The sequence below is a fragment of the Butyricimonas muris genome, assembly GCF_046365375.1.
Lineage (GTDB): Bacteria > Bacteroidota > Bacteroidia > Bacteroidales > Marinifilaceae > Butyricimonas > Butyricimonas muris.
The window spans coordinates 230,686-288,356 of record NZ_JBKEIT010000007.1; the positions used below are offsets into that span (position 1 = coordinate 230,686).

Consider the following 57,671-nt stretch of genomic DNA (forward strand, 5'->3'; position numbering starts at 1 on the left):
TTATTGGGTGTGCTTTCTTCGGAAGACCGACATAAGTTGGATGTATGGTTGGAGGAGGAGCGGGAAAATCAGCTACTTTTTGAGAAAATCAAGAAGGAATTGAGTTTGGGGTCGGAAATGGCTGTGTTTAATAAGTTGAATGACGAAGAAGCATGGTTGCAGTTCAAAGAATTGAGAAAACGTAAGAGTAAGCTACGGACAATAAGGCGGATGTTGTGGTATGCTGCCGTAATAATGCCTTTGACTTTGGGTGTTTTATGGTTTTGGGATGTAAATTTTCACGAAGAGAGAGAATCGGCTTCTGGCATGGAGAGCGTGATTCAGCCGGGTGTTTCTAAGGCAACTTTGATCGCGGCTAATGGAGAGGTGTATGAGTTGAGAAAGGAGGTGGAGCAGGAAGAGATAAAAATGGGAGACGGGCTTGTAGTGAAACGTGAAGAAGGGAATTTGATTTATGATTCAACGATGATAGTGGAAGAGAGGACAATGATAAACACGTTAAAAATTCCCCGGGGAGGAGAATTTAAAATTACTCTTTCTGACGGGACAAGAGTGTACTTGAATTCTGCGACCGATTTGAGGTATCCGATGGTGTTCGATCAAAAAGAACGAAAAGTTTATCTTTCAGGAGAGGCTTATTTTGAAGTAAGCAAGGACGAGAGCAGACCTTTTTATGTCGTGGCGGATGACGTGGTGATTCGGGTGTACGGGACAGAGTTTAACGTGAATACGCATTTGGAACGGGGAGTACAAGCCGTGTTGTTGAGCGGAAAGGTGGGAATCTGCGATAAACGGCATGGAGATGAAATAATCATGAAACCGGGAGAGTTAGCTTGCGGAAACAGAAAGGACGGGGAGATTACATTGAGGAAAGTTGATGTACGTCAATATGTGGCTTGGAAAGACGGGTATTTTGCTTTCGAGAACGAAACATTGGAGCAAATTATGAGTACGCTGTCTTTATGGTATAACGTGGATGTTTTTTTCCAAGCCGAATCTGTAAAAAAAATGATTTTTACCGGCTATATGAAACGATATAGCGAGATAGACGAGATTTTGAGAGCAATCACGGATGTCGTGGGAGTGCAATTTTCTATAAATGACCGAACGATTGTTGTATCGAAATAAAAACGGAAGGTGTTGAAGGCCTCCCGTTGATTCTACCCCATAGGCCCTTGTTGGAGTTGGGCTTTGGGAATGTTGAACTGTTTAATTTACAAATGTATGAAAAAAAATCGATTATGCTATCGATTGAGTCGAGAGCATGTGAAAAAAAAATGGATGATTATGAGATTGTGTTTCTTGTTAATTTGCGGTTTTACCTTTTCTCTTTCCGCTAATTCCTTGGCACAACAGGAAAGAGTAACGTTAAATCTGAAGAATGTTACGGTAAAAGTATTGCTGGATGAAATTCAGAGACAAACCAAACTGTGTTTTATCTTTAATCCGCTACAGACGGATCAATTGGGGAAATTATCGTTACAAGTAAAGAATGAAACGGTAGAGGAAGTTTTAAGACGTGTTTTGAAAGATACGGATTTAACTTTCAAGTTTCGTGATGAGCTTATAATAATCACGAGGAAGGGGGAAAAAGATGACGAGAAGAAAGAGAAAACAATTGTAGCTCAGGGAATAGTGAAGGATACGAAAGGGATTCCTTTGCCGGGAGTAACGGTGATGATTAAAGGAACCTCGCTAGGTGTTGTTACTGATGTCAAGGGGGCATTTAAAATAGCATTGCCTCAAGATACTGTAACCCTCGTTTTTACTTTCGTGGGAATGAAAACCCAAAGTGTGAAGCTGAAAGCCGGCGAAGAGCGCAAAGATTTGAATATCGTGATGAAGGATGATGAGCAGAAGATCGATGAGGTGGTGGTTACCGGATACATGAATATCAAGAAGTCCAGTTTCACGGGGAGCGCTACTCACGTGAAAAAAGAGGATATCATGAAAGTGGGGGCTTCAAACGTGATTGATATTTTGCAGGTGTTCGATCCTTCTTTGCGTGTGATGAGGAATAACGATATGGGGTCGGACCCCAATACGTTGCCGGAATTTTATGTACGAGGTCGTTCAGGAATTTCTAATGTAAGAGAGTTGGATGCGTTGGAAGCGGAAGATGTGTCAAAGTATGCTTTAACCAATAATCCGAATACGCCGATTTTTATATTGGATGGTTTCGAGGTTTCCGTGCAGAAGATTTATGACATGGATCTTAACCGTATTAAGGATATCACAATTCTAAAAGATGCTGCTGCCACGGCTATGTACGGTTCCCGCGCTTCTAACGGAGTGATTGTGATCGAAACGGTGGCTCCAAAACCGGGCGAATTGACAGTGAATTACAATGGTAATTTAGAGATTACGGCTCCTGATTTGAGCAGTTATAACTTGATGAATGCTAAAGATAAATTAGCGGCAGAAGTTGCTGCCGGTTTATTTGAACCGGAAAATGCAATTTCTTATGAAAGTAGTTGGGATAGTTGGTGGAGAAGTGCTTACAGTGCTTATATCAAAAAGTTGAATTACGTGTTACAAGGAAAGGATACCTATTGGTTGTCACAACCATTGCAGACGCAGTTTAATCATAAACACAGTGTGTACGTGGAGGGAGGGGCTGAGAATATTCGTTTTGGAGTGGAGTTGCGTTACGATAATCAAAACGGTGTTATGAAGGAATCTTATCGCGATCGTATTGGTGCCGGATTGACATTGGATTATCGTTGGAAGGGTTTGCAAGTGAAAAATCAAGTGAACTACAACGTGATGAAGAACGAGAATTCTCCTTATGGTTCTTTTTCCGATTATTCCCGTAAACAACCTTATGCTTATTGGTTGAATGACGATGGTTCATGGGTGGAATTGATTTCTAACGGGGCAACTTCTGTTAAGAATCCGTTATATGAAGCCAAGCAGGGAAATTTCAGCAAGAACGGATATAAGGAGTGGACGAATAATTTGTCTGTCAATTGGTTCTTTAATGAACATTGGATGGTTAAAGCCCAAGTGGCGGTTACTTTAAATGACGCTTGGACGGAAAATTTTACATCTCCAACTTCGGGTACTTATACTGAACGGGGGCAGTTATTCAGTAAGGGTGAATTGATAAAAACCGAAACGAAAACTAATAGTTGGGACGGGAATGCATTTCTTTCTTACAATCGTTCGATAGGAATACATAATATAAACTTCTCTGCCGGTATAAATATTAAATCAACGAGTACGAAGTATATTTATTCTCATTATCGTGGTTTTCCGGATGCGGACCATCATTCCGAGGCATACGCTTACGAGATCGTGAAGAAGCCTACGATGTCGGATAATGAAACGCGTTTGTTAGGAGGATTTGCGATTTTGAACTATAGTTTGAATGATATCTATTTGTTTGATGCTTCTTATCGTTTTGACGGTTCTTCCGAGTTCGGTACAGATCGTAAATATGCTCCTTTCTGGTCATTGGGAGCGGGATTGAACATTCACAATTATCAGTATATGCAAAAGTACGGCTGGTTGAATAATCTGAAAGTTTCTGCCAGCGTAGGAGAAACCGGTAAATCAAATTTCCAGCCTTATGTAGCTCGTAATACGTTGAACGCGATGTTGGATGACTGGTATCCAACCGGAATCGGAGCTTCTTTGGTGGCGATGGGAAATGAAAACCTGACGTGGGAAAAATTGTTGACGTGGAATTTCCGTGCGGATATCGGGTTGTTCAATCGGGTGATGATAAAGTTTGATTATTATATCAAGAATACGAAAGATTTGGTGACAGAAGTTTCTTTGCCGCTTTCTTCCGGGTTCTCGGTCTACACGGATAACATTGGGGAAGTCGAGAACAAGGGATTCGAGGTAGATGTGAATTGGCGCGTGTATTCTACGAAGGATTGGGATGTTTCTCTTTTCGGAAACTTGGCGCATAACAAGAATAGATTGAAATCTATTTCCGAAACATTGAAACGATATAATGAGCGGATTGATGAATTTTATGCCGGGTACAAAGAGATCGCGGAAGGTTCGAAAATGCAAACGATCATGAGTACCATAAAGAAAAACGAACCGTATATGAAGCCTTATATGAAGTATGAGGAGGGAAATTCGCTGACGGCAATCTATGGAATGAAATCTATCGGTATAAACCCGGCGGACGGACAGGAAATCTACGTGAAACGTGATGGAACTTTGACTTATGATTGGTCTTCTGCCGAACAGCAGAAAGTGGGGGATTCGGAGCCTTGGGCTCAAGGTGCTTTCGGTGTTAATTTGCGTTGGCGAAATTTCACTATGTACACGACGTTCCTGTATGAATGGGGTGGAGATGCTTATAATAGTACTTTGATCAGTAACGTGGAGAATGTGGATTTGAACGCTTATAACGCTGATTACCGGGTGGTGTTGGATAGATGGCAGGAGCCGGGTGATGTGAGTCCGTTAAAGGCGTTGAAGGATCGGTATAATGTGACTCGTCCGACATCTCGTTTCGTGCAGAAAAATAATTTCGTGAACTTCAATTCCTTGTCTTTGAGTTATGACTTTAATCGCGAGTTAATCCGTCGTGTGGGACTGAGTACATTGAAATTGCAATTTAACATGAAGGATATCGACACGTGGTCGACCATCAAGCAAGAGATGGGGTTGTCTTATCCGTTTGCCCGGACGTTTACATTTACGTTGAATGCTAGTTTCTAACTAAAACAAAGAGAGAAATGAAAAAGTTAATATATCTGTTATTATTATTGCCTCTAGGTTTCTTCAATTCGTGTGATGAGTTCCTGGATGTATCTTCCAAGCAGGAGATGCTGCAAGATGAAACTTTTGAATCGCAAAATGGTGTTCATATGTACGTGAACGGGGTTTATCGTTTGTTGTCTGAAACTTCATTATATGGACGGGAATTAACATGGGGGGTAGCGAGTGTGTTGGGAAATAATTACAATTCTACCTCTTCAAGTAATTTGGGTACGAACTATTATAATGTTTCTAAATACACGTGGGAGTATTCGGGGGTACAAACAATTATGACTAATATTTGGGCTAAAGGATACAATGTGATTGCTAATTGTAACAATATTATTCAAGAGATTTCCAAGAAAGACACTTCCTTTTTCGAATTTGGAAGTATGGAGAAGAATATGATTTTAGGTGAGATGTATGGCATTCGTGCCATGATGCATTTTGATTTGTTACGTTTGTTTGCTCCTGCTCCGGTGACGAACCCGACAGGGTTAGCAATGCCTTACGTGACCACTTATCCGGATCATCAGCCTGAACACAAGAGTGTGAATGATGTGCTTGCAAGTATTATTGCCGATATGGAGAAAGCAAAAGGGATTTTGGCCCCGGTGGATACTATTTTTTGTTTGAGTTGGAACCAAAGTACTTCCGGACGGATCTACCAGTCGAGCACGTATTCATCCGCTCCGCCTAATGATTTTGTAAGTTATCGGGGAATGCGGATGAATTATATGGCGGCTACGGGATTGTTGGCACGTATGTATCTTTATAAAGGGGATTATGACAAGGCTTATGAACGTGCGCTGGAAGCATTGGAATTTGTTAATGCCGGGTGGTATCGTTGGACAAGCAGTAGCTATCAATATTCATCTAATGCAGCCAGCCAATATCCTAAACGTTTTGACGAGTTATTACTTTGTTTTTCCAATAACAATAGCTATGATAACTGGGAAGCTTATACGACGGGTTCTTATGCCAACTGTTTTGTGATGAATGCTAATTACTTGGCATCTTTGTTTAAGGGAGATGAGGATGATTATCGTTTGCGTGGCATGTATGGAACAAACGGTGTGACCGGTCGGTACAACAATAATAAGCGTTGGTTGGTATGGGAACGCCCGCAATCCACTTCATCTTCGGTGTCTGCCTCTGTGAGTGATCAAGGTCCGCTATTGCCGTTATTGCGTTTTTCTGAATTGTATCACATTCAATTGGAATGTATGTTGCTGCACCGTAATGAACGACGTGAAGCCATTGAATTGCTGAATACCATGCGTGCAAAGCGAGGGTGTAAGTTGAATATTGAACAAGAGACGACAAAAGAGGTATTGCTTGAAATCTTGTATAACGATATTATTCGAGAAACCTTGACAGAAGGGCAAACCTTTTTTATGTTCAAACGATTGAATCGGGATATTTATAACGGAGCTACTAATATAGAGATGAAATCTGAAAATTGGTATGCACCGCTTCCTGATGGCGAAACTTCATATTTATAATAAAATAAAAGTGTTATGAGAAAGTATTTGATTTATATTTTATTTTTATCGTTTTCGTGGAGCGTGAGCGGGTGTTCCGAAGATGATATTAAGTTATATAGCGACAAGGATTATATCCTGTTCACGAAATATATTCAAGATTCCACCAGTTTCTCTTTTCTTGCTTATCCTAACGTGGAACAAGCAGAGTATAAGTTGGAAGTGAAGTTGATAGGACTTCCCTCAGACAAGGATCGGGAATACAAGATTTCCGTGATGAAGGATTATACTGATACTCCGGATGGTACTTATATATTACCGGAAAAGTTTGTGATGGAAGCCGGTCAAGTGGTGGATACTTGTGTGATTGTTTTTAAAAAGACACCGGAACTCTCTAGCGTAGCCCGTCGTTTGACGTTGTGTCTGGAAGAAACTGAAGATTTTGCTTTAGGGCAAGCAGATCGTTTAGTGGCAATTATCAACGTGTCGAATATTATATTTAAACCGGATTGGTGGAACTCTACCGTGGTAAAAACTTGGTTGGGTGAGTATTCTGATATGAAGTACGAGTTATTTATCAAGATAAATGACGGAAAAGTAAACGTGAATGTTAATGATGCCAACGAGATTCGAACCTGTACACTGAAACTGAAAAACTACTTGAAGCAGATGGCGGAGAATGATCAGACCGTGTACGAGAAGGATGGTACCGAGATGAAGGTCGCTTATATCGGAGGTTAATTTTAAATAGGAAGATATGAAAAAGATAACGAAGTATATGCTATTATGTCTGATCGTCTTCGCGTTCGGGGCATGTTATGAAGATAAGGGTCATTATGATCATATTTATTCGAACATTGAAAAACTTAATTATTATTCGAAACAGAATGTGTCTACGGTGACGTTGGGAGATACGGTAAAAATTTTCCCCACGATTACATGGGTGAATCCGGAAGTTGATACATTAGCTTATGATTATTTTTATGTTTTTAGTGGAGATACAATTTGTAGAGAACGGAATCTGATAATTGTTCCCGATGAAGTTGGTTCTTTCACCGGTTACTTGATAGCGCAAGAACGTGCCACGAAACTGATGACAATGGTGAGCGTGAGTTATACCGTGAATTCACGTTTCAAGACCGGTTGGTTGATCTTGTCTGAAAAGGAGGGAAGGACGGCTTTGTCAATGCTTATTCAAACCCGGAATTATTATAATCTGGATGAAGGAGATGAGGGGTACGTGGATTACGAGGATGGTGATATCACGGAAAGTGGAGAGGTGTATGGCGGAGGGTATTTGTGTTCTTGGGAAGATGGTATCGATCTTTATCAAGAATTGCACCCGGATAGTCCGTTGGGTAGTAAACCGGTTTCCGTGGATATGGGTTGGGTCGGTTACAGTAATAATTACGCTGAGATCGTGGTAATCCAAGAGAATGGTGATAATTGGGTGTTGAATGCAAATGATTTTTCTAAATATTATGCTTTTAATGAAGATTTCGGTTCCGGGGTTGCCAGAGCCTTTGAACCGGTTCAGTTTATCGATGCGCTGACTTCTCACTATATGGTCGGGAAAGACGGATCTATTTATTGGAGAAAAATCAATGCATCAACAATGGATTCAAGACAATGCCGTTGGGAGAATCTGCTTTATTTCGGTAATAATGGGAAAATCACGAAAATATTTGATACATGGATCTATAAATTGGGAGCGATGCTGGTATATGATGAAACAAATAAAGCTATTATACCGGTTACTACGGTTGCACAAGCTAATGAATCTGCAGCGGCTCGTCTTTTGGATGTAACTTATGGAGAAACGATACCGGATGGCTTTGTACTACTGGGGAATACCGGCGAGTATACTCCGGTTTATGTGGCTAGTATAGGATCATCCAGTGATTACAATTCATCGACACTATTTATGCTATTGAAAAAGGGGGACAAGCTTTATTCACAACAGTGCTATGCTTACGTGGATGATTATTCCGGTGTTTTTAAGATTTCTAAAATGCAGGCACCCGTAGAATTCCCGGCTGATGGTAAAGTGAATGAAAATTCAATTTACATGAAATGTAAATACGATAGTGATTATATGTTTGTGGCAGAAGGTAGCAGGTTGTATTTCTATGAAATGAGTATTCCGGAACGAGGTTTGAGATTGTTCAAGGATTTTGGTTCTAGGATTACAAGTGTTACTGAAAATCCGGCGAGTTGGATGATAGGTGTGGCGTTGGAAAATGGAGAGTTCCACTTGTTGGGTACGTACGATCGTTTCTTTACAGGAGAAGGTTTGGGAGAGCAAGCGACTTATCACGTGACAAAAGGTTTGGGTAAAATTACGGATGTCGTTTGGAAACCTAGTAGTTATGTCGGTTGGGCTTTCGGTTACAATTACTAGTATTTGGAAAATGTATTGTGTGTGAAATTTAAATATGTGAATTAAGATTTATGGAAAAACCAATTGTAAAAATTGAAAATGTTTCTCATCGGTATAGTGTACAATGGGCAATACGGGATATTAATTTTGAAATACCTACCCGGGGAATTTATGGATTGCTGGGTTCAAACGGTGCGGGGAAGTCAACATTGATGAATATTCTTTGTGGCGTGTTGAGACAAACTGAAGGAGATATTTTTATAAAGGGAATAAATACAAAAGAAAATTCCGTTGCGGCGAAGCGTTTGATGGGTTTTTTACCCCAGAAACCTCCTTTGCATATGGACTTGACGATAGAGGAGTTCCTTTATCATTGCGCGGGAATTCGACTTATGCCTGATAGCGAGATTCCGGGAGCGGTGGAAAATGCTTTAACTGAGTGTGGGATATTGCATTTCCGGAATCGCTTGATTCGTAATCTTTCGGGTGGTTACCAACAACGGGTGGGTATCGCTCAAGCAATTATTCATAGTCCCGAGTTGGTTGTATTTGATGAACCTACAAATGGTTTGGATCCGAATCAAATTCTTGAAATCCGCAATCTGATAAAAAAGATTGCGGAGAACAGAACTGTAATTCTTTCAACCCATATGCTTACCGAAGTGCAAGCGATATGTAATCATATTCTTATGGTGGAAGAAGGTCATATGGTGTTCTCGGGTAGTGTGGATGAGTTTGACAATTACATTACCCCGAACACCGTATTCGTATCTTTACTTGATGCTCCGGCCCCGGAAGTGTTGATTGAAGTTCCCGGGGTAACAAGAGTGGAAGAGTTGGGGGGAACGAAGTTCCGGTTGATAGCCTCGGACGTGAATGATGTTATCGAACAAATGGTGGAATATAGTTATAAAAATGCTTGGCGCTTGAACGAGATACGCGTAGAGAAAAGTTCGCTTAATGCCATTTTTGCAGAATTGTCTAAAAAATCAAAGTAAAGGAAGAAATATGAAAGCTATAAAAAGAATTGCCCTGACGGAATTGCAGACTATGTTTTATTCACCTATAGCATGGTTCATCTTGATTATTTTCACGTTTCAGGCCAGCATGACGTTTGTGAATGCGTTTGAGGGGTATGTCGTTTCTCAAGAATTGGGACGTTACGTTTATAATGTGACCATGGGGACTTTTACCAGTCCTTGGCGTGGGGGATTGTTTCCCGAAATTCAAGGGTATTTATACTTGTATATACCTTTATTGACCATGGGTATCATGAGTCGGGAGTTGAGTAGTGGATCAATCAAGTTGCTTTACTCGTCACCAGTGACGAATTTTCAGATTGTTATCGGGAAATTTATTTCAATAATGATTTATGCGCTTGTGATGATTGCGGTACTTGGTCTGTTCGTTATTTATGGTGTATGTTTCGTGCATGAATTTGATTTACCTCCGGTATTGGCAGGGTTGCTAGGGCTTTACCTGTTGATTTGCGCGTATGGAGCTATCGGGTTTTTCATGTCATCCTTGACCTCTTATCAGGTGGTTGCAGCGATGGGTACCTTTGCGGTATTTGCCGTGTTGAATTACGTGGGTGGTATGTGGCAGGATATCGCTTTTGTGCGGGATATCACGTATTGGTTGTCAATTCGAGGGCGTTCAGGTGAATTTATCAACGGTTTGCTTTGTAGCGAAGATGTAATTTACTTTTTGGTTGTTGTCGTTTTGTTTCTGACTTTTACTGTAATCAGGTTGACCGTGATACGTAAGAAAAAAAGTTGGTTCGTTAGTACTTCTTGGTACTTTTCGGCGATATTGATTGCTGTGTCGATTGGGTATTTGAGTTCTCGACCTACATTCATGTGTTATTATGATGCTACGCGGACTAAAGTAAATACCTTGACTCCGAATAGTCAGGAAATCGTGTCCAAGATGAAAGGGAATTTGACAATTACCACTTATGCCAACGTGTTGGATGAAGATCGATTTTTGTGGTATGGCTTCCCGAAAAGTGAGTTGAGCGATATCAAACGTTTCAAGCAATATACTCGTTTTAAGCCGGATATCAAGATGAAATATGTCCGTTATTATGCCAAAGGAAATAACGAGAAGGAGTTGAATAAGCGTTATCCTACTTTGAATGATCGCGAGAGGATGGTGAAAATCACCCAGAATTATGGTGTAGACTCTTCTATTTATCTTGATGTGAATGAAGTGAGCAAATTGGAAGATTTGTCGGGTGAAAATTATCGTTTCGTGCGAGTATTGGAAAGAGAGAATGGGCAGAAGGCATTTTTGCGTATTTATGATGATATGTATGTGTTCCCGTTCGAGACGGAAATTACCGCGGCTTTTAAACGATTGGTGATGGATTTGCCGCAAGTGGGATTCGTGGAAGGACACGGAGAACGTGATTGTATCAAACAAGGCGATAGAGATTATAATCGTTTTGCACAAGATAAGCCTTTCCGCTATTCTTTGATTAATCAAGGTTTTGATTTCAGACAAGTTACTTTGGACGAAGAAATTCCTGAAGATATCAATATTTTGGTTATCGCGGATGTGAGGGAGGTTTTGCCGGAAGCACATCGGAAGAATTTGGATGCTTATATTGCCCGGGGAGGGAATCTTTTGATAGCGGGAGAACCTAAGCGTCAGGAGTACATGAATCCTCTTGTGGAGCAATTCGGGGTTCGTTTTATGCCGGGACGTTTGGTGAGTCCAAGTGAGAATTTTCAGTCGGATTTTATCATGTCCAAGGTAACAAAAGAGGCTGCCGAGTTTTCTTACCAACTAAAAGACATGTATAGATATGAATACGTGGCAACGATGCCTTCTACCGTGGGCTTGGATTTATCCGGAATACCGAATAGCGGTTTCAAGGTAACAGTATTGTTAGTTACTGATTCACTGAAAACCGTTTGGAATGAGGTTGAGAGTACGGACTTTGTAGACGAAATACCTGTGATGAATCCGGATAAGGGGGAGGTTGAATTGAATCAGGTTCCAACGATGGTTGCTCTTTCTCGCGCCATGGGGAACAAGGAGCAGAAGATTATTATCTTGGGAGATGCGGATTGCTTGAGTAACGGAGAGATCAGTATTTCTCGTAATGGGGTAGAAGCATCCAATTATTCTTTAATTACTTCCTCATTCTTTTGGATGTCAGATGGAGAAGTGCCTATTGATATTCGTCGTCCGAAACTCCCGGATAATAAAGTCTATGTTACCAAAGGAGGAATGACTGTAACAAAGATTTTGTTTATGGGAGTAATTCCATTGGTTTTGATCTTATTTGCGATCTTGATATGGATTAGAAGAAGAGGACGTTAATGTTTGAAAAGTGATAAAAAGGCTACCTTATTCTCTGGAGAATGGGAATAAAGGTAGCCTTTGTATCTCTGATACTCAATTATTGCCATTTAGCAAATTGTATGCTTTTTCGGGAATAAACAACTTCTTTTGTATGATACGATAAGCAACGCATACGGCTACACCCGTGACGAGCCACGAGATGGGATAGATAATCATTAGGGCTTCGAAGGTGGGAAACAGAGGACAGATGACGTACACCCAGAATAAACGCAACACGCAGGTGCCGAATACCGTGAGTATGGCGGGTAGCATGGAATACCCCAGTCCCCGGAGGGCCGCACCTGCTATCTCGTAGGAACAGGCGAGGCTTTGGGTTAGCAATACGATTTCCATGCGAAGGGTGGCAAATCGGAATACTTCGGGACTGGAGGTGAAGATTCCGATAGCGAGTTCTTTTTGCCAGACAAAGAAGCCGTTCAGGAGGGCGCAGGAGGTAACGCTTAGTAACATGGTTTGGCGGAATACTTTCTTGCAGCGTTCGATTTGTCTGGCCCCGTAGTTTTGACTGATGAAGGTGACGGTAGCTTGGCTGAATGCGCTGACCACGAAGTAGCAGTAATATTCATAGGTGAGGGCTGCGGCAGAGCCGGCGATGGCATTTGAACCGAAGCGGTTGATGGCGGCTTGGATGAAGATATTGGCAATGGAGAATACCATGCCCTGTACCCCCGCGGGGACGCCAATCCGGAGCATTTTTCGTAATTCGGGACGGGATATTTTGATGTGTTTGCTTTCCAGACGGAAAGGCTCTTTCTCGTGTAAAAGGATGTAGATGATCATGCCGGCGCAAAACATATTGGATACGACTGTGCCTATGGCAACCCCTGCGACACTCATTTTGAAGACGATGACTAATAATAAATTTAATGCCGTGTTGATGAGTCCGGCAATGATAAGACAATAGAGAGGGCGTTTCGTGTCGCCCATACTGCGAAGAATGGCAGCGCCGAAGTTGTAGATCATGAAGAAGGGCATCCCTAGAAAGTAGATACGGAGGTATAGGACGGCTAGGTCGATTACATCGTCGGGGGTGTCCATCATTTCCAGAATAGGTCGGGCGATGAGCAATCCGACCGCGAGTAATAGTACGCCACTTGCTAGCGTGACCACGGAAACGGTATGTATGGCATTTTTGATACCGCGTTGATTTTTTTGTCCGATATAGTTCGCGATAACGACACTTGCCCCAACGGATATCCCGACAAACAGGTTTATCATCAGGCTGATAACCGAGGCGTTGCTTCCCACTGCTGCAAGAGCCTGACTGCTGGCAAACTTCCCGACAACAGCTACATCCACCGAGTTGAACAATTGTTGCAGGATACTACTTGCTGCCAATGGCAGTGCAAACAATAGAATTTTGTTCAGCAAGCTGCCGTGCAACATATCCATACGAACAGTTCCTTGTGGTGATTTATCTTGAGCGCGCATGATGAAAATCTTCCTAAATTTTTTACGGCACAAAGGTACAGGAAACTATTCATATCGTTGATTTCTGGTAATAAAAAATCCGCTCCGAATTTGGAGCGGATTCTTTATATAGACTTACTGTATTATTAGCAGTGTCCTTGAGCGCACATAGCCTCGGCAACTTTGATGAAGCCACCGATGTTAGCACCCTTAACATAGTCGATCTTGTTTCCGTTCTTACCGAACTTAACGCAAGTATCGTGGATGTCTTTCATGATTTGAGACAATTTAGCGTCTACTTCTTCAGCAGTCCAGCTATATCTCATTGAGTTTTGGCTCATTTCAAGACCGGAAACAGCAACACCACCAGCGTTAGCTGCCTTACCGGGAGCGAACGTGATGTGCTCGTTAGCGTATCTAACAGCTTCCGCGGTACATCCCATGTTAGAAGTCTCAACGATCATTTGGCAACCGTTAGCAACCAATTTCTTGGCATCGTCTTCGTTCAACTCGTTTTGGATAGCGCAAGGGAACGCGAGGTCGCATTTTACTTCCCACGGTTTTGCTTTCGGGAAGAATTTAGCACCGAATTTCTCAGCGTAAGGAGCTACAACGTCGTTGTTGCTAGCGCGCAATTCCAACATATAGTCTACACCCTCTTGAGTTAAACCTTTCTCGTCATAGATGTATCCGTCAGGACCAGAGATAGTCACAACTTTAGCACCTAATTGAACTAATTTTTGAGCGGCACCCCAAGCCACGTTACCGAAACCGGAAAGGGCAACTACTTTACCGGCGATCTTCTCACCTTTTTCTGCCAACATGTGTTGTGCGAAATAAACGGTACCGTAACCGGTAGCTTCCGGACGTACTCTTGAACCACCGAATTCGCGGTTCTTTCCGGTTAATACTCCAACGAACTCGTTGCGGATTCTCTTGTATTGTCCGAACAAGAAACCGATTTCACGAGCGCCTACACCGATATCACCAGCAGGTACGTCAGTGTCAGGACCGATGTGTTTGCAAAGTTCAGTCATGAAGCTTTGGCAGAAACGCATAACTTCATTATCAGATTTTCCTTTCGGGTTGAAGTCAGAACCTCCTTTACCACCACCCATGGGAAGAGTAGTCAAAGAGTTTTTGAAAGTTTGCTCGAATCCTAAGAATTTCAATCCGCCAAGGGTTACTGACGGGTGGAAACGTAAACCTCCCTTGTACGGTCCGATAGCACTATTGAATTGTACTCTGTAACCGCGGTTGATTTGTACTTCACCTTTGTCATCAATCCAGGGCACTCTGAACATGATAACTCTTTCAGGTTCTACCATTTTCTCAAGGATCTTGTTAGCCTTGTATTTCGGGTTTGCCTGATAGGTATCCCAAACAGTTTCGATTACTTCTTCAACTGCTTGGTGGAATTCAGTTTCACCCACAGTTCTAGCCTTTAAGGCATCCATGAATTCTTTAATCTCTGCTTTCATTTGAATATTGTTTAAGTAAAAACTTTAAAAAAACATCTTTTAATTTGAATTGTGAAATTCGGTTCAAAGGTATGCTTTTGTTTATGATTCCAAAAATTTTTCGCACTATTTTTTGGTACCCGCAAACGTTATAATAGTTTAAAATTAAAATCATTTATCGTCCCGTGCTATGAATCTGTAACAAAACGGGTTAAATAAGTGAATAACATTTACCGGGAAGCCGGGTGACTATACCCTCTAATTCCAGTTTCAAAAGCAAGACGGCCAGATCGTGGACGGGTATCCGGGTGAGTTGATGAAGCTGGTCGATGTTTTGTTCTCCCGCTTCGGTCAAAGTTTGTCTGATAAGGTCTTCGTCGCTTGATTCGGGGAACAAATCGAGTGATGTTTGATAAGGTGCTGTCGGGAGCGGTTCCCAATTCAACGCTTTCAATATGTCGGAGACGTTTTCCACGAGGGCAGCGATATTTTGTTTGATCAGCATATTGCATCCCGTGTAGTTCGTGTCTTCCGGGCGACCGGGGAAGGCGAGGGCATCCCGGCTGTACGATAATGCCTGTCGCGCGGTGGACATAGCACCCCCTTTCACGGGAGATTCCGCCACGAGTATCGCTTCGCTCATACCTGCCACGATGCGATTCCGTTGGAGGAAATTCGTGGGATGTATCGGTGCACAGGTCGGAAATTCGGAAAGTAGTGTTCCGCCTTGTTCCAGAATTTTGTCCGCTATATTTTTGTGGGGTGCCGGGTAGATCATGTGTAGCCCGTGACCGAGCACGGCTTGTGCCCTAAGCCCGTGTCGGAGGCAGGCGGAATGCGCGGCAATGTCAATACCGTAAGCCAGCCCGCTGATGACATTGGGACGGAATCCCATGTCAGCCAATTGCTGGAGGATATTTTCCACGCGGGCTTTGCCCAAATCGGTGGCTTTGCGAGTACCCACGATAGCGATATTCTTGGCTTCGTCGGGTTCCAGCGTACCTTTATAGAAAAGCACCAGCGGGGCATCGGCGCAATGTTTCAGCAGGCGGGGGTAATTCGTGTCTTCTATTCCGCAGAGCTGAATACGGTGTTTCTCCATGTTCTTTAGTTCCTCTTCTGCCTGTTGCAGCCACAGGGAACGCTCCGGTTGAATGTTTGTCAGGTTGTTCTCTTTGAAAAGCAACTCTATATTTTTGTCACTCTCTTGAAAGAAACCGGTAATGCCGCCACATTGTTGGAATAGGGGAGAATATAAAGCATTGTTTAATCTGGGAGCAATTGTGATTGCCACCCGGTTCAGGGTAGAATTGTCATTGTTCATGCGCCGATCAGTTTTAATGAATTTGACCAAAGTTATTTTTTTATGGCGAGAAAAACAATTAATTTTAAATTTTAATTCCCCGTATCGGTTGAAATAGTGTAATTTTGTGCAGAAATATGGGACAAATGGAGCGTATTATATTTACAACGGATTCGAGTCTTGTCCTCGCCGAGTTGTTACAAGGTGTCAGGCATGATCAATTATTTGTCGTGGCGGATAAGCACACGGTCGGTTTTTGTGATAAGTTACTGGAGAAAGTGAATTGGATGCCGTTGAACGTGGCGGTAGTCGATTGCGGTGAAGAAAACAAGTCACTGGTGAGTGTTGCCCGTGTCTGGTCTATGTTGAGCAAGCGGGGAGCTCGTCGTTCTTCTATATTATTATGCGTGGGCGGGGGTATGGTGACGGATATGGGTGGTTTCGCCGCTTCGACGTTCAAGCGGGGAATGCGTTGTATCTATGTGCCCACGACTTTGCTGGCACAAGTGGATGCTTCATTAGGAGGGAAAACCGGGTTCAATCTTGACGGGTTGAAAAACGAGATCGGTACATTCAGCGAGCCGGAACGAGTGGTTATTGATGTTTCGTTATTACAGACGTTACCCGTTCGGGAACGGGTATCCGGTTATGCCGAGATGCTGAAACACGGGCTGTTGTCTGGCATGGAGTATCTGGAGCGGTTATTGGCTTGTGACACGAACGTGCCCGAGCGTGAAGAATTTCTTGAGTTAATTAAAAAATCCGTGTCCGTGAAGAATGATATCGTGACTCAGGATCCGAATGAGAAAGGGATACGTAAAGCCTTGAATTTCGGACACACGATTGGGCATGCCATCGAGAGTTGTTCCATGATGCGGCGGGAAAATATGTTACACGGGGAAGCTATCGCGTTGGGAATAATAGCCGAGTTGTATCTTTCCGTGCGCGAGAAAGGTTTCCCGGGCGAAGTGTATCGCCGGGTGCGGGAATTTATCAAGAGATATTATCCAACTTACCCGGTTATGGAGCACGCGGATACATTGTATGAATTGATGTTGCATGACAAGAAAAACGATCGTAAAGGTGTGAATTTTACACTTCTGGAAGATGTCGGGCAGTTTTCTATCAATAATTACTGCACGAAAGAACAGATTACGGAAGCATTAAACCAGATATAAGCATGGATAACGTTATCGCTTGGGAAGGGAAAGAAATAAAAGGTACGGTAATTTTACCGGCATCCAAGAGTGTGTCCAACCGGGCTCTCGTGTTGAGTGCGTTGGCGGACGGGGTGTTGCCTGAAAATCTGTCCGATAGCGATGATACCCTTGTGTTGATGGAAGCCTTGTCCCGAACGGGCGGACTCGTGGATGTCGGTCATGCGGGAACTGCCATGCGCTTTTTGGCAGCTTATTTCGCCTCGCGTGACGGGGTATGGGAATTAACCGGTTCGGGGCGAATGAAGCAGCGACCGATAAAAGTGTTGGTAGAGGCTTTGCGGGAACTGGGGGCAAGTATTGAATATTTGGGGAGAGAGGGTTTTCCGCCTTTATGGATTGGGAATGCCGTGTTGAGGGGGAAAGAGATTTGCTTGGATGCCTCGGTCAGTAGCCAGTATATTTCAGCGTTGATGATGATCGCTCCTTTGGTGGAAGGGGGACTCGTGATTGATTTGAAAGGGAAAGTCGTTTCTGCGGATTATATTCACATGACGGCGGAAATGATGCGTCGCTTCGGGGCAGAGGTGTGTATCGCGGGGAATCGGGTAGTCATTCCCGGGGGAAAATATATGCCTGCTGCTTTCCGGGTAAGTGCCGATTGGAGCGCGGCGTCTTTTTTTTACGAGTTGCTGGTTGTCGCGGGAGAGGGGGAACTCTTTCTTCCGGGGTTGGAGTATGATAACTTGCAAGGTGATGCGCGTCAAGTCGAGTTATGGCAACAGTTAGGGGTACACACGGAAAGGGTAACCGGGGGGATTCGTTTATCTACCCATGATGCGCGAGTGCCCCGTTTCGAGGCGGATTTGTCAGGAATGCCCGATACGGCTCTTCCTCTGATTGTAGCTTGTTGTTTATCGGGTATCCCGTTCCATTTGCGGGGTATAGAAACCTTATATATAAAGGAGTGTGACCGGGTGGATGCCGTTACGCGGGAGTTAAGTAAATTGGGATATAAATTGCAGGTGCCGATACACGGGAAATTGTGCTGGGATAAGGTGCGTAATGCGTTGATTTCATTAGATATAGATACGTATCAAGACCACCGTATGGCAATGGCATTTGCTCCTGCCGGGTTGAAGTATCCCGGGCTAACCATTCGGGATGCCGGGGTGGTCACCAAATCGTTCCCCGGTTTTTGGGAACAGTTTAATAATTTAGTGATTTAGAGATTTCCGGTTTACACGGGACGAGGTTTGTGTGCGGTGTACTCGTGGTAGCAATGTTAATTTGATAATAAATTGCGGGAAATATTTTTATCGAATCGAAAATAGGAATATTTTTGCTGACCGTGGATACAAGAAAAACGTGATATTTTGGATGAACAGATATTGATAGAGCGATTAAGACGAAATGACCGGAGTGCCTATTCTGAATTGTTTGATGGGTATTTCGATAAGTTGTTTACGTTCGCTTTGAATATGGTTTTCCGGAAAGATGTGGCTAATGATATCGTGCAGGAAGTGTTTATCACGATTTACGAGAAATCGGTTTTTTCCAATTACAGGGGCTCGTTGAAAGCGTATCTCTACACGAGCGTGCGGAACCGATGCTACAATTACCTGCGGGATGCCAAGGTCGAAGACCGGAATATGGCATTGTACGCGGAGGCGGCAGTGTATTCCGATAATGTTGACACGATCGACGAGGAAGAGGTGCTGGAGAAGATCCGGCAAGTGATGGATGAATTGCCGGACAGGTGTCGGGAAGTGTGTCTTTTGCGGTTTGTGCATGGCTATAAATACAGTGATATCGCGGAGCAATTGTCTATGAATGAAAATACGGTGAAGGTACAATTGCACCGGGGAATGGAGAAAATAAAAGAAAGTTTCTCGAATTACGATTTCATCCTGCTCCTTTTCGTGATGAGTCAATCGTGCTTGCTTTTACAGGCTTAACAGCCATTTTCATGCGGGAATGACCTCGATTGTTTTACCGTTCATTTCCAACACTTGTTCTGTATCCCGCGTGATAATCAATAGTTTTTCGGCTATAACTGTTTTCAGTATATTTTTATTCTATATGCAAAATAAAAAATAGTCATTTTTGTTTTGTATATAGAATAATATTGTTCTAATTCAAAGTGGATGGGAGTAATTGACTAACATACAAAATGTTTCGATTGTTTTACTTTTGAAACGTAATTAAAAGAGGTATGGAAATCTACATGCGAGTCTGTATTTAGGAATTTTCTTAAAAATTTTAATGTATAAAATATCCCAAATCCAGAATATGATTTACTATATTTATGCGATAATTGAAAAGCCTCCTGTAATATTGAATTGTGTAACGTCTATTTTAGATAGCAAAGAGATGTTTCGGATGTGAGCGGTAAAAATTAATCCATGAGGATATGGAAGAAAATCATAAATTAGAAACAGTTTATAATGCGGCAGTACAAATTATAAAGACAGCTATACTTCGTAGTCAATATCAGGCCGCTAAGTTGGTAAACAAAGAACAGTTGGGACTTTATTGGGGGATCGGGAAATATGTATCACTTAATTCTCGTGATAAATTTTGGGGAACAGGAGCTATTGAAGCTATTAGCCAACGATTGCAAAAGGAATTACCGGGGTTGCGTGGATTTTCTGCCCAACATATACGGAAAATGAGGCAATTTTATGAGGAATGGAGTTCTGTCTTAAAATGCTCGCCACTGGCGAGTAAATTTGCAAATCTTGAAGATAAAATATTAAATCCCATTGAAATAGATAGTAATACTCTACTGATGATAGATTGCTCGCCACTGGCGAGCAATCTAAACATGGAGGAATTCTTTAGTATCAGTTTCACGCACCACATGGAGATTATTCATAAAACGAGTACTATAGAGGAACGTGCTTTTTATATTCATCAAACAGTGGTTAACTGTTGGAATAAATATACATTACGTGTTCATCTCGAAGCGAATGATTATCGGCATCAAGGGGCGATGCCAAACAATTTTGTAAACACGATACCCGATGTTCAACAATCTGTGAAAGCGATCAGTATGTTTAAAGATGAATATTTACTCGACTTTATCAACGTGGAAAATTTGGATGAAAGGGATAAAGAAGATATTGATGAAAGAATAGTTGAAAATGCTATCGTGCAGAATATAAAAAAATTTATAATGACCTTTGGACAAGACTTTAGTTTTATTGGAAATCAATATCACATAGAAGTTTGCGGTCATGATGTATTTATTGATTTGTTATTTTTTAATAGAGAGCTCAATTCACTTGTTGCGCTGGAGTTAAAGTACTCGGAATTTCGTCCCATACATTTAGGACAATTGCATTTATATTTGCAGGCTTTAGATGACTATGTGCGAAAACCTCATGAGAATCCGTCTATTGGCATAATTCTTTGTAAGGGTGTTGATCGTAATTTTGTCGAGTATGCTGTTCGTGATTTTAACAAACCATTGGGAGTTGCAACCTACAAGACTGCTAATGATATGCCGGATGAATTAAGAAAAGCTTTGCCGGATATGGATGAATTGAAGAAGTTGTTGTAAGCATAATAAGAATAAAGATAGGACAGGGAAGGGGAAAAATAGAACTAAAGGTATCCGGTTCATAATTTGCCCCGGGAAACTCCCGGGTAAGGATTGCTTACTAGGCAACTTTTCTACCATTGAGTGGCGGTAGATAGCCTTTTGAGTGACTTTTGGGCGGGTTCGCCTACTCATCGCCTGATGTTCGCCCACAGTTCGCCCACGTTTTAACAGAAAAGTATCTTATTTAATACTGTCGAGGGTATTGTCGATTGAATCTACAGGTACCTTTGCGCCAGATAATCGGTGTGAAATGGTTTATGATGATGTTGGCATTTGTGGTAAATTGATTTTTAGCTTATTATTCTGATGTGTTATTTTTTTTGCCTAAGGAGTAAAAAAAAATCATTTTTCGTGTAAACATTTTCGGGTGTTCCGTGTTTTAGGTGTGAATTTGAGTGAGATTAAGATGAAAATAGATTGGTTATTGATAAAGCGGAGTTTGACTTCTTCATTGAATGAAGAGGAGGAGAAGGCTTTGCGGGTGTGGTTGGACGAGTCAGAAAAGCATCGTGCCGTGTACGAGGATATGAAGCGTTTCGTTGCCATTCGCGAGGGATACCGTTTGGAAAAAGATACGAGGGAGGATTTTAAAAAGGATTTTGAAGCCAGACTGAATACTGCTTATCGTAAACGAGTGCACCGGATGTGGATAAAGGTTGCGGGATACGCAGCAATGTTGGTGTTACCTTTGACGATAGTTTTGTTCTTCTTTTGGGAACAAAAGCCCGCTGTTGACGCGGAGGATTACGGGATCGGACAGATCGTGCATGGGACGAGAAAGGCGACATTGGTGTTGAATGACGGTAAGGTGGTGGCATTGGATACTTCTCGTGTGTTGTTGGGACAGGAGGACGGAATGAGTATGCGCACGAGTGATCAGGCTTTGGTGTACGTGGATTCCTTGCAAAAAGACCGGGAAGTGGAAGTTCAGAATCGGTTGATTACACCGAAGGGGGGCGAGTACACTTTGATGTTGTCGGACGGAACAAAAGTGTGGGTGAATGCAGCCACCGAGATTCGCTATCCCGTGAAATTTATCAAGGGGGAGCGTCGGGTACGTTTGGAGGGAGAGGCTTATTTCGAGGTGGCGAAAGATACGGGCAAGCCTTTTATCGTGGAGATTGACGGCATGGAGGTGAAGGTGTACGGTACGAAGTTCAATATCAATACCCGAAGGATGGATCGGATGCATACTACTTTGGTAGAAGGTTCAGTGTCCGTGAAGCCGAAAGGAAAACCGGAGGTGATGCTTGAACCGAGTCAACAGGCGGTGTTTAACAAGCTTTCCGGGCGGGTTGCCGTTCAGGAGGTGGATGTTATGCCTTACGTGGCGTGGCATCTTGGGAACTATTTTTTCGAAAACAAGAGTATAAGCGAAATCTTGGATGAGCTTGCCTTGTGGTATGATATAAATGTATTTTTTATGAATGACGAAGTGCGTAACGAGCGGTTTAGCGGTTATTTGCCCCGCTACGGGGAGATCGAGAAGTTGTTGGGTTTGATAGAGAAAACCTCTCATGTTCATTTCGAAATTAAAGGTAAAGTGATAGTAGTGCGTAAATAAAAGAATCCGGACAAGCGCCACTTATCCGGAGTGAAATAAATGTGGGCAAGCAAATGCGACAATGATTGCCCGAGTAGTTTTTAATTTCAAAATCAAATGTATGAAAAAAAAACAAAGTTTTTACTATTTCTATGGTAAAAAGAAAAATGGTCTATTACGAATCATGAAATTATTAGTTATTTTATTGACAATGACCTGCATGACAATTTCCGCTAACACCTTCTCGCAACAACAGAGGGTGACGCTGGAAATGAAGAATGTTGGTGCGATGGAGCTTTTTAAAGAGATTCAGAAGAAAACGAATCTGTATTTCGTGTATAATGATGCAGATCTGGTTTCTTTCAGTAACATTACCGTTTCGGCAAACGACGAGGAGTTGGATGTTTTATTGAAACGGGTATTTTCCGGGTTGAACTTCTTGTACGAGGGAAACGTGATCATCGTGAAGCCGGCTGTTGCGAAAGACGACGAGAAAAAAGAGGTAAAGAAGTTCATCGTGAAAGGTAAGGTGATTGACGAGAAAAAACAACCCCTGCCGGGAGTTACTATACGTTTGGATAGCACTACCGTGGGGTGTGCCACGGATGCAAAAGGGGAGTTCACGCTTTCTTTACCAGTGGAATCCGGACAGTTGATTTTTACTTTTGTTGGTTTTAAGCAAGAAAAGAAAAAGTTTAAGGCGGGAGATGAGTTGATTATTACCATGAAAGAGGAAGCATCGGATTTGGATGAGGTAACTGTGATCGCTTATGGAGAGCGGAATAAGAAGGAATTGATCAGTTCCGTGTCTTCAATAAAAGCTAAGGATTTGGAAGAGGTACCTTCAGCTAGTTTGGAGAATCTGTTGCAAGGGCATATGGCGGGAGTGGAAGTGAATAACGTGTCCGGAGCCCCCGGTGGAGGAGGTACTCGTGTTGCAATTCGCGGTTATAATACATTGATGGTTGATGGAATCAGTGAGAATACTCCGTTATATGTTGTAGACGGTGTGCCTATTCAATCATTCACTTCCCCGTTAACCGGAACGAATACATTGGCTGAAATCGATCCGATGACGATAGAATCCGTTGAAGTTTTGAAAGATGCTGCTTCTGCTGCCATTTATGGTTCACGTGCAAGTAATGGAGTGATTTTGATTACGACAAAGCACGGTAAAATGGGTCAAGCAACCTTTCAGGCAAATGCTTCTTATTCATGGACTTATCTGCCGGAGACTCCCATGCAAATACAAGGAAACGGGGAACGTAAATGGTGGTTATATGCCGCACGGAATATGGCAGTAGGAATGACTGACCGTGTGACGAATAATGTTACTTGGCCGACTTCCCCGGAAGAAGCTTTTAGAACGAGCGGGCAATACGATTATTTTTGGAGAAATGGAGTGGTTAGTGATTATAATAAGATTCCTTTAGAGCGTTTGTTGCAAGATAGTTTGAATCCTTTCTATAATAACTCAACAAACTGGTGGAAATACGTGTTCCATACAGGTAAAACTTTGAATGCTAATATTCAGGCATCCGGAGGAACGGAACGTGTTAAATATATGGTTGGTGCCGGTTGGTATAACGAGGAAGGTATTAATGTCGGTTCTGAATTTTCACGCGCCAATTTGATTTCAAATTTGAATTTGACCCCTCGGAAAAATTTGAGTTTGGATATGCGTTTATCTCTATCATATTCGGATATGAGTATGGCTTCTGGGGGGTTAGGAGCGAGAAATATTTCTTATATGACAGTTAATCCCAAAGGAACGTCGACGTTATTCCCTAATAGTGGATCTGCTTACGAACAAATATTTACTACGATCAATGAAGTGTCTGAGAAGAAATATAATTTTAATATTCGAGCTAATACTCGGTTAGCGTATAAAATTATTGAAGGTTTAGATGTTTCGGCTTCACTTGCAGTGGATTATTCTCAATCACAGCTTAATCGTTTTGAACCCAGTTCTTTGGATGCAAGTTACGGGTTGAGTAAGTCATACGGTCAAATGTCCGGTTCCGTGTTAATGCAGACAGAAGAATTGTTACATTACAATTTCAGTTTAAAAGAACGGCATAATTTTGATTGGCTTTTTGGTTTTTCTTACACGAGAGAAGCATCCAATGGTTTGAATGGTTCTGGTAAAGGAGCTCCTAGTGATTATATACATTATGTTGTGGATGGTATGCCGGATTTGAAAGATCTGAATGGGACTACAACTGCAATGAAATCATTTATTTCAAGTTTCAAGGAGAAAAAAATGGTTAGCCTTTTCGGGCGTTTGGCTTATAATTTTGATAGAAAGTATTTAATGGAGTTTACGCTTCGTCGGGATGGATCTTCTGTTTTCGGTAAAGATGTGCGTTGGGCGACTTTCCCGTCTATTGCAGTAGGATGGAATTTTTCAGATGAAGTATTTATGAAGAATTTTTGGTGGTTAAGCCACGGAAAAGTGCGTGCTTCGTGGGGACAGTCAGGACAAACTTTCTTGGATCCTTATTTAGCACAGGGTGCGATTGATGTCGGCAGTAATTTTTTGGGAGTGACAGGATTGGTGCCAGCCCAAATGGAAAATAGAAATCTGACATGGGAAAAATCCGATCAATATGATTTGGGATTGGACGTAGATTTGTTTGATTATCGAGTGAAAATGAAGTTGGATTATTATTATAAATACACGAAATCATTGTTGTGGCAGATAAATCTTCCCGGGACGGTTTATTTCCATTCAAAGATGTGGGATAATGCGTTGGAAATTTCAAATGAAGGTATAGAATTGGAAGCCCAATTTGATGTTTTGAGAGAAACCGAGGTTAAATGGCGTGCACGATTTAATATTTCCCGCAATTGGAATCGTTTGGAAAAAACTTACGCGGGTATGGATGTCGACAGTAAATATGTTATAGGGCGTTCTGCTAATGAGTTGCTGGTATACAAAAATTTAGGGTACGCTCAAAGTGATAGTGATATTCCTAAATATTGGGATCAACAAGGAAATTACAAGGCATTAGGTAGTGGTGGTATGGCGCAACCAACCCGTTTAGGGATGAATGTGATCGCTGATTTGAACGGAGATGGGAATATTACTGATGAGGATAGATATTTCGCCGGTTCGACTTTGCCATTGGCTCATGGTGGTATCGCGAGTGAAATTAAATGGAAAGGATTTGATTTGAATATTTTATTCAACTATTCTTTGGGACGAAAGATGATTAATATGTTCAGAAAAGCATCTTTGAACTTTAATCCTATGAATATTGGTTCGGCTGTGTTCGAGGATTATCGTAACGTGACCTTCTGGCAACAGCCGGGGGATAATTCCGATTATCCTATTATTTCTGCAATTAATTATTATCATCAAGGACAGTTTGATGGGTTGTTAGATTCTAATATTGAAAAGGTGAATTTTCTTCGGTTGAAACAATTGACTTTAGGTTATAATCTTCCTTCTGCATGGGCCAAGAAGTTGTATTTGCAAGGATTAAGAGTGTTTTTCACGGGAGAGAATCTTTTCTTGTGGACGAATTATTCAGGATTAGACCCGGAAAATGTTGATCCGATGCAAGGTTTGGATCAAATGGAGAATTATCCGTCAGCAACGAAATTAACATTGGGATTAACGCTTAAATTTTAATTATGAAGAAAATTCTTTATGTTTTATTGATAGGGCTTTTTTCAGCATGTGACAGTTTGTTGGATGTGGAACCCGAAACATTAGTCAGTTTTGATAATTATTATAAAACGGAGCAGGATCTGGAAATTTCGTTATATCAACTTCAAAGTTTTATACATGGCCGATTGTTAGAGCAGAATGTGCAAGAACGAGCTGGTTTTATCTCAGAATCGAATTGGACACAGGAGCATTTCTGGGATCCGTCTACGATGGTAGGTATGAAGGGACAAGGTGAAGTATGTACGCTTTGGGATCAGACTTATTGGGTTGTGTATATGGCGAATGTACTATTGGATAATATGTATAAAGCAGAAGCGAATGTATCACCCGAGCGTATGAATTATTATAGAGCCCAAGCGTATTTCGGTAAGGCTTTAGGGTATTTCTTCCTAGGACGTCGTTGGGGAGAGGTCCCTATTACACGGAATAGTTCTTCATCTGAAGTATACGGGAAAAGACCTTTGCTTGAGGTTTTGGATACCGTGATTGCCAATGCGGAGAGAGCGTATAAGATGTTGCCGGTTCAAGCTGATTTGGTTGATCGCACGGGAACGCCTATAACTTCGAAACAATTCGGTAGTAAAGGTTCTGCTTGTGCTTTGTTAGCTCATGCTTATGCTTGGAAAGGAAGTATGATTGATTTGATGGGACTTGATGGAAATTCGAATGAATGTTATAAAAAATCAGTAGAATATGCCAATTATTTGATAAAAGGAGATGCCGGAAATTATAGTTTAGTACGTGATCCTGAAGAATTGTGTAAATATTTTTCTGATTATCAGGCAAATAATCCGGAGTCAATATTTGAATTTTCATTGGATATGTCGGCGGAAATCATTCTTTCGACGTATTTGATCGGGAAAGAATTTATAGGATATCCGGTTAATCCTTCAACGAAAGCGGGGGACCAACAGTATAAGTCAAGCAAAATTTCTTATAGTACAATCAGAACGTTGTATGATACGCTGGATTTGAGACGGGATGCTTATTTTCATAGGTATAGTTACTATAGTACCGATTCAGTTCAGTTTATGTTTACTGATATGACAGAGGTAGTTATGAAGCATTTGCAGGATAGTGTTCGGAAAGAAATTACTGAACTTACCGGGGGTGTCGCTTACCCCTTTAAATGGCGCGAGGGCGTGTATGAAGCTGATCCTTATAATCCGGGTACGATGCAATTAATAGCAATCAAATCAAATTATTCTTATTGGCGTTTATCAGACATATATTTGCTACGAGCCGAGTGTTATGTCAAATTAGGAGAAGAGGGTTTGGCGCAAGCGGATTTGAACGAGATTCGAGAAATTAATAATGTGAAGTCTTATCCTAATAGCGGTGGTGATGAAAAAGGTTTGAAATATGCTATTTTCCACGAACGAGAGCGTGAGTTATTAATGGAAGGGCATCGTTTTTATGATGCCGTACGTAACGGGATGGAGTATATTAACACTTATTTACCGGGAGCGTTGAAGACGTTGACATTGACTGATGTGAAAAATGGTGCATTATTTTTCCCGATTCACGAGAGTGCATTTAAAATGAACGGATTATTAAGGCAGAATGTGTATTGGGCCCCGTATATGAGAAAATAAAGGAATAAGATATGAAACAGATTATATTATTAGGATTGTTATTATCCGTTTTTATCGGATGTACAAAGTATAACCAGATTGATACGGGTATAGCCCGGAAAAAGTATCCGGGGAATATGTATGAATATTTTCATTCGGATTCTTATAACTGGGATTCATTATTGTTAATGATCGAGTATACAGGAACGAAAGAGTATTTTACAGGAGAGAAAGCCGGATATGAAGAAATTACATTTTTTGGTCCGACAAACCACTCTATCCGTCGGAAGATGTTCGAGGAAACCCAACTGAATACGGAGACTTGGGTGCAAGAACCGATTTATAAGAGTGTAAAAGCATATGTGGAGGCAAAAGGTGTCGAATATTGTAAAGAATTGATTTTGCGGCATGTCGTGAAAGGGAAATATGAAGTAAAAGATATTCCGAGAGGGACGAGTGATGATGATGCATCAGGAGTCATTTTCACTTCTGCTTTTGGTTCTACATTCCGGGTGTTTTCATTCCGGGAACCGTACGAAAAAGTTCCGGAGGCGGGAGCAGTGGTCTTGTATATAAAAGGTGGAATGAATATGTCCACAAGCATAGATGTTGCATCAACAGACATAGAACCGACCAATGGGATTGTTCATTCTTTGGCTTATGGATTCACTTGGGGACAATTATAATGAAATGTAAAAACGGAACAAGATGAAACAGACAATATTATTTCTATTTGTGATGGTTTTGGCTTTTAGTGCATGTCATGATGTGAAGATTGGGTATTTGAAAGCCGATAATGCAGAATATTATCCGGATTCATTGGTCGTTGAGACTGATTTAAGCAAGGTAAGTCAAAATAAAGTGGATAACGATGCTCCATGGGTAACGAATACGATTAGCGGAATGTTGGGAACAGAGCCGTTGTCTTATGAGTTTGTAAGTGTACGAGCGATTGATGGAGGTGATGCGGATATATTCGCAAAAGAAATTGTTGTACGTGGTAGTGGACGTATGCAATTCCCGTTAAGGACAGAGGCTCCCAAGGGACGCTATATTGTTACCTTAAAGGTAAGTAATGAAGATTATTCTGCGATTTTGCCGGATGTGTTTACGTTTATTTTGAAATGAATATAATGAGAAAATATTTTACAATGATATGCTTCACCCTGTTCATGGGGTGGAGCGTATCAGGCTATAGCCAAGGGATTAAGTTCTTCGAGGGAACCTTCGAGGAAGCATTAGTGAAAGCAAAACAAGAGAATAAACTCGTATTTGTGGATTTTTTTGCAACATGGTGCGGACCATGTAAACAAATGGCAGAGAAGGTGTTCACGGACGAAGAAGTGGAAAAATACATGAATGAAAAGTTCGTGTGTATGCAAATCAATGTCGAGGCAGCCGGATGGCAGAAAGAAACTGCCGAGAAATTTAATGTAACGGTATTACCGACATTGATATTTTTTAAAGCGGATGGAAACGTGGCATCCCGTTTGGCTGGAGCTCGGGAAAAGGATGATTTTTTGAATGCAGCCAAAGTGGCTAGCGGAGAACAATTAAGTTTCGAGAAATTGTATGACCGTGCTAAATCGAAAAAAGATTTGGCTGATATGCAGTTGGTATTGAAACAGGCTCCGGATTATGTGGGTGGTTTGCAGGGAATGGAAGCACAAAAATGGATTGTGCGTATTGATAAATTATATGCCGAGTATGTGAAGGCAAAAATGGGACCGGATTTTATTAATAAAGAGGATTTCCAAATCGCGAATAAGTTTAATAAAAAGAACGTGAAAGATGATGCGGTGATGGAGTTTATTGCCAAAAATCTGGAAACGTACATGAGTAAATTGGGAGAAGCTCCGGGTATCTTGATGGTCGAGTATAATAATGCTGTTATCGAGCAATTGGCAAAAGCGGGTAAGAATGAATACAAGAAATATTTGGAGAGAATCAATGGTGATCTGGAAGCGGCTTACGCTATTATGCCGACGGGAACGTTGACTCCTTATGAGAAATTCAAATATTATTATGATGGAATGTATTTATTGTCTTACAAGAAAGATGCGGAGTCTTATGTTCAATTAATGAATAAGTATTTGGCGGCTTTGGGTGATCAGGTGGGAGCGAATGATTATGGTGAGATTGCTCAAAATATGTATGTCATGAGTAAGGGAAAATTGAACAACGAACAATTAGGACAAGTGAAGGATTGGTTGGTGAAAGCTATGCAATACGAGGGAACCGGATTGATCGACAGGATTAATTTTGTGACGATGTTGGGGGATACGTATAAGGCATTGAAAGATTTTGATAAGGCAAAAGAAGCTTATAACCAAGGGTACATGGAGGCTTTACAGATCGAGAATAAAATGCAATCTGTTCAAGTGCAAATGATTATGAAACGTAAACTGGAAGCACTGGAATTAGCGAAATAAATAAAGTATGAGGGGATTATTAGTAACGATTGCCGTGTTTCTTTGCACGGTTGGGACTCCTTTGTCCGCGCAGGAAGGCATGGAAGGATTGCGTCACGGGAAACTGGATAACGGTCTGACGTATTACGTGAAGCATTCCAAGGCGGAGCCGGGAAGGGTGAGTTTTTACCTGTTGCAAAACGTGGGGGCGATACTGGAAGAGGATCACGAGAACGGGTTGGCGCATTTCTTGGAGCATATGGCGTTTAACGGTACTACCCATTTCCCGGGAGGGGTGATGCCTTATTTGAGGGGAAGAGGTATTTTCACGTTCAACGCGAAGACAGGGATAAACCAGACGGTGTATAATATCGAGGATGTACCCGTGGCAGAAGGCGGATTGGTGGACACGTGTATGTTTATCGTGAAAGACTGGTGTAGCGAGATATTGCTGAAAGATAAAGATATTGACGAGGAGCGGGGCGTGATTATCGAGGAATGGCGGAGTCATTATAACGTGGGGCGTCGCTTGCAGGAAGGAGCGGCTCCGGTGGTGTACAATCACACGAAATATGCCAAACGGAACGTGATCGGGACGGTGGAATTATTGCAATCGTTCCCCTCGGATGTATTACGGGAGTTTTATCGTAAATGGTACAGACCGGATTTGCAGTGCGTGATCGTGGTCGGGGATATTGACGAGGAGGAATTCGAGGAGCGGGTAAAGGAGCTGTTCGGGCAGATTCCCGCGAGGGAGAATCCGTTGGAACGGTACGAGGTGGAGATTCCTGACCGGGCGGATATGGATTACATGTTGATTCTTGACGCGGAGAACCCGTCGAAGATGATTTCTTTCCACCAACGGGCACACCGGCAGGAGGGATTGGATGAGGTCGGACGCAAGGCGTATTCTTTTAAGGCACGGATTTTTAACGCTTTGATGGGACAACGTCTGTCCCGTATCGTGAACGCGAACAAGGAGAAGTTTTTGAGCGTTTCCGGTACATTCGAGAGTTTCGTGCGTAATTATAACGGGTTCTCTTTAGACGTGATTCCGTATAAAAATCAGGATGCGGAGGCTTTCGAGCAGGTGTGGACGGCGTGGGAAGAGATTCGTCGTTACGGTTTTACCGACAAAGAGGTCGAGAGAGTGCAGGAGGCTCTTTTCCAAGAGTTGATGAAAATGGAAAGTGAGGTAGAGAAGGAGAGTAACCCGTATTATGTATCCGTATTCCAGAATCATTTCTTGGCGGGAATGCCCTTTCACGAGCAACCGGTAGAGTTGGGTTTGTTGAAAGAGGCTTTGCTGGAAATCACCGCGGAGGATATGAGTCACTGGATTCACTCGTGGGCGAACGATAGTAATCAGATTGTCGTGGTGTCCGGGAATGACAAGGATTATAAATACTTGACTAAAGATGATATTCTGAATATCATGGCTAAGGTGGCGGAAAAAGATATAGAGCCGGAGGTCGAGGAACACAAGACGCCGGAACCGTTTGACCTGCAACTTCAAGCCGGAACGATTAGGAAAGTGAAAAAGCTGGATCGTTTCAAGGCGGAAGAGTGGACATTGTCTAATGGCGCCAAGGTGTATTACAAGCACGTGGAGGAAGGACACGGGTTCTTCTCGCTGGCTTGCAGCAGTCATGGCGGTCGTTCGGTTGTCGCCACGGAGGATTTACCGACATTAACGGCTATGCAAGCATTGACTTTGAAGTCGGGATTGTACAAGTATGACTTGAGCACGTTGAAAGAATTGGTACAAGGCAAGCAGATCCGTTTGAATATGATGATCAGTGATTACACGGAAGGCTTCGGGGGAAGCACGAAAGCGGAGAATGCTGAACTTTTGTTCCAGTTGTATTATTTGTTGTTCCAGCAACCCCGTTTCGATAGGACGCAATTTGACAAATATGTCGAGCGTTCCCGCTACGCGTACGAGAACCAACGGAAGACACCGCAGAATCTCGTGCAGGACACTATCCGGATGTTGACCGTGAGAGAAGACGAACGGAATAAGGATTATGGCGTGGCGTATTTCGACATGATGAATTTCGAACGGTTGGAATCCTTGTATCGTGAACGTTTCTCGAATGCCGGGGAGTTTACTTTCTGTATCGTGGGGGATATCGATCGGGACGAGGCTGCACGCTTGGCGTGTGAATATATCGGTGCTTTGCCTTCTCGCGGGGGAAAGAAAGAGGAGTATATTATCCGTGATTATAGCGTGGATACCGATACTATTGCACGTGAATTTAAAGTGGTGATGCCGGGGGACAAGGGGATGGTGAATATCGTGCTGGAGAATGATGGCAAGTTCTCGCTGAAAGAGCAGATAGCTTTTAATATCTGGGGACAGATGTTGCGGGCTCGTTACTTCTCTATCGTGCGGGAGCAGGAGAGCGCGAGTTATGGTGTGAACGCGGATGCCGGCTACCGGGACTTTCCGGATAGGAAAGCAACCCTGATGATCGGTTTCGAGACGGAGAGCGATAAGGTGGAAAGGATGAAAGAGATTATCTACCGGGAATTGGAGAAGAGTACCAAAGAACTTTTCAAGGAGAGTGAATTGGCTCCCGTCGTTACGGTAATAAAACGAAGTAACGAGCAGGTAAACGAGAATCTCGGTATCGATTTCTGGATGAATGTGTTAAATAGTTATGCGGAATACGGAAAAGATATCACGGATCACAGTGCTTTTGACAAAGCCTTGGATAGTATTACCGTGAAAGATATTCAACGTGTGGCTCAAAAGTTTTTGAAACACGTGAAATTGCGGGACTGGGTAATAAAATCGGAGAAAGAGAATCCGTTATCGGATTGGGAATAATTTTAGTACGTGTGTGGGGGGCTGCTTTCGAGCAGCCCTTTAATTTTTGATTTCATGATTTTAGATTTATGATTCCACCCACATGTGCTTTACTCGTTCCGTGGTTAAAAGTCTTTTTGGTTGGAACCTTTATTTCAAACCTTCCGTATACAACGGAAATTGTTATTAAAGGAAGATATTATGAGGAGTTATACTTTTATTGCAGCATTGTTGGCTTTGTTTTTTGTCGGGTGTCAGAAACCGACGATTAATATAGAGGAGAATACGTTGTCTTACACGAACAATGAATGGGATGTATCAGTGAATCGTCCGGTATTTTCGGCTCAGAATGCGGCTTTGGAGAAAGGATGCAAGGAGGTGAATGAGCGGGTGACAAAATTGATTGACAGTCTGCAAAATGATTTGAAAGAACAATTGAAAGAATACCTGCAAGAAGCACAGGAGATGAAGATCAATCCCATGATACCGTTTACTCTGGATATTCAGGATAGTGTTTTTATGGCAGACGACCGTTATATCAGCTTGCGTCTGGTTGTTTACACGTTGACGGGAGGAGCGAACGGGTTGACGGAGTATTATGCTTTTAATTACAGCATGAAACAGGGTAAATTCCTTGAACCGGAAGATATATTGAATTACAACAAGAGTGCCGAGATTGACAAACAAATCAAGACGAATTTCAAGAACCCGGACAATTGTTTCACGGATGTACCGACATTGTCAAACGTGACGACCGTAAATTTTTCAACGAATGATATTTGTTTTACCTATGAGCCTTTGGTATTAGGTGCTCATTATTGTGGAGCGGCTCAGGTATCCGTTCCCCGCATGATTTTGAAGGGTGATTTATTGTTAAAATAGTAGTGGAGATTTGTAGGGAAGATAAGGGCGATCCGAAAGGGTCGCCTTTTTTGTGTTGATATTTTTGAAAAAAAGTCATAACTTGCACCCGAATTATACGGTGTGCCAGATGTTATTGTATCAGTTTAACCACGGTGACGAGAGAGCTTTTAAAAAGTTGTTTGACAACTTTTTTAATCCGTCGTGTGCTTTCGTGAAACGGTATATTCAAGAGCATGAAGCGGTGGAAGATGTGGTGCAGGATACTTTTATTCATATTTGGGAAAAGCGCGGTATCTACACGGATATGGTTTATTTTAAGGCTTATTTATTCAAGGCACTTCGTAACAATGCCTTGTATTATTTACGGCAACACCGGGAAAATGAAGATGTAAATCCGGCTATAGAAGATGATTCGGATAGTGTATTAAATGCTATTATCGAGGAAGAAGTACACCGGGAAATTATTTGCGCGATTGATAAATTACCTCCCGAAAGACGACGAATCGTGGTAATGAGTATGAATGGTTGTTCGCAGGAGGAGATCGCCGAGAAGATGAATATATCCGTGAACACGATCAAGACCCAGAAAAGAAAAGCCTATGCTTTTTTGCGGGAGGAATTGAAGAATTTGTTCGTGTTTTTTCTTGTTCTTATGAATTTGTAGAGAGATTTTTGAAATAAATTCAAAAAAAACGCATTCCCGGTCACCCCTAAATCGTGTTTCTGCATATTATATATGAATAGTCAGGAAAACATTTATGGAAAAATATAGGGAATCGATAGAATTAGCAGAACAAATCACGAAATACCTGAAGGGAAAACTTTCACCGGAGGAGGAGGTCGAGTTGAAAAAACGACTACATGCTCATCCGGAGGGAGAGCAACTTCTGGCTCGGGTTCAGGACGAACGATCTATTGCCGCCAAAAAAGAGATGTACGCATCGTTTAGCGCGGATAAGAGTTGGGAAAGGATTCGGAAAGTTACAGGCAAGAAGTCTTCGGGGATGATGTACCGGATGTTCTGGTGGGCGGCTGTTTTTGCCTTGCCTCTTGCTGTAGCCGCCTCGATTTTTCTGGTGAATAAAAGTAAACAGGAGGATCGTCCTCAATATATCGTGGATGCTTATTTTGAATCCAACAAAACGATGTTGGAACTACCCGGGGGAAAATGTATAGCTTTGGATACAGTAAAAAACGTGACGAAAGAATTGAATGATTTTGGTGTCACGCTGGCTGAAGGGCAGGGATTGGATTATTCCGGTCTGGATTCCGTTATGGATGCGAAGGTGGAATATCACAAGGTCGTGGTACCCCGGGGAGGAGAATATAATCTGAAGCTTGCCGATGGCACAAATGTCTGGATGTTTGCCGAATCGGAAATTCGTTTCCCGACCCGTTTTGAAGGAAATAAACGGGAAGTGTATTTGTCGGGAGAGGCTTATTTCGAGGTACATCATGATCCCGTTCATCCTTTCTACGTGAAAACGAAGTCGCTCGACGTGAAGGTACTGGGAACAAGTTTTAACGTGAAAGCCTATAATAATATGGATGTTGTGGAAACCTCGTTGGTTGAGGGGGTGGTAAGCGTGAAGGATAACGTGTTGCGTCCGAATATGCAAGCTGTCTTCCACAAGAACACGGGAGATTTTTCTTACCGGAAAATAAACGGGGAGAGTTATCGTTTGCGTAAAGAACGGGTGTTCGTGTTTGACGAGGAGCGGTTGGATGATATCTTGCAGGAGATGGCACGCTGGTATGATTTCGAGATTTTTTACCAGAACCCGGAGATGGCAGATAAACGGTTCGGTTTTAAATTGGAAAAATACGAGCATGTGGATACACTCTTGGATATATTGGAATTGACCGGGGAAGTGAGATTCACGATGAAGGGAAAGACGTTGACCGTGATGAGTGGAACTTAATGTTAAGCTGAATATAAATAAAAACGGGTAGCGGAAATTTTGTGGTGATTATTTCCTGCCACCCATTTGGTTAAATTCAAAATCAATTTAATTCTTCAAAGTTATGAAAAAAAATCTTTGGACGTGGCTCCTGCACGATAAAAAAAGGAGAATAAATACAATTTGTATGAAAGTCTGCCTCTGTTTGGCGTTTGTTTTTGGCGGCGGGATGCTTGGTAACGCCTTTGCCCAGACGGAGAGATTGACCTTGAAAAGGGAGAATGCTTCGATGTTGGACATCATTTTTGCTGTGGAGAAACAGAGCAAGATGACGTTCGTGTACAGCATGGATGCGGTGAATAAAATCGGGAAAATCACGATTGACGTCAAAGACGTGTTGATTGATAGCGTGATGAATGTCTGTTTAAGGAGAACCGATTACACTTATTCATTGGAGAAGAACGTGGTCGTGATCAAGAAAAAGGCGGAAGCAGAGAAGAAAGCTGCCTTGAACGAGAAGAAAAAAGTGATTACCGGAGTCGTGAAAGACAAGAGGAATGAGGTGCTGCCCGGGGTTTCTGTTTACGTGAAGGGAACGACGATTGGGGTGGTGACCGATGTAAATGGAACTTATAAATTTGAAGTTCCCGGTTCGGTGGATAGATTATTGTTCTCGTTCGTGGGTATGAAGACGAAAGAGGTGGAGTTGAAGGGGCAAACGACCGTGAACGTGGTGTTGGAGGACGAAGTTTCCGGTTTGGACGAGGTAACCGTGGTGGCTTATGGAGAGCGGAAAAAGAGAGAGTTGATCGGTGCGGTGTCTTCCGTGAAAGCGAAAGATTTGGAAGAGGTGCCTTCCGCAAGTCTGGAAAATTTGTTGCAGGGGCATATGGCGGGAGTCGAGGTGACTAGTATTTCCGGTTCTCCCGGTGGTGGCGGTACCCGTATCAATATCCGGGGCTATAATTCGTTGTTATCAGAATCCCAGACGGACGGGACTCCTTTGTATATCATTGACGGTGTACCCGTGCATTCTTTTACTTCTCCCGTGACGGGGACGAACACCTTGGCGGAGATAGATCCTTCGACAATCGAGTCCGTTGAAGTCTTGAAAGATGCCGCTTCTGCCGCATTGTACGGCTCAAGGGCGAGTAACGGCGTAATCTTAATCACCACGAAGCAGGGGAAAACGGGACGAGGAAAATTTTCGGCTAACGTGTCATACTCCTATTCCATTTTGCCCGAAACCCCGGTGCAGACGGGCGGACACTTGGAACGTATGGCTAATATCTATAAGTTTAGAAGTGTACGTGCGGCTTACGGGAGTTGGCAGACAGGTATTTATAAAATGCCAGAATCTTACCGGGAGGCATATCACCAGAATGGCGCGTATGATTTCTTTTGGAATAACGGATATGTTTTAAATGATGCGCAGAAGGATATGGTAAGACCTTTGCAGGATAGTCTGAATCCTTTTTATAATAATTCGACGAATTGGTGGAAATATTGTTTCGATGCGGGGAAGATTTTGAATGCGAATCTTCAGGCTTCCGGTGGGACGGAAACGATAAAATACATGATCGGGGCAGGCTGGTATAACGAGAGAGGGATTATGCTGGGGAGCGAGTTTAAAAGGGCTAATATTTTGACGAATATTAATGTCGTTCCTCGTACAAACTTGAACGTGGATGCACGTTTGTATCTTGCTTATACGGATCGGAGCCGGGGGGCGGCGAATACTTCTTTCTCGAGCGCGAGTAAGTACGAACGGTTGACTGTTGACCCGAAATTGAATCTTTCTATTTTGCCGGGTTCCGGGGATATTGAAAAGGAAACGTTGAAACAGATAAACGAGTCGTCCGAGAAAAACATCACTTACCGGATTCGGGCCAGTCTGGCTGTAGCGTATGAGTTTATTAAAGGGCTGAAATTGTCTTCCAGTTTGTCGATGGATTTCTCTGAAGGGAAACGAAATTCTTTTACCCCCAGTTATTTGGATCCGACAGATAAATTAAGTGTGTCAACGGGAAGTATCAGTAGCGGAACGATGTTTTCTAACGAGAATTTGCTTGTTTATAATAAGACGATTCGGAATAATCATAATATGGAGATCCTTTTGGGATTGTCTTATTCGAGAGAGGCAAAAGACCAGTTTAGTGCTTCGGGTAAAGGTTCCCCGAGTGATAAGATTCACTATGTTTTAGACGGATTCCCGACGACTTACGAAAAATATGGAAGTATCCAAGCCTTGCAGGCATACCGGTCTAATTTTGAAGAAAAAATCATGCTGAGTTATTTCGGGCGTTTGGCTTATAATTATAAAAAGAAATATCTGTTCGAGTACACGCTAAGGAGGGACGGTTCGTCCGTGTTCGGCGAAAACGTGCGTTGGGCTACTTTCCCGTCGGTTGCCGTTGGTTGGGCATTTTCGGAAGAACCGTTTTTCAAAAAATGGTGGTTGAGTTACGCGAAGATTCGCGCATCTTGGGGTACTTCGGGACAACAGTTCAGGGATGCTTATTTGGCACATGGGACGCTTGAGTTGGCGAATCACTTCTTGGGAAATTCCGGGGTATTGCCCTCTCAAATTATTAATACTAATCTGACTTGGGAGGAATCGGATCAATACGATATAGGTTTGGATATAGATCTTTTTGATTATCGTTTGAAATTCAAATTGGATTATTATTACAAGTATTCCAAATCATTGTTGTTCAACGTTTCTTTGCCGGGGAATTATTATTTTCATAAAACGGCATGGCAGAATGCGATGGAGATTTCTAACGAGGGAATTGAGATGGAGTTGAACTATGATATTCTGCGTGACACGGAGGTTAAATGGCGTGGAAAGTTTAATATTTCAAGAAACTGGAATCGTTTCGAAAAGTCGTACACGGATATGGATATGGTGAACGGAACCGGACAGTTGGTGCTCGGGCGACCTATTTACGGGCTTTATCTTTATAAAGATTTAGGAATGATTGAGTCAGAAAAAGATATTCCGGCTTATTATGACCAACAAGGGAACAAAAATCTGTTGTATTCGATGATCAAAAGTTACCCGTATGCCGCAGGAACCAGAATGATACAAGATATGAATCAAGATGGAGTCATCAATGGCGACGATAGGTATTATGCTGGATCTACTCTACCGCAGGCTTACGGAGGATGGGCTAACGAGATTATGTGGAAAGGTTTTGATTTGAATGTTTTGTTCACGTACACGTTAGGTAGAAAGATTATTAATTTGTACAAAATTACTTCTTTGCAGTACGATTTTAGACCGAGTACGGTTTTTGTGGATTATGCAAATACGACATTTTGGGAGAAACCGGGAGATAAGGCTGATTATCCGATCATAACTTCTAGTAGCCGGAGTTACACGGGACAATTTGACGGAGCCGTTTCTTCCAACATAGAACGGGTGAATTATTTGCGGTTGAAACAATTGACGTTGGGGTATAATTTCCCGAAAGAGTGGATGCGGAAAATTAATATTGACGGTTGCCGTTTGTTTTTCACGGCAGAGAATTTATTCCTGTTGACAAATTATTCCGGCGTGGACCCGGAAGTCGTAGACCCCTATACCGGGTACGATAACTTCATGTATTACCCGTTAGCCCGGAAATTGACATTAGGATTAACTGTAAAATTTTAGCCATGAGGAAAATTATATATATACTGCTTTTCCCCTTGTTGTGGGGGTGTGATAACGTGCTGGACGTGGAGCCGGAGAATGCCATCACGTTCACGAACTTCTTTAAGACAGAGGAAGATTTTAACGCGATAGTGTTTCAACTACAAGCCTTTTCCCGTTACAAAGCATTCGAGAATGAAATAATGCCTCTTCGCGGATTTATAGCTGATCTGGTAGGTAATTCAACTTATCAAGATCATCGGATGTTGAATCAGACATCATTAGTAAGTCCTTATTCCAGTTATAACAATTGGACAAATCATTATGATTTAATTTACGTGGCGAACGTGATATTGGATAATTTGCATCGGGCTGAAGGGGTTTCAAAAGATAAACTGGACTTTTATGCCGGACAAGCATATTTCGTGAAAGGTTTTGTTTATTTCGATCTTGCCAGAAAGTGGGGAGAGGCTGTAATCACGAAGAATAGCACGAGTATGGAAGTGTATAACAAGAGTTCGATGTCGGACGTGTTGGATGAGGCGATAAAGAATGCTTCGGAAGGATACAAACTATTGCCGAAATACGAGGATATGCCTCTTTTGGGAGCAAATACGTGGGTGTCGAAACAATACGGGTGCAAAGGAAGTTGTGCGGCGTTGTTGGCGCATTTGTACGCGTGGAAAGGAAGTATGATTGAGATGCACGGGTTGAACGGGGATGCGAAAGATTGTTACGGAAAGGCTATTGAATGGTGTTCGCTTCTGATAGATAAGAAAGCGGGTTACTACGAGTTGGAGCGTACGATTGGAGAGGTGTGTACGAAAGCGATGAAAGGGATGGGAGCCAGCCAAGAAAATATTCTGGAGTTCGAGTTGGATCGCTTTCAAGAGTATCCGATGGCTTATTTTCCCGGACGCCAATATATTACTTGGCCGGTGAAGGGAACGGATACTCCCGCTTCCGTGGTAACGCAGACTTTTGCGATTAAAGCTGAAACAGTGAAAAATCTTTATGAAGAGACGGATGACCGCCGGGATGAGTATTTTTATAAATTGGATTCTATGTCACATGATACGATGTATAAGGTAAACCAAGGATTTGCTTACATCTACAAATGGAGGGATGCCGTTTATCAAGATGTGTCGTGGAGTCCGACTCCTCAATTGGCATATATTGATGCGAATTATTGTTACTGGCGTCTGGCGGATATTTATTTGTTGAGAGCCGAATGTTACGCGAAGCTGGATGATGATTTGGCTATAGATGATTTGAATGCTATTCGCGGGCGAGCTCATGCGACTCTTTATCCCCGTCCGGGTGAGAATGATATCCGGTTGGCTATCTTCAAGGAGCGGGAGCGGGAATTGTTGCTTGAGGGACACCGTTATTTCGATATTATGCGGAATGGTTTGGAGTATGTTCATGCGTGTATGGAAGGCAATTACAAGACGTTGACCCAGCAAGATGTGAAGGATGGGGCTTTGTTCCTGCCGATAGGCGGTGATGCGTTTACCTATAATGATTTGATACGCCAGAATATTTATTGGTCAAAATTCGAGTAAATAAAAATGAAAATGATGAAAAATATAGGATTGCTTTTGATTTTGTTTTCGCTTTTTTCTTGTGAAACAAAATACAATTACATCGACACGGGATTGGCAAACGGTCGTTTTGACGGGACGATGTACGATTATTTACATTCCAGTTCTTACGATTGGGATAGTACTCTGCTTTTAGTGGAACGTGCCGGGTTGCAGGATTTGTTTCAAGGAAAACAGACAGGGTACGAGAAAATGACTTTTTTCGGACCGACGAATTTATCTATCCTTCGTTGGATGATAGAACAGGAATATGACGCCATTCAAGATATTCCGGTAGAAGTATGTCGGGATATGCTGTTGAAACACGTGGTTGCGGGTGTTCACAAGCGGGATGATATTCCCCGGGGAGAACAGATTCTCGGGCAGACACAAGGCGAGGGTGGCGAAGTGTTCACGAATGCTTTTGGAACAAAGTTCTGGATATATTCGTTTCGGGATACTTATCATGATATCCCGGACGTGGGACCCGTTTACCTGAAAATAATTTCTTTCGATTCGAGGGCTATGATTGATGTGGCTTCAACCGATATCGAAACGGATAACGGGTTCGTTCATTCTTTGGATTACTCTTACACCTTGGGACAATTATAAAAACAGAATATGATGATGAAACAAGTATATTTATTTCTTGTACTGGTCATGACCTGTTGGGGATGCCAGGATATGAAAATCGGGTATTTGAAGGCGGATAATGCTGGTTATTTGCCGAATGAATTGGAAGTGAAAAAAACGTTAGACCCGGTAGAAGATGCTGTTAGAATTGCTAATGAGGCTCCTTGGGTGACGCCGAAAATTCAAGGAGTGCTGGGAACGGCTCCTTTGCAGTATGAGTTCGTGAGCGTGAAGGCTTCGGACGGGGGAGATGCTGAATTATTTAAACAGGAAATCGTTGTTCGCGGAGGGGGTGTGATGGAATTACCCTTGTACACGAAACTCCCCGCGGGACGCTATGTGGTTACGTTGAGGGTTTCGAATGACGGTTATTCATCTGCATTGCCGGATGTATATACGTTTATTGTAAAATAGATTATTTATTCGGGTAAAACCCGGCAAGGATGTGCCGGGTTTACTCCTAAACAGAAAAGAAATGAAAACGATTTTAGTTATATTATTGGTATTGCTCGGGGGAGTCCGGGCATTCGGACAAGGTATTGTTTTTTTCGAGGGGGATTTTAATGCAGCTTTGGAAAAAGCGAAACAAGAGGGAAAAATGCTTTTTGTGGATTTCTACGCGGACTGGTGCGGACCTTGTAAACGTATGGCCAAGGATGTGTTTACTTTGCCCGCCGTGGGGGAGTATTTTAATGAGCGATTTATTTCTGTTCAGGTAGATACGGGAGAGCCGGCAAACAGACCCGTTGTGAAACAGTATAAGGTAAAATCTTTGCCGACATTGGCTTTTTTTAGCGCCGAGGGAAAACTTCTATCTCAGTCCGTCGGTGCATTGGCGGGGGATGCTTTTCTGAAATTGGCAAAGGTTGCCAGTGGGGACGAGATGAGTTTCGAGGAGACTTACGCGAAACTTAAATCTTCAAAAAATGATTTGCAGTTGATGCAGCAGGTGTTGGCGGGGGCTCCGGCTTACGTGGGGACATTGGAAGATATGGAACGAGCCAAATGGATTGCCCGAATCGAGAAACTCTTCAAAGAGTATATCGATTTGAAGATGGGACCGGAACTAATCAATGCGGAGGATTATCGGATTATTAATACCTTTCACCAAGCGGAAAAACCGGGGGATAAACTGATGGAGTTTATGAATAAAAATATGGAAGCGTATCTGGCGTTGGGTGAAGGACCCGCTTATTACGTGATGGAGTATAATAATAAAATGATAGAGAATCTGGCACGTGCCGGGAAAGAAGAGTATAAGAAATATCTGGAACGTATTGATGGGGATATGAAGTTGACTTATAGTGTGGTTCCTCAAAAAACGATGTCCGCCCGCCAACGGTTTACTTATCTGTATGATGCCGAGTACCAGATATTTTATAAAAAGGACGGCGAAGCGTACATGAAATCGATGGATGCTTATTTAAAAGAATTGGGAGATGAGGCTCGGGCGACGGATTATGGTATGGCTGCACAAAAAGTGTATGTCGCCACGGGAGGAAAAGTGCCTGAAGATGTTATTTTGAAAACTAAAGAATGGACTATCAAGGCGTTGCAATACATGGACGTGTCGTTATTGGATAAGATTAATTTCTTGGCGATGTTAGGAGATACGAATAAAGTGTTGAAGGAATATGAGGAATCGAAAAAGTGTTATAATCAGGCTTTTATGGAGTCGATGCAGATTACCCAAGAGATGACAAAAGCGATGATACAGATGAAAATTAAACAGAAATTGGCAGAACTGGATTTGTTAAAAAAATAATTGTGAGGAGTGAATAACCACTCGTTTAAATTCATACTTTTGTGGTACACACAAAAAAACAAAACACACTATGAAAAGTACACTAATTATGGCAATTGGATTGGCTCTCGTGTTCGTGGGATGCCAGCCTAAAGTTCAGAATCTGAACGTGAAACAGGAGCACTCGGAAGTAACTTCGGAAGATTGTGACATCCGGATCGACCGTTCGGTCTTCTCTGCCGCAGACGAGACAATCAACAAGAGTTGCATGGTTTTGAACGGCAAGATCGAAAAGTTAGTAAATGACTTGAAAGATAGCTTGCGGGCGGATGCCACGGAATTATTCCAAACATTTGCGGACAAACCGGATGAACGTCCGGACTGGAAGTACGAGTTGATGGTTGACGATAGCGTGTTTATGGCTACCGACCAATTTATCAGCGTACGTTTAAGAGTTTATTCCTTCACGGGAGGAGCGCATGGAATGACGACTTATTATTCATTCAATTATGACGTGAAAAATCAAAAGTTCCTAACGAACAAGGAAATCTTGAATTATGCCCATGCCGCACAGATAAACACGCTGTTGAAGGCTAATTTTAAGAATCCGGACGGTTGTTTTACGATGGAACCTACATTAGACTTGGCGGGGGCAATCAATTTTAATGCAACGTCAGTTTATTTTTTGTACGGACAATACGTACTCGGGGCTTATGCTTGTGGTTCTGCTGAAGTTGTTGTTCCGCGGGCAGCTTTGAAAGGGGATATTTTGATAAAATAATCACTTGTTTTTAGTACTTGAAAGGTCTACAAAATCCGTTCGGATTTTGTAGACCTTTTTTAATTTTGAGCAGGATGGCTGTAAGATTGTTATGCTTCCCGCGTACGAGTTTATGAAATAGATGTGCGCTTTACTACTTCAGTAAGGCGGCACTTTCGACCAGACGGATAAACTCTTTCCGGTAGCCTTCCGGGTCGTATTGGGTGGCTTCACGGGCAAGATGGATGATGTCATCGTAAGTCAAATCATTTTTATACTTGGAGTCTTGCAACAGCATTCCGAAGCCTGCCACGGCTGCCGAGAATCGGAAGTTCTCGGAAACGTTATTCAATGAAGTATTTTTATCAATGACGGCAACTTCCATTTTGGAACTTTTGTCTGAATCCGGTTGTTTGTACCGGAGTTTCAGTGTCAGTAACTCCGGGCTATCCGTCAGTGATTTTTTCTCTTTCTTTTCGGTTTTCTGGTATTTCAACGGATCGATATCTCCCAACAAATTACTCTTGACTCCGACCGGGATAACTTCATACAAGGCGGTCACGCTATGCCCGGCTCCCATTTCTCCGGCATCCTTCGTGTCGTCGTTAAAGTCCTTGTCTTCCAATAAACGACTTTCGTACCCGATTAAACGGTATGCCTGTACTTTCGCGGGATTGAATTCGACTTGGATTTTCACGTCTTTGGCAACGGTGAATAATGTTCCCCCGAACTCACTCACCAGAACTTTTTTTGCTTCAGTCAGGTTGTCTATGTACGCGTGATTGCCGTTTCCTTTTTCAGCTAGCGTTTGTACCCGGTTGTCCTTGTAATTACCCATACCGAATCCTAATACGGTAAGGTAGATACCCGAAGAACGTTTGGTTTCGATCAGTTTCTCCAGTTCTTGGGGAGAGGATAATCCGATGTTGAAATCGCCGTCCGTGGCAAGAATAATCCGATTGTTCCCGTTCTTGATAAAGCTGGCTTCGGCAATCCGGTAAGCTCTTTGTATCCCGTCGCCTCCGGCAGTTCCGCCGCTGGCATACAGACTTTCGATAACGGATATGATCTTTTGTTTATTTTCACAGGACGTGGAAGGCAGCAACTCTTTCGTGTGGTTTGCATAGGTTACGATGGCTACCCGATCTTGCGGGCGAAGTTTTTGCACGAGCATTTTTAACGACGACTTTAACAAAGGTAATTTATTCGGGTCGCTCATGGAACCGGAAACATCAATCAGGAACACGAGGTTGGAGGCGGGTAGATTTTCCATGGCAATTTCTTTTGCCTTGATTCCGATGTGTACCAAGCGATGTTGCGGATTCCACGGGGCCGCGGATACTTCTGTCGTGATGCTCACCGGATCATTACCCCGGGGAGCGGGATAATCATACGTGAAGTAATTCAGCAATTCTTCCGTGCGAATGGCATCAGCGGGAGGTATTTGCCCGTTGTTGATAAAACGCCGCATGTTCGAGTAGGAAGCCACATCCACGTCAATGGAGAACGTGGAAAGCGGGGCATCTAGTGCTTTACGGAATTGATTTTGTGAAAAACTATTGTATTCTTCCGTGTTAGAGTAATAATCTGCTCGTCGTTGTAAGCTGTTACCCTTGACTGTAACGCAACTCCCGACAAAGGCCTCTTTCTTGACCGTGTGATACCCGCTTACGACAACTTCTTCCAGTTGATTTTGATCTCCATGTAATTTCACGAGTAATTTTGTCTTTTCCACTTTTACTAGGCGGGTTTGAAGTCCGATAAACGAGAAAACAAGAGTATCCCCAATTTGCGCTTGAATAGAAAATTCTCCGGATACATTAGATACCGTCCCGATAGAAGTGTTTTTAATAATGATGGTGACACCGGGAAGCGGTTGACCATCTTTGGCTGTAATTACTTTTCCCGTGACCAAAGATTTTTGGGCAGAAGCCAATAGGCTCAAGCTAACTAGCAAACTCACTATAAATGTGATCTTTTGGAATAAATGGTAAGTTCTCATAAGCGATATAATATTAGAGTTATTTTTTCAAGAAGATGATTTGGCAGAAGAAATTCCATAAATTTGAGAAAGAAATTTTATAAATTCGTATATTTGTAAAAATCAATGCTTGGATGTGAATCAGGTTCAGGAACATAGAACAGATGAGGAACTTTTGCGGAAGTATTGTGCAAAAGGAGAGTTGGTGTATCTGGTAGAGGTCTACAAAAGATATATGCCGCTTGTGTATGGTGTGGCATTGAAATATTTAAAACGACCGGAAGATGCACAGGATGCCGTTATGCAGTTGTTCGAGGAATTGATAGTGAAAGTAAAAGGGAGCGATATCAAAACATTCAAGCCATGGCTTTATACCTGCGTACGAAACTATTGTCTGATGGAACTTCGGAAGCGGACAAGAAATTTATCGGTTTCTTTAGACGATTCTTTTATGGAATTTTGCGATGATTTTCATCTTACAATAGCAGGAGAGAATGAAGAACGGGAAAAAGCATTGCAGGATTGTATCGAGGCTCTCCCCGAGAAGCAGCGTATCAGCGTGAATTATTTCTTCCTGCAGGAACTTTCTTACAAGGAAGTGGAAGAGCGAACAGGGTTTTCCTTGAAAAATGTAAAAAGTTTTATTCAGAACGGGAAACGAAATTTGAAATTGTGTTTGGAACATAAAGGAATAACATCGTATGAAACGGAATGATGATATAAAAGATTACCTGCGGGGCAACCGGAAAGGGGAGTCCGCCAATCGGCTGGAGCGGGAAGCTTTGTCTGACCCGTTTCTATACGAGGCATTGGAAGGACTGACCTCTACCCCGGGTGACCCGATTGATGGTCTGATTCGTTTGGAGCGTCATTTGGAGGAGCGTGTCCGGGGGAGTAAGAAGAAAAGCCGGAGCTGGTTGTATATTGCTGCCTCGTTTTTGGTTTTTGCGATGTGTGGTATTTTGTGGCTTGTCGAAAGGGAAGATACATCGAAAGTTCTGGAAAAGGAAATGGCTATGGTTGCCCCGCAAGAGATGAGGCGTGAGGCTATTGAGGTTTTTTCCGCGGATAGTAGTCATGGTGTAGAGGATTCGGCTCACGTGAGCATGTTGCGGAAGGTACAACCGGAACAAGCGGAAGTTGCGATGGAGGTGATGAAAAAAGAACGTGGGGTATCGATGAATACGGTGGAGGGTATCGTGACTGATGAAAAAGGAGAGATATTACCGGGAGTAACGATTCTTGTTTCCGGAACAAGTGTCGGGACAGTGACTGATGAACAAGGAACTTTCCGGTTGGAACTTCCGGAGGGGAAAACGCATTTGACTTTTAATTTTATCGGGATGAAAATGCAAGGCGTTGTTGTAAAAGCCGGGACACAGATACAAGTGAAGATGGAAGTAGACCAGCAGAAATTGGATGAGGTCGTCGTTACAGGTTATAATACAGTAAAGAAAACAAGTATGGTGGGAGCTGTTGCGACTGTCAGTGGGAATGAATTAAAAAAAGATACGATAGTTTCTGCGGATGATATTGTACGTTTTAATCGTTACATGGCGGATGCTCTGAAATACCCGGAAAAAGACGTGAAAAATGGAAATGAAGGTATTATTCTGGTTTCTTTTGAACTGAATAAAAAGAAAGTACCTAGCCGTATCCGTATTAAAGACGGTTTCTCCAAAGAAAGTAATAAAGAATTGATTCGCTTGTTGGCGGAAAGTCCGAAATGGGAATCCTCGCTTTCCGGTAAGAGAATATATGTTTCGGTTCGCTTCACGATTGGGAAAGCCGGAGCGAAGCATACGGCTGTCCTTGCAACAGAAAAACCTTGGAAATAAAATCCGATGTCAGAACAGCGTGTGAATATCTTCCTCTATTTTCAAGATAGCGGGATAAGCCCCGAACTGGATATTTTTCTTCAGTTGGTCATCAATACTATTCCGGTAACCGAATAAATTAACTCGCGGATGTGTTCCTGCGGAGGCGTCTTTCGCTTGTCGTAAAACTTTTTTGCACACTTCCCGGTTGAGCATATAGACCATATCGTACACGTTATGCCCCCGGATAAAAAGATAGGTCGTATCGGGCGTCAATCCTATTTCTTTATATTTATCTTCCAGAATAGAAAGGTCTGCTTTAGGATAGGCTCTACGTAATTGTGCCAGTTTGCGATCGACCTTGTTTTTTAGGATATTCAACTCTTTGCGTCCGTTCTGTCGGATGTCGGGGCGGCGTTGCCACTCGAATGATGCCAGTTCGTTGAATTCCGCTATCGAGAAGCGTTTAGGATCGGCAACAAGGAAATAAAGATGCCAAAGGAATAGTTTGTACACGATATTCGAATATTCTTTCAAGAATTGCCTGAAATCAAAAAGATGATTGGGCAACGTGGTGATCCGGCGGCATAAGTCATTTAGTCCCTCTTCGTAACAGTGATGATTCTCGAAAGAATAAGTGTAGGTTTGAAAAATGTAATGGTTGATATCTATATTCCGTTCCTGCAATAAATAACGATAGTCACTGTCAATGCAGATAAAGAATTTAGGATTCAAGTATTTGATGTATTTCAAACATTGTGTCACGCCTTTGGTTTCGTGTCCTTTCTCGTTCCGGGAGCCGGCGATAAAGTGAAATCGGTCATTAGGACGAAAATGTTTGAAAATGGTACTCCAGAATACAATATCATCCTTGTCTTCCACGTGTATGGCGGCACGACACCGTAACAACTGTGCGTCCATCATAAAGCGTTTGGCAGCGTGGTAGTAATATTTTTCTTTTGATATAGGAGGGCGAAACATAACAATTGAAAATTAATTAATTTACGATTTATGAATTACGATTTACGATTGATAGGCAGGCTCAATCTAAAATCTGAAATCATAAATCTAAAATTAGTCATAGTCACTGAATTAATAAGTCTTCGATAAACACGAGTTTGTCACCCCAACCGTCGCCGAAAAGGCTCGGGGAGTGCGTGGACGTGATGATCTGGCAATGCGGGTTTAGTTTTTGAATCTCTTCAAAAAGACGGTATTGCCACTCGATGTGCAATGAAATTTCCGGCTCGTCCATCAAAAGGATATAAGGTTGTCCGTCCATGAGAAAAACCCGGAGCAGGATGATTAACAATTGCTTCTCTCCCGAGGAGAGTTTGTACAGGTGAATAAGCTCGTTGCCGTCACGGAAAACAAGCTGGTTAGTCATCGGGTCAATTTCTATCGTTTTTCCGGTACCGGCAAACAGATGATTCACCGTGTCATAGAAATCGCGAATCCGGCGGTTGATTTTCTCTGCCTGCTCAGGAAAGTTCGTGGCACGAAGACGATAATCGGAAAAGGAGTTGTTGTTCTCTCCCACGCTGTACACGATCTCTTTTAACTCGCTCAACAGGGGACTGTCTTCCTTACCCATTTTTCGTCTATCGCGGATAGGCACATCGAATGTACTTATTTTCAGATAATTTACCCCAGCTAGTTTTTGTCTTATGGAAGACACGGAACTATCTTTTCGGAAATTGATCTCGTTACCGTCGATCATGATTTCCGCCTCGATATTGTACAATTTCAACCGTTTGACATCGGCAGATAGCAAGGCGTCGATAATATTAAAAAACGTGGTCTTACCGCTACCGTTGATACCCGTGAGTATATTCACGTCCGGATTCAAGTTTTCCCACCGGAAATTATATTTTCCCCATATATTGCGGATTTCTATTTTTTGAATTTTATTTGCTTTCATGATTCTGGTACTTGATAAAAGTTTGTCCCAATCGTTATCAACAAAGATAATAAATTTTATACTTTCGCGTCGATTTAAGAGATCATTTCATGGATTAATATTTGATACTATGCAAGGACTTTATGCGATATTATTATTGATTGTCTCAAACATTTTTATGACATTTGCTTGGTATGGACACTTGAAGTTGCAGGAAATGAAGTGGATAGATAACTGGCCGCTTTTCGGTATTATCCTCTTTTCATGGTGTATCGCTCTTTTCGAATATTGTGCGCAGGTACCGGCCAATCGTCTGGGATTCATCGGGAACGGGGGACCTTTCTCGTTAATGCAGTTGAAGGTCGTTCAAGAAGTGATCACTTTGACCATCTTTATTATTTTTTCCATGGTCTTTTTCAAAGGAGTGACGTTCCAATGGAATCATCTGGCGGCTTGTGTCTGTCTTGTACTTGCTGTTTATTTTGTATTTATGAAGTGATGTTTATCCGACACGGGGAACACGCAGGGTTTACCCGAAAGAGGATTACTTTGAGTAATAACCAGAGTGTCGTAGACGCTTTCGATATTGTCGTAAGTCAATACTTCTTCCGGGGTGCCGCTCGAGTGAATACTTCCTTCTTTGAGCATAATCAGTCGGTCGCTGAATTCGCTGGCGAGGTTCAGGTCGTGAATGATAAGCAACACGGTAAGGTTTTGTTCCTGGTTCAAGCGTTGCACGAGATTCAGTATTCGCATCTGGTGTGATATGTCCAGATGGGAAGTGGGTTCGTCAAGCAGGAGAATCTCCGTTTGTTGGGTGAGAGCCCGGGCAATGGCTGCCAGTTGTTGTTCGCCACCGCTAAGTTGGTTCATGAGTTTTGCACGTTTTTCCCATATACCTGTTAATCGCATATTCTTTTCGGCAATGGCGTAGTCCTCCTTGCTCTCGAAAAGTTGTAGCGGGGCGTGGTAGGGGAGGCGTCCCATGAGAACGTAGTCCTCGATAGAGATAAAATCCGCTTCCACGGTCTGGTTGACAATGGCAAGTTGTTTTGCCCTTGCTTTATGTGTCATGCGGAATGCGTCCGTGCCGTTTATCCGGATAGTGCCTTGTTGCACGGGTAGCATGCCGGTGATGGCTCGGAATAAAGTTGTTTTGCCCGCCCCGTTGGGACCGATAATGGAAGTCAATTTACCCCGTTCCACGTTGAACGAGATATCCCGTATCGTGAATTTATGGTTGTAGCCACATTGAAGGTTTTCTATTTCTATCGCGTTATCCATATCAGTCTATCGTTTTTTTCGTTTTGGTGTTACTCATCACGAGGATGAAAATGACACCCCCGATAATTCCGGTGATTACCCCAATCGGTAATTCGTTGGGCGAAATAATCGTTCGGGCGAAAATGTCGGATAAAATCAAGAAGATACCTCCCCCGATAAAAGAACTCGGGAGCAAAATCCGAAAATCGGAACCGATGATAAAACGCATGAGTTGAGGGATAATCAATCCCACGAACCCGATAACCCCGACAATAGAAACACATATTCCGGTAAGTAGGGAACTGAGCAAAAAAAGAACCTTGATAGCCCGGTTGGCATTAATACCTAATTGTATGGCTCTTTCCGACCCCAAACGCATGGCGTTCAACGCCGGGGTGTATAGAAAAGCAAGGCATAGCACGACGAGACTGGTCACGGAAATCAGCGCAATAAGTGTCGGGTCGGTTTCATTCAGAGAACCCATGATCCAGAACACGATGCCGTGCAAGTTCTCGCTTTTGGTGACGGACATGATCAGCAACATGAGCGAGGAAGAGATAAAGCTAATCATCACCCCTGTCAGCAGGAGGCTGTGTACGCGGACATTACCTCGTCGGACTCCGAGCGTGTAAACCAGAATGACCGTGACAAGAGCCCCGGCAAACCCGGCGAGGGGAAGCATAAAACTCCCGTGCAGGGTATGTAGTGACAGGACGATGGCAGCCGTGACTCCCACCGATGCACCCCCCGATATCCCCAAGGTATAAGGCTCAACGAGCGGGTTGCGGAAGATTCCTTGCAGGATGACTCCGGACAGGCTTAAAGCACCGCCGACGATAAATCCGAGAATGATGCGGGGAACTCTTAATTGACGCAGGATGTTCAGGCGAACATCCTCCGGGTCCCCGTTCCAGAGTTGAAATATATCTTGAATGGAAAAACGAATCTCCCCGAAGCAAAGCCCTGCCACAATACTTCCCGCGAGGAGAAGCAGTAAAAAAGCCAGAAATAGAATCCATTTATAATATTTTCCTTGCATGGGAAATTCAATAGTGATTTTCAGTGCAAAGATGCGAAATATTGGTTAAACTTGAAAGTTCTTTCTAGGTTAGTATCGGGCAAATGCGGCAAAACGCTTTCGCCCTTTTAGTCAAAGGTTTATAAAGTCCATAAGGTTCATAAAGTCCATAAGACCCTGCGGGCGCTTAGCCTACGGCAGCTTTGCTGCCAATGAACACAGTCCGAAGGACGCCTGTGACCTTATGGACTTTATGAACCTTAAGAGCCGAAGGCTCGACTTTATGGACCGGGCAAAAGCGGTTTTACGCATTTGCCCAGCAGGTTAGTATCGGGGACTTTTGACATGCTCCGGGCAAATGAGTTTTTTGCGTTTTTTGTAACCTCGTGCAGGGGGCTGTCGTTAAAAACTAAAAAAAGATGTTATGCTTTCAGTGGAGTTTCAATATAGAGCGAGGAAAATATACAAGTCTGTCAAAAAAATGGTGGAACTGGTAAGCAATGTATTGTTATTCCTTGCTTCATTTCTGGCTGTTATTTTAGTCATTTATCGGTTCGGTTTCAGGATGCCCGATACTTATTCCCACGAAATATATTACGTGTTTCGGGAAATCATGCGTCTTTTTCTGGCTCTTGGATTGTTGCGGTTCGTGTTTAATTTTAGACTGTTACGAGCGGAAAAAGGTTTTTGGGTAGAAGTGCTGGTGCTGTTCTTCTTGTTCGCTTTAACCTTGTTATCCAAACATTTCGATACACTGGGGTTTGAAACGGAACGCCCCGTGTTATTCAAGATAGAGCGTGTATTGACTTACGGGGTGGTATTGCTGCTCAGTATTATTCAGCTCTCTAAACAGATATTTGTCGTGATACGAAGCCGGGTGAAGCCGGAAGTTCTTTTTGCCGGGAGTTTCCTGTTTATTATATTGCTGGGAGCGGTATTGTTGAGGTTGCCTAACGCAACCTACGGGGGAATAAGTTTCACGGATGCGCTTTTCACTTCGACGAGTGCCGTGTGCGTGACGGGATTGACGGTGGTCGATACCGGGGGAACGTTCACGTTAATGGGGCAGGTCGTTTTGTTGTTTCTGATTCAAGTCGGTGGTATAGGGGTAATGACCTTCACGAGTTTTTTCGCCATGTCGTTTTTGAGCGGGACCTCTTTTCACGATCAATTGATGATGAAGAACTTGCTGAACGAGGCTTCCCTAAGTGATATATTCAGGACTGTCGTGTACATTGTTTTGACAACGTTTATTATAGAAGGAATAGGTGTCTATCTGGTATATTTGCAGATACAGGATGTTGCGGGAGTCGGGAATAAAATCTTTTTTTCCCTGTTCCATGGGATCTCTGCTTTCTGTAACGCGGGGTTCTCCACTTTACCGGGAAATCTCTACGATCCCTTGATTCGCCACCTGTACGGGTTGCAGATTATTCTGGCGTTTCTGATTATCTTCGGGGGTATCGGGTTCCCGATTTTGTTTAATTACGGGCGTCTTCTGCACTATGGAATCCGGAATCAGATAAAATGTATGTTGGGACTGAATTACAAGGTGGTTCATGAACCCCGTATCGTGAGTACGACAACCCGTATTGTGTTGCCGACAACCTTGGTGTTGCTGGTCGTGGGAACGGGATTGTTCTGGATATTCGAGAATCACAATGCCTTGGAGGGAATGTCCCTGACGGGTAAATTCGCGACCTCGTTCATGGGAGCGGTGACGCCCCGTACGGCGGGTTTCAATAACGTGAATATATCCATTTTGCACCCGACGACAATCTTTCTGACTATCGTGTTGATGTGGATTGGTGCGGCTCCTATGTCCACGGGCGGTGGTATAAAAGTAACTACATTCGTGATCGCGTTGAAGAATATTTGGGCGAATCTCACGGGAAACGATCGGGTAGTGGTAGCGCATCGTCAACTGACCCGGGAGAACGTGAATCGGGCACATTCCGTGATAGTGCTTTCCATCCTTTGGATTATTCTGGGTACATTCGCTATTATCATCTTGGAACCGACAGCCACGATAACTCAAGCCGTGTTCGAGATCGTTTCCGCCTTGGGTACGGTAGGATTGACCATGGATCTGACTCCGCATCTGAGTGTTGCGGGCAAACTGATCGTCAGCCTCACGATGTTCGTCGGTCGTGTCGGTTTGCTCACCCTTCTGGCTTGCTTTATCCGCAGGCAGGAAGTGAAACTGTACACTTATCCGGACGACACGGTAATACTTTAATAATTGAAAATTGAAAGTTGAAAATTGAAAATGATTAGAGTAGGACGTGAATAATAATTTGGACAGATAATATAAATGGAAAAGGTAATGATATATAATAACGAATTGAATCTCGGAAATGGAAAATATGTTTTTCATTTTCAATTTTCAATTCTCAATTTTCAATTATTATGAAGTGTATTGTATTTGGACTGGGAAATTTCGGGCTTGCTCTGTCACAACGGTTGACAAAGCGGGGGAATGAAGTATTGGGCGTCGATTCGGATATTAGTAAGATCAATTTGTACAAGGAATCGATCACGAACACTGTAGCGTTGGACGTGAAGAATGCCCAAGCGTTGCAGACCTTGCCGTTGCTGGACGTGGATGTAGTGTTCGTGGTATTCGGTAAGGATTTTGGAACCTCGTTATTCGTGATAGCGCTGTTGAAGCAGTTTGGGGTGAAGCGTATCGTAGCCCGTTCCATCTCTCCCGTGCACAAGGTGATTTTAACGTCTATGGGAATCACGGAAATCGTAAACCCCGAGTGGGAATATGCCGATTTCTTTGCCACGAAAGTGGAGTTGGGTACGACAATTGATTCTTACGTGGTGGACGACGACCATTTAATTATCGAGTGGGAAGTACATTCCACTTTCGTGGGACGAAAGTTAGAGGATGCCAATTTCGAGGAAGAGTTCGGGTTAAAGCTGGTAGCGTTAAAGCGTTACGATGCTAAGGCCGGTAAAACGCTGGTCATGGACAATCCTCCTGCCGACCTTGTGTTCACGACAAAAGACGTGTTCGTGCTTTTCGGTCAGCCGAAGAATTTCCGTAAGCTCGGGATACAAATTGCCTGATCAATACAGTAGTTTGATCAACTCTTCTACCGTCTCCACGAAAGTGATGGGCGTGGGGCTGCAAATGTAGTCGTCAAGCGGGAATAGCTTGTCATTTTTCACGGCATTGAGGCTATTGATCTCTTTCCATTTGGAAATCTCGTTTTCGCCCACGATGCCCATGCCGACGATGAAAATGATATCCGGGTTTTGGAGAAGAACAAATTCTTTGGATATCATAGCATTGTCGAGGTCTTTGGCGATATTTATCCCACCGGTTTGTTGGATATAGTCGTGCATGAACGATCCGGGCAGGGCGGTATACAACGGGTCGCATCCGATCTCCATGAATACCTTGGGATATCTGTCGGAAGGAATGTTTTTCTTGGCTTCTTCCAATCGTGTTTTGCACTCCTGCACGGTGCTTTCCGCTTTTGTCTTCTTATTTGATAATTCTCCCAGAATAATGAATTGCTCGCATATCTCCTCGAAGTTTTTGGGTTGTTCCAGTCGTAGCGTCTTTATACCCATGCGTTCGAGTCCTTCCAGAACTTTAGGCGGAGTAAGTCCTCCGGTGAGAACGATATCGGGACGGAGAGCTACGATCTTCTCCATGTTCACGTTTACGGCATCCGCTACGACGGGAATAGAATCTGCCGGTTCCGTGATGCAAAAACGGGTGCAGCCCACGATGTCCTCGTTTGCTCCTAAAAGATACAGGTTTTGCGTGATGGAGGCGGCAAGCGATACGATACGTTTTTGTGAGTATCCGGTGATTGCCGTGATAAATAATATGGATAATAAAATGAACTTCTGCATAATCTTGATATATAAAATGGGTGTGTAAAAGTAATATTATTTCGTTTATTCGTGTATATATTTATCCAGAATATCCCCGTCCCGGAACTCCTGCATGACATAGTGTGTACCTGAGAATTTTTCCTGTAAGTTTTGGATGTCCTCGGGGCTTTGCACTTGCGGGATAACCGTCGTCCGGAACTGGTATTCCAGTCCGGAGGTTTTGATAATCCGGATGGACTCTTGTATCTTTTCCAGCAACGAGGCTGTCATCGTGTAATTTACCTTTCGGTAGCAGGGGAGCGAGAGGGAGGATTTGATATCCATTGCCACGGCATCTATCCATCGTCCTGCAATCAGTTGTTGTAAAAGCTCCGGATTCGACCCGTTCGTGTCGAGTTTCACGGGTAACCCGAGAGCTTTTATTTTTTGGATAAACGGGAGCAGGTCTTCGTGCAATGTCGGTTCACCCCCGGATATCACCACCCCATCAAGCCACCCTAATCGTTTATCGAGAAAACCGAATATCTCCTCTTCCTTTAAGTCTTGTGTCTGCCGGAGTAATTCCGGCAGTACAAGAGATGGATTGTGGCAGTAACCGCAGCGAAAATTGCAACCTTTCGTGAATATCACTGCGGATACTTTGCCTTCCCAGTCGATTAGGCTTTGTTTGACAAATCCTCCTATTCGCATAGTACGCTTTCTTTTTCCCGGACGCTCTTGTCAAACAGTTTCCGGTCGTCGAACTCGGCTCGTTTCCCGTTGTTCCATTGGCTCACGGGACGCATGTACCCTACTATCCGGCTGTACACTTCCGAGGAAGCCCCGCAACGCGGACATTTGAAATGTTCTCCCGCGATGTACCCGTGCGAGGGGCATATGCTGAACGAGGGCGAGAGCGTGATATAAGGCAGGCGGAAATTTGCCGTTACCTTACGAATCATGTTTTTAGCCGCTTGTGCGGACGTGCGGTGTTCTCCGGTAAACACGTGGAAAACAGTTCCACCCGTGTACAGCGTTTGTAATTTGTCCTGTTGGTCGAGTGCCTCGTACAGGTCGTCCGTGAAGTTCACGGGCAGATGCGTGGAGTTCGTGTAATAAGGATCGGCACCCTGTTTGAATTGTTCTTGGTTGGCAACGATAATATCGGGATATTCGGCCGTGTCGAGCAAAGCGAATCGGTAAGAGGTACTTTCCGCCGGAGTGGCTTCAAGGTTATAGATATTACCGGTTTCATCTTGGAATTGTGCCAGTATATCCCGCATAAAGTGCATCACTTTTTGCGCGAATCCCATCCCGTCCGGGTGTGAAATAGGAACCCCGAGGAAGTTCATGCAACACTCGTTCATGCCGTTGATACCGATCGTCGAGAAATGGTTTTTCCAGAAACACCCGTAACGCTCTTTCACGTAACGCAGGTAATATTTGGAATAAGGATACAGCCCTTTTTCCGTGTAGCGTTCAATAATTTTGCGCTTGATTTCCAGACTTTCCTTGCTGATTTCCATCAAGTGTTGCAGGCGTTGGAAGAAATTCTCTTCCGATGCGGCTTCATATCCCAAGCGGGGCAGGTTGATCGTGACCACACCTACCGATCCGGTCAACGGGTTCGCTGCAAACAAACCGCCGCCCCGTTTCATGAGTTCCCGTTTATCCAGACGAAGGCGACAACACATACTGCGCACGTCATCCGGCTTCATGTCCGAATTCACGAAATTGGAGAAATAAGGAATACCGTATTTTGCTGTCATTTCCCAGATGCCCTCGTACTCCGGGTTATTCCAGTCAAAGTCCGGGGTAA

43 protein-coding genes (2 of these 43 only partly in view) are annotated in these 57,671 nt (G+C 43.0%); 32 read left to right on the forward strand and 11 right to left on the reverse strand.

The window, feature by feature from the left end:
- The 7 genes from ACK8P8_RS13325 to ACK8P8_RS13355 all read left to right on the forward strand — a co-directional run.
- Nucleotides 1-1,128 carry the 3' portion of a FecR family protein gene (locus tag ACK8P8_RS13325; protein WP_303181671.1) on the forward strand. The gene continues 45 nt to the left of window position 1, outside the view, so 1,128 of the gene's 1,173 nt are visible here — the last part of the coding sequence; the start codon falls outside the window, past its left edge; its stop codon occupies nucleotides 1,126-1,128.
- Between the two features lie 96 nt (nucleotides 1,129-1,224).
- Nucleotides 1,225-4,686: a SusC/RagA family TonB-linked outer membrane protein gene (locus ACK8P8_RS13330; RefSeq protein ID WP_369859721.1), complete on the forward strand. Its 3,462-nt coding sequence runs from the start codon at nucleotides 1,225-1,227 to the stop codon at nucleotides 4,684-4,686.
- 17 nt (nucleotides 4,687-4,703) lie between these two features.
- On the forward strand, nucleotides 4,704-6,230 hold the full coding sequence (locus ACK8P8_RS13335) for a RagB/SusD family nutrient uptake outer membrane protein (protein WP_227215788.1): 1,527 nt from the start codon (nucleotides 4,704-4,706) through the stop codon (nucleotides 6,228-6,230).
- 15 nt (nucleotides 6,231-6,245) lie between these two features.
- Complete coding sequence (locus ACK8P8_RS13340) at nucleotides 6,246-6,950, forward strand: DUF4843 domain-containing protein (protein WP_099291024.1); 705 nt, start codon at nucleotides 6,246-6,248, stop codon at nucleotides 6,948-6,950.
- Nucleotides 6,951-6,966: 16 nt separating this feature from the next.
- The gene (locus ACK8P8_RS13345; protein ID WP_186974628.1) at nucleotides 6,967-8,610 is read left to right on the forward strand and encodes a PKD-like family lipoprotein; all 1,644 of its coding nucleotides are present in this window, start codon (nucleotides 6,967-6,969) and stop codon (nucleotides 8,608-8,610) included.
- Between the two features lie 50 nt (nucleotides 8,611-8,660).
- Nucleotides 8,661-9,587, forward strand: a complete 927-nt coding sequence (locus tag ACK8P8_RS13350; protein WP_099291022.1) for an ABC transporter ATP-binding protein — start codon at nucleotides 8,661-8,663, stop codon at nucleotides 9,585-9,587.
- Between the two features lie 10 nt (nucleotides 9,588-9,597).
- Complete coding sequence (locus ACK8P8_RS13355) at nucleotides 9,598-11,919, forward strand: Gldg family protein (protein ID WP_410025972.1); 2,322 nt, start codon at nucleotides 9,598-9,600, stop codon at nucleotides 11,917-11,919.
- 75 nt (nucleotides 11,920-11,994) lie between these two features.
- On the opposite strand, the gene ACK8P8_RS13360 is transcribed toward ACK8P8_RS13355, so the two are convergent.
- The 3 genes from ACK8P8_RS13360 to dprA form a co-directional block, all read right to left on the reverse strand.
- Complete coding sequence (locus tag ACK8P8_RS13360) at nucleotides 11,995-13,392, reverse strand: MATE family efflux transporter (protein ID WP_369859723.1); 1,398 nt, start codon at nucleotides 13,390-13,392, stop codon at nucleotides 11,995-11,997.
- A 125-nt stretch (nucleotides 13,393-13,517) separates the two neighbouring features.
- Nucleotides 13,518-14,852 (reverse strand): NADP-specific glutamate dehydrogenase, encoded by a 1,335-nt coding sequence (gene gdhA, locus ACK8P8_RS13365; protein ID WP_186974625.1) that lies wholly within the window; start codon nucleotides 14,850-14,852, stop codon nucleotides 13,518-13,520.
- A 190-nt stretch (nucleotides 14,853-15,042) separates the two neighbouring features.
- Complete coding sequence (gene dprA / locus ACK8P8_RS13370; protein ID WP_369859724.1) at nucleotides 15,043-16,155, reverse strand: DNA-processing protein DprA; 1,113 nt, start codon at nucleotides 16,153-16,155, stop codon at nucleotides 15,043-15,045.
- A 125-nt stretch (nucleotides 16,156-16,280) separates the two neighbouring features.
- On the opposite strand from dprA, the gene aroB reads away from it, so the two are divergent.
- From aroB to ACK8P8_RS13470, 20 genes are all read left to right on the forward strand, one after another.
- On the forward strand, nucleotides 16,281-17,312 hold the full coding sequence (aroB, locus tag ACK8P8_RS13375; protein ID WP_410025974.1) for a 3-dehydroquinate synthase: 1,032 nt from the start codon (nucleotides 16,281-16,283) through the stop codon (nucleotides 17,310-17,312).
- Between the two features lie 2 nt (nucleotides 17,313-17,314).
- Nucleotides 17,315-18,520, forward strand: coding sequence for a 3-phosphoshikimate 1-carboxyvinyltransferase (locus ACK8P8_RS13380; protein ID WP_410025975.1), 1,206 nt, complete (start codon nucleotides 17,315-17,317; stop codon nucleotides 18,518-18,520).
- Between the two features lie 147 nt (nucleotides 18,521-18,667).
- Nucleotides 18,668-19,249: an RNA polymerase sigma factor gene (locus ACK8P8_RS13385; RefSeq protein WP_410025976.1), complete on the forward strand. Its 582-nt coding sequence runs from the start codon at nucleotides 18,668-18,670 to the stop codon at nucleotides 19,247-19,249.
- 455 nt (nucleotides 19,250-19,704) lie between these two features.
- Complete coding sequence (locus ACK8P8_RS13390; RefSeq protein WP_410025977.1) at nucleotides 19,705-20,856, forward strand: PDDEXK nuclease domain-containing protein; 1,152 nt, start codon at nucleotides 19,705-19,707, stop codon at nucleotides 20,854-20,856.
- A 448-nt stretch (nucleotides 20,857-21,304) separates the two neighbouring features.
- Nucleotides 21,305-22,462 carry a FecR family protein gene (locus tag ACK8P8_RS13395; RefSeq protein ID WP_410025978.1) on the forward strand — a complete coding sequence of 386 codons (1,158 nt, stop codon included), beginning with the start codon at nucleotides 21,305-21,307 and terminating at the stop codon, nucleotides 22,460-22,462.
- Nucleotides 22,463-22,562: 100 nt separating this feature from the next.
- Nucleotides 22,563-26,078, forward strand: a complete 3,516-nt coding sequence (locus ACK8P8_RS13400) for a SusC/RagA family TonB-linked outer membrane protein (protein ID WP_410025979.1) — start codon at nucleotides 22,563-22,565, stop codon at nucleotides 26,076-26,078.
- 2 nt (nucleotides 26,079-26,080) lie between these two features.
- On the forward strand, nucleotides 26,081-27,712 hold the full coding sequence (locus ACK8P8_RS13405) for a RagB/SusD family nutrient uptake outer membrane protein (RefSeq protein ID WP_410025980.1): 1,632 nt from the start codon (nucleotides 26,081-26,083) through the stop codon (nucleotides 27,710-27,712).
- 11 nt (nucleotides 27,713-27,723) lie between these two features.
- Nucleotides 27,724-28,377: a fasciclin domain-containing protein gene (locus ACK8P8_RS13410; RefSeq protein WP_186974615.1), complete on the forward strand. Its 654-nt coding sequence runs from the start codon at nucleotides 27,724-27,726 to the stop codon at nucleotides 28,375-28,377.
- Nucleotides 28,378-28,399: 22 nt separating this feature from the next.
- Complete coding sequence (locus tag ACK8P8_RS13415; protein WP_186974614.1) at nucleotides 28,400-28,819, forward strand: hypothetical protein; 420 nt, start codon at nucleotides 28,400-28,402, stop codon at nucleotides 28,817-28,819.
- Nucleotides 28,820-28,824: 5 nt separating this feature from the next.
- The gene (locus ACK8P8_RS13420; RefSeq protein ID WP_186974613.1) at nucleotides 28,825-30,123 is read left to right on the forward strand and encodes a thioredoxin family protein; all 1,299 of its coding nucleotides are present in this window, start codon (nucleotides 28,825-28,827) and stop codon (nucleotides 30,121-30,123) included.
- Between the two features lie 7 nt (nucleotides 30,124-30,130).
- Nucleotides 30,131-32,935, forward strand: coding sequence for a M16 family metallopeptidase (locus tag ACK8P8_RS13425; RefSeq protein WP_186974612.1), 2,805 nt, complete (start codon nucleotides 30,131-30,133; stop codon nucleotides 32,933-32,935).
- 180 nt (nucleotides 32,936-33,115) lie between these two features.
- Entirely contained in the window at nucleotides 33,116-33,796 is a 681-nt protein-coding gene (locus ACK8P8_RS13430; protein ID WP_186974611.1) for a PdaC/SigV domain-containing protein, read from the forward strand.
- 82 nt (nucleotides 33,797-33,878) lie between these two features.
- The gene (locus ACK8P8_RS13435) at nucleotides 33,879-34,442 is read left to right on the forward strand and encodes an RNA polymerase sigma factor (protein WP_186974610.1); all 564 of its coding nucleotides are present in this window, start codon (nucleotides 33,879-33,881) and stop codon (nucleotides 34,440-34,442) included.
- A 94-nt stretch (nucleotides 34,443-34,536) separates the two neighbouring features.
- A complete protein-coding gene (locus tag ACK8P8_RS13440; RefSeq protein WP_099291005.1) occupies nucleotides 34,537-35,700 on the forward strand; it encodes a FecR family protein in 1,164 nt (387 codons plus the stop codon).
- 103 nt (nucleotides 35,701-35,803) lie between these two features.
- A complete protein-coding gene (locus ACK8P8_RS13445) occupies nucleotides 35,804-39,337 on the forward strand; it encodes a TonB-dependent receptor (protein ID WP_186974609.1) in 3,534 nt (1,177 codons plus the stop codon).
- A gap of 2 nt (nucleotides 39,338-39,339) precedes the next feature.
- Nucleotides 39,340-40,881, forward strand: coding sequence for a RagB/SusD family nutrient uptake outer membrane protein (locus tag ACK8P8_RS13450; protein WP_186974608.1), 1,542 nt, complete (start codon nucleotides 39,340-39,342; stop codon nucleotides 40,879-40,881).
- A gap of 12 nt (nucleotides 40,882-40,893) precedes the next feature.
- Entirely contained in the window at nucleotides 40,894-41,511 is a 618-nt protein-coding gene (locus ACK8P8_RS13455; RefSeq protein ID WP_186974607.1) for a fasciclin domain-containing protein, read from the forward strand.
- Nucleotides 41,512-41,520: 9 nt separating this feature from the next.
- Entirely contained in the window at nucleotides 41,521-41,946 is a 426-nt protein-coding gene (locus ACK8P8_RS13460; protein ID WP_410025982.1) for a hypothetical protein, read from the forward strand.
- 61 nt (nucleotides 41,947-42,007) lie between these two features.
- Nucleotides 42,008-43,297: a thioredoxin family protein gene (locus ACK8P8_RS13465; RefSeq protein WP_186974606.1), complete on the forward strand. Its 1,290-nt coding sequence runs from the start codon at nucleotides 42,008-42,010 to the stop codon at nucleotides 43,295-43,297.
- Nucleotides 43,298-43,367: 70 nt separating this feature from the next.
- Nucleotides 43,368-44,057, forward strand: coding sequence for a DUF4163 domain-containing protein (locus ACK8P8_RS13470; RefSeq protein WP_186974605.1), 690 nt, complete (start codon nucleotides 43,368-43,370; stop codon nucleotides 44,055-44,057).
- A 133-nt stretch (nucleotides 44,058-44,190) separates the two neighbouring features.
- Here ACK8P8_RS13470 and ACK8P8_RS13475 read toward each other — a convergent pair whose 3' ends face one another.
- Entirely contained in the window at nucleotides 44,191-46,038 is a 1,848-nt protein-coding gene (locus tag ACK8P8_RS13475) for a vWA domain-containing protein (protein WP_186974604.1), read from the reverse strand.
- Between the two features lie 115 nt (nucleotides 46,039-46,153).
- Between ACK8P8_RS13475 and ACK8P8_RS13480 the strand changes: the two genes are divergently transcribed.
- Nucleotides 46,154-46,732, forward strand: a complete 579-nt coding sequence (locus tag ACK8P8_RS13480) for an RNA polymerase sigma factor (protein WP_366482331.1) — start codon at nucleotides 46,154-46,156, stop codon at nucleotides 46,730-46,732.
- Nucleotides 46,719-47,855, forward strand: a complete 1,137-nt coding sequence (locus ACK8P8_RS13485) for a carboxypeptidase-like regulatory domain-containing protein (protein ID WP_186974603.1) — start codon at nucleotides 46,719-46,721, stop codon at nucleotides 47,853-47,855. Before ACK8P8_RS13480 ends, ACK8P8_RS13485 begins: the two co-directional genes overlap by 14 nt.
- Before the next feature lie 9 nt (nucleotides 47,856-47,864).
- Here the strand turns inward: ACK8P8_RS13485 and ACK8P8_RS13490 are convergent, their stop codons facing one another.
- Both ACK8P8_RS13490 and ACK8P8_RS13495 read right to left on the reverse strand, forming a co-directional pair.
- A complete protein-coding gene (locus ACK8P8_RS13490) occupies nucleotides 47,865-48,815 on the reverse strand; it encodes a DUF4435 domain-containing protein (protein ID WP_186974602.1) in 951 nt (316 codons plus the stop codon).
- A 103-nt stretch (nucleotides 48,816-48,918) separates the two neighbouring features.
- Nucleotides 48,919-49,755, reverse strand: a complete 837-nt coding sequence (locus ACK8P8_RS13495) for an AAA family ATPase (RefSeq protein ID WP_099290996.1) — start codon at nucleotides 49,753-49,755, stop codon at nucleotides 48,919-48,921.
- 109 nt (nucleotides 49,756-49,864) lie between these two features.
- Here ACK8P8_RS13495 and ACK8P8_RS13500 point away from each other — a divergent pair, with 109 nt between their 5' ends.
- Nucleotides 49,865-50,233: a DMT family protein gene (locus ACK8P8_RS13500; protein ID WP_186974601.1), complete on the forward strand. Its 369-nt coding sequence runs from the start codon at nucleotides 49,865-49,867 to the stop codon at nucleotides 50,231-50,233.
- On the opposite strand, the gene ACK8P8_RS13505 is transcribed toward ACK8P8_RS13500, so the two are convergent.
- Both ACK8P8_RS13505 and ACK8P8_RS13510 read right to left on the reverse strand, forming a co-directional pair.
- Nucleotides 50,212-51,018, reverse strand: coding sequence for an ABC transporter ATP-binding protein (locus tag ACK8P8_RS13505; protein ID WP_186974600.1), 807 nt, complete (start codon nucleotides 51,016-51,018; stop codon nucleotides 50,212-50,214). The genes ACK8P8_RS13500 and ACK8P8_RS13505 overlap by 22 nt on opposite strands.
- Nucleotide 51,019: 1 nt before the next feature.
- Nucleotides 51,020-52,036, reverse strand: coding sequence for a FecCD family ABC transporter permease (locus ACK8P8_RS13510; protein ID WP_186974599.1), 1,017 nt, complete (start codon nucleotides 52,034-52,036; stop codon nucleotides 51,020-51,022).
- A 403-nt stretch (nucleotides 52,037-52,439) separates the two neighbouring features.
- Between ACK8P8_RS13510 and ACK8P8_RS13515 the strand changes: the two genes are divergently transcribed.
- Both ACK8P8_RS13515 and ACK8P8_RS13520 read left to right on the forward strand, forming a co-directional pair.
- Nucleotides 52,440-54,254: a TrkH family potassium uptake protein gene (locus ACK8P8_RS13515; protein ID WP_186974596.1), complete on the forward strand. Its 1,815-nt coding sequence runs from the start codon at nucleotides 52,440-52,442 to the stop codon at nucleotides 54,252-54,254.
- Between the two features lie 170 nt (nucleotides 54,255-54,424).
- On the forward strand, nucleotides 54,425-55,093 hold the full coding sequence (locus ACK8P8_RS13520; protein WP_186974595.1) for a potassium channel family protein: 669 nt from the start codon (nucleotides 54,425-54,427) through the stop codon (nucleotides 55,091-55,093).
- Here the strand turns inward: ACK8P8_RS13520 and ACK8P8_RS13525 are convergent, their stop codons facing one another.
- The 3 genes in view from ACK8P8_RS13525 to ACK8P8_RS13535 are tightly spaced (at most 45 nt apart) and all read right to left on the reverse strand, a layout consistent with a single transcriptional unit that may run on beyond the window.
- Nucleotides 55,094-55,891: an ABC transporter substrate-binding protein gene (locus tag ACK8P8_RS13525; RefSeq protein ID WP_186974594.1), complete on the reverse strand. Its 798-nt coding sequence runs from the start codon at nucleotides 55,889-55,891 to the stop codon at nucleotides 55,094-55,096.
- A gap of 45 nt (nucleotides 55,892-55,936) precedes the next feature.
- The gene (locus tag ACK8P8_RS13530) at nucleotides 55,937-56,563 is read right to left on the reverse strand and encodes an anaerobic ribonucleoside-triphosphate reductase activating protein (RefSeq protein WP_186974593.1); all 627 of its coding nucleotides are present in this window, start codon (nucleotides 56,561-56,563) and stop codon (nucleotides 55,937-55,939) included.
- On the reverse strand, nucleotides 56,554-57,671 hold the 3' portion of the coding sequence (locus ACK8P8_RS13535) for a ribonucleoside triphosphate reductase (protein WP_186974592.1). It continues 1,024 nt past the right edge of the window; the window shows 1,118 of its 2,142 coding nt (coding positions 1,025-2,142); its start codon lies off the right edge, out of view; it ends in the stop codon at nucleotides 56,554-56,556. Before ACK8P8_RS13535 ends, ACK8P8_RS13530 begins: the two co-directional genes overlap by 10 nt.

What these genes read in the sequence shown, in the direction of transcription:
- ACK8P8_RS13345 (WP_186974628.1), top strand. Translation starts at nt 6,967, where the DNA reads ATGAAAAAGATAACGAAGTATATGCTATTATGTCTGATCGTCTTCGCG.
- ACK8P8_RS13405 (WP_410025980.1), top strand. Translation starts at nt 26,081, where the DNA reads ATGAAGAAAATTCTTTATGTTTTATTGATAGGGCTTTTTTCAGCATGT.
- ACK8P8_RS13350 (WP_099291022.1), top strand. Translation starts at nt 8,661, where the DNA reads ATGGAAAAACCAATTGTAAAAATTGAAAATGTTTCTCATCGGTATAGT.
- ACK8P8_RS13420 (WP_186974613.1), top strand. Translation starts at nt 28,825, where the DNA reads ATGAGAAAATATTTTACAATGATATGCTTCACCCTGTTCATGGGGTGG.
- ACK8P8_RS13330 (WP_369859721.1), top strand. Translation starts at nt 1,225, where the DNA reads ATGAAAAAAAATCGATTATGCTATCGATTGAGTCGAGAGCATGTGAAA.
- ACK8P8_RS13485 (WP_186974603.1), top strand. Translation starts at nt 46,719, where the DNA reads ATGAAACGGAATGATGATATAAAAGATTACCTGCGGGGCAACCGGAAA.
- dprA (WP_369859724.1), bottom strand. Translation starts at nt 16,155, where the DNA reads ATGAACAATGACAATTCTACCCTGAACCGGGTGGCAATCACAATTGCT.
- ACK8P8_RS13425 (WP_186974612.1), top strand. Translation starts at nt 30,131, where the DNA reads ATGAGGGGATTATTAGTAACGATTGCCGTGTTTCTTTGCACGGTTGGG.
- ACK8P8_RS13415 (WP_186974614.1), top strand. Translation starts at nt 28,400, where the DNA reads ATGAAACAGACAATATTATTTCTATTTGTGATGGTTTTGGCTTTTAGT.
- ACK8P8_RS13440 (WP_099291005.1), top strand. Translation starts at nt 34,537, where the DNA reads ATGGAAAAATATAGGGAATCGATAGAATTAGCAGAACAAATCACGAAA.
- ACK8P8_RS13475 (WP_186974604.1), bottom strand. Translation starts at nt 46,038, where the DNA reads ATGAGAACTTACCATTTATTCCAAAAGATCACATTTATAGTGAGTTTG.
- ACK8P8_RS13450 (WP_186974608.1), top strand. Translation starts at nt 39,340, where the DNA reads ATGAGGAAAATTATATATATACTGCTTTTCCCCTTGTTGTGGGGGTGT.
- ACK8P8_RS13530 (WP_186974593.1), bottom strand. Translation starts at nt 56,563, where the DNA reads ATGCGAATAGGAGGATTTGTCAAACAAAGCCTAATCGACTGGGAAGGC.
- aroB (WP_410025974.1), top strand. Translation starts at nt 16,281, where the DNA reads ATGGAGCGTATTATATTTACAACGGATTCGAGTCTTGTCCTCGCCGAG.
- ACK8P8_RS13505 (WP_186974600.1), bottom strand. Translation starts at nt 51,018, where the DNA reads ATGGATAACGCGATAGAAATAGAAAACCTTCAATGTGGCTACAACCAT.
- ACK8P8_RS13460 (WP_410025982.1), top strand. Translation starts at nt 41,521, where the DNA reads ATGATGATGAAACAAGTATATTTATTTCTTGTACTGGTCATGACCTGT.
- ACK8P8_RS13455 (WP_186974607.1), top strand. Translation starts at nt 40,894, where the DNA reads ATGATGAAAAATATAGGATTGCTTTTGATTTTGTTTTCGCTTTTTTCT.
- ACK8P8_RS13470 (WP_186974605.1), top strand. Translation starts at nt 43,368, where the DNA reads ATGAAAAGTACACTAATTATGGCAATTGGATTGGCTCTCGTGTTCGTG.
- ACK8P8_RS13515 (WP_186974596.1), top strand. Translation starts at nt 52,440, where the DNA reads ATGCTTTCAGTGGAGTTTCAATATAGAGCGAGGAAAATATACAAGTCT.
- ACK8P8_RS13525 (WP_186974594.1), bottom strand. Translation starts at nt 55,891, where the DNA reads ATGCAGAAGTTCATTTTATTATCCATATTATTTATCACGGCAATCACC.
- ACK8P8_RS13465 (WP_186974606.1), top strand. Translation starts at nt 42,008, where the DNA reads ATGAAAACGATTTTAGTTATATTATTGGTATTGCTCGGGGGAGTCCGG.
- ACK8P8_RS13390 (WP_410025977.1), top strand. Translation starts at nt 19,705, where the DNA reads ATGGAAGAAAATCATAAATTAGAAACAGTTTATAATGCGGCAGTACAA.
- ACK8P8_RS13445 (WP_186974609.1), top strand. Translation starts at nt 35,804, where the DNA reads ATGAAAAAAAATCTTTGGACGTGGCTCCTGCACGATAAAAAAAGGAGA.
- ACK8P8_RS13510 (WP_186974599.1), bottom strand. Translation starts at nt 52,036, where the DNA reads ATGCAAGGAAAATATTATAAATGGATTCTATTTCTGGCTTTTTTACTG.
- ACK8P8_RS13495 (WP_099290996.1), bottom strand. Translation starts at nt 49,755, where the DNA reads ATGAAAGCAAATAAAATTCAAAAAATAGAAATCCGCAATATATGGGGA.
- ACK8P8_RS13430 (WP_186974611.1), top strand. Translation starts at nt 33,116, where the DNA reads ATGAGGAGTTATACTTTTATTGCAGCATTGTTGGCTTTGTTTTTTGTC.
- ACK8P8_RS13400 (WP_410025979.1), top strand. Translation starts at nt 22,563, where the DNA reads ATGAAAAAAAAACAAAGTTTTTACTATTTCTATGGTAAAAAGAAAAAT.
- ACK8P8_RS13490 (WP_186974602.1), bottom strand. Translation starts at nt 48,815, where the DNA reads ATGTTTCGCCCTCCTATATCAAAAGAAAAATATTACTACCACGCTGCC.
- gdhA (WP_186974625.1), bottom strand. Translation starts at nt 14,852, where the DNA reads ATGAAAGCAGAGATTAAAGAATTCATGGATGCCTTAAAGGCTAGAACT.
- ACK8P8_RS13335 (WP_227215788.1), top strand. Translation starts at nt 4,704, where the DNA reads ATGAAAAAGTTAATATATCTGTTATTATTATTGCCTCTAGGTTTCTTC.
- ACK8P8_RS13410 (WP_186974615.1), top strand. Translation starts at nt 27,724, where the DNA reads ATGAAACAGATTATATTATTAGGATTGTTATTATCCGTTTTTATCGGA.
- ACK8P8_RS13520 (WP_186974595.1), top strand. Translation starts at nt 54,425, where the DNA reads ATGAAGTGTATTGTATTTGGACTGGGAAATTTCGGGCTTGCTCTGTCA.
- ACK8P8_RS13340 (WP_099291024.1), top strand. Translation starts at nt 6,246, where the DNA reads ATGAGAAAGTATTTGATTTATATTTTATTTTTATCGTTTTCGTGGAGC.
- ACK8P8_RS13500 (WP_186974601.1), top strand. Translation starts at nt 49,865, where the DNA reads ATGCAAGGACTTTATGCGATATTATTATTGATTGTCTCAAACATTTTT.
- ACK8P8_RS13380 (WP_410025975.1), top strand. Translation starts at nt 17,315, where the DNA reads ATGGATAACGTTATCGCTTGGGAAGGGAAAGAAATAAAAGGTACGGTA.
- ACK8P8_RS13355 (WP_410025972.1), top strand. Translation starts at nt 9,598, where the DNA reads ATGAAAGCTATAAAAAGAATTGCCCTGACGGAATTGCAGACTATGTTT.
- ACK8P8_RS13360 (WP_369859723.1), bottom strand. Translation starts at nt 13,392, where the DNA reads ATGCGCGCTCAAGATAAATCACCACAAGGAACTGTTCGTATGGATATG.
- ACK8P8_RS13395 (WP_410025978.1), top strand. Translation starts at nt 21,305, where the DNA reads ATGAAAATAGATTGGTTATTGATAAAGCGGAGTTTGACTTCTTCATTG.